The organism is Burkholderia sp. 4M9327F10 (genome assembly GCF_005503145.1).
GTDB lineage: Bacteria > Pseudomonadota > Gammaproteobacteria > Burkholderiales > Burkholderiaceae > Paraburkholderia.
On sequence record NZ_SCNV01000064.1, the window covers coordinates 1 to 50,226 of the forward strand.

Sequence of the window (50,226 nt, forward strand, 5' to 3'; positions counted from 1 at the left end):
AGTTGCCGGATGGTGGTTCGTCTTGCCGTCATCGCCCAGATCCTCATACCGTGTTCGTGGCCGTTTTAAAACAGCCTGAGAGTATCGGCAAATCGTTCTTGGCTTGCGCATACGTCATGCGAGTTCAGCAGGATGATTTCGTTCGCTTCGCGTCCGTTGATCTGGCTGGCGTGGCGTAGGCGGATCATGTGCTTGGTGTAGTCGCGGCGGTCGTCGTGGCGCACGCGGGTCTGGCACACCATGAAAGGCTCGAAGTCTTCCCCGCGCAGTTCTTGCAGCACAGTCGCGGTGGGGATATAGCTGTACCGTTCCGAGCGGCTTTCGTGCGGGGCGTCCGCGAAGATGGACGGCGCTACGGCGCGAATCTGGTCATCCGATAGCGGATAGTCGGAACGCAGCACCGGAGAACGGGAAGCGAAACGGGATGCGAGTTGCATGGCACTTCTCCTGACAAAGAAAGGGTTTGCTGTTCACCCGCAACCGGATTCCTAGATTCGGAAGCCCAGCCTTTCGGCTGTTCGGTGCGGTCGGCACGAAGAACCCGGTTGGCCTCGTTGCCACCGTCTTTCCTGAGTTCATCGCCCGCGACGGTCAGGAGCGCGCGGACGGGGGCCGTCAAGGAGAAAAGCGCAGGGTTGGTGCGGCCCGCAGGCGCAGCCGAGGACACGGCCCTGCGCGCCTTGACGGAACACGGCCGCGGGCTACAGTCGCGGACAAGGGGATGAAGTCAGGGGAGACGGCTGGACAAGGCAACGGCCATCTTTGGTGCCGACCGCACGCAAGCGAGGCGCGCAGGCCCGAAGCTGGAAGCCGGGCCGTAGGCGTCAGCGATGGAAGCCCGAAGGGGACGAGACTCGCGCAGGGAGGCTCGATGCGAAGCACGACAGCGCGATCCGGCCATGCTTTGTGGGCCGGGGACGCGCAGGATTAGGTAGCCATAGGACACACCCATCTTCGGCGAGAAAAGATCAGAGAGCCAATCTCGTCTAAATTATCCGAAGCTATTCGTTACTATTCTGGAAAAATGGTCGCCATGACAATGGCTGGCAGGCAAGACTCCGGGGGAACACATGGGAATATCGTTTAGCTGATATTGAATCGCTGTTACGGATGTCCGCGTTGTGCAGCGAGCAGACGGCGGTTTGCGCGCTGCAGAACGGTGTCGAACAGAAAGCTCTCGTCTCGCCGCGCGTCCCGGACAGGCCTGTGTTGCCGTCCGTCGTGTGATCTCCTGCCCAGCGCGAAACGGACGCATTGGTGTGGCTGCACGCTGAAGCGCGTCTTACGTTGCCCAACACGCCAGCGACCGAGGTCGTGCTCGCGGCATTGCACGGAACGCGCTGTTCGGTTGATGTGTCAGCGGACTTTGCGTCCGTCGCGTGGCGAAAGCTCCTGCAGAATGCCCTGGTCGGGTTGATGGTCCTGGCAGGCCGTCGCGCAGGCATGTATTCCCGCGTCGACATCGCGGCACTGTCGCTGGCGTATCTAAAAGAATGCCTAGCGGTCGAAGGTGCCGACGGCGCGACACTGAGCGACGAAGTCGCGCAGGATATCGTCGATGGATTTCGGCGCTCTGCGCCCGATCTGGGCACGTCGATCCTCGCAGACCGGCAGGCGGGCCGTCTACTGGAATGGGATTGCCGCAACGGCGTCGTTCAGCGGCGAGCGCAACATCACGATATTCCGACGCCGGTGCCTAACACGCGCTAGGCGTAAATCGCACACAGTCGTGTTCAATCGACTACCGTCACAAACACGCAAGCAAGGCAAGATCTGAAACCGCTGGTTTTTCCCCGAAAAGCCAAGATCGATCATGGCCGTTCGGTGCATTATTCGAGAGTGACAGCCATTATACCGGCGGGGACGAGGTGAGCGCCTATCATCTGCTGAAGAAGCAGATGATAGGCGCGACCGTCATGCGACGCTTGTCATCAGTTAGCCCAACAGCGTCCGCCGTAAGGCCCGGGGTGCGTACCCGGAGGGCACACGAGGCCAGTTCTCCCGCTTTCGACGCAACCCACAATCGAGAGGAAAGCGGCGCCGCACAGAATCAGTAAAGCCACTCTGACTTTAATTTTCATCGAAATCCACCTGGTTTTAACAGAGAAGCGCAGCGCGGATTTTCAGTCCCGCCAGTTGCATAACGGCTGCGCGAGGAGTCGGCGGCATCATAGCGCCAACGATGCGCCTACATCCGGATCAACGCCGGATTCGATCACGAGGTCTGCACCCACTTGATCAATGGCGCGCGCCATAAATCGCCGTACTATTGGCGTTTTCTTGAGACGTGATAGTGCGCTGCTCCTGCGGCGTCAGATGCGTGCCGTTCACTGAAGAATCGGCGCGCTCTTCCGTTCGGATCGCGTGGTCATTCGCGCGAAGTTGCTGGGCCTGTGCCGAGCTCAACTGCCCATCCTGCACTCCTTTCGAAATCCGGTAGTTTTGTTCGGCAAGTCGCGAGTTGTCCGATGCGCGCCACGGATGATTAGCACCCCACGATTGCGCGTGGGCCTGCGGTACAGTGAACGGCGTCATCAGTGCGAAGATCAAACGGGAAACGATTCTGCGCTTCATAAAACTTACTCCTTTAGGTTGGTTTAGCGGCGGTAGATCGCACTCGCGAGAAGTCGATGAATTCGAGGTCTTGCGGTACGCATTTATAAAACGCCTGACACTGGGGAATCCGTTGCGAGAATATGTAACATTTGTATCGCTGCTAGCAGTGGAAGAGGCTGCAAACGTCAGCGCTCGGTAGCGAAGGAATGCGATGTCGTTCGCTTCGCCCCAGATTTCATTTCGCATACCAAATCAAACTGATGTGACAAGTTTCCGCTTATGACGTTTTAGCGTTCCGCATCCGCTCAATCCGTTTCGCGCTCGCACACGGCTTCCGGGTCCATCTCGCGATCCTGTTCCACGCGTCCGGATGCCTGGACGACGCGTTGTTGAATTGCGCCATGGCGAGAACGAATGCCAAGGTTGCATTTCCACCAGCGGCACGACCAACTGCGACATAGCGATAAGGCACCCGTGTCGCCATTGGGATATGTTCGGCAGGCGCTTTTGATAGAGAGACATCAAATTCACGCCTAAAAGCGCCGCACTCGCACAGTCGAAGCGCGCGCTCAACGCTCTGATCCATGCATTCGGCATTGTGCCCAACACTTTCATCTCAACGGCTGGCTCGCTGAAGCCGATCAACGGCCTGTCGGGACGTGCGGGCCAGACGAAACTGCTCACCTCCGCGACCAATGCTCCAAGTGACTGGTCGCGTTCCATTCGTTTCTCGCACTCAAGGAATTCCTGAGCGATGCCGATGTGCTGGAGATTTGCGAAAACCATCTGCACCAGAACGAACAACTCGCCGCGCTATCGCGTCTGACGCACGCGCTGAGGTTAAAGCCTAGTCACCCGGCTGAGCAGGAGGTTGCAGCGCTAACGGCTCTCGAGTTCAGACAACTACCTTCCCTCGATTTCATTTACAGAATCTCACGCTGCTTTTTGTGCAGTCTCGCGGTCATAGGGAGCCCGGTAGCCGATCGACAAGTGAATGCGCTGGCGACTTTACGCACCACCGAGTCTTAAAGAAGCTCCACATTGGCGCGTCATCCTAGGCGTTTGCGCGCTGACTCATCGATACGTATACATGCGGGCCTTTCCAATCAAGGAGAATGAGCATTGCCCCGGCACCGCGCGGCTCAAATTGAACGAATTGTTACGAGTCCGACCGACGGATTTCCTGTGCTGAAGTGTTTAATCATTGGCTGTCACGCGAAACGCTTCAGTGCCTGCAAGCACCGACGACGCTAAGCGCATGCGCTGAACAGCCTTCCTCAACTGCACGACAACGACCGGAGTAAAAAATGAAAAGACACGAACACAGAAACGCGTGCTTCCGCCCGCTGATACTTTCGTCTATCGCCGCGCTTTGTTGCACGTTTGCCGGCGCTACCGTATTCGCGCAAACACCACCGCCCTTCGAAAACGTCTCGCCGGGCGTGCATCCATACCTTGCTCAAGCACAGGCAGACATAGCTCAAGCCAACCAGGCCATCCTGTCCGCACAACATGCGAACGGCTACGCGCTGAACGGTCACGCGGAAAATGCACGTCGGCTGCTGGACGGCGCAAGCGCCGAGCTGAAGGCTGCCGCGAGGACCGCAAACGGGCGCTAGCCGTTTCTCGTGATTGCGCGATGTCGGCTTTTACTGACGTCGCGCCCATCGGTATCAAGCACTTGAGACGAGGACTTCTTTCACTGATTGGCGGGCCGTGTCCATTCCATTTCGGGAGCACCTATGGAGCAATCTGCTGAACATCAGCTTTGGTGACGCTGAGACAGTCGTCCAGTTGTGTAAAGTCGGCTGCGGGCTTCATACCCATCGCCCGCACCGCGAGACTTACCCCCACCGAGACCACCAGATTCACGATCAGCGACCACACCGCCGCATAACCCGGAATCGCGAGACCGCCGATATGCAGCACAAAGATCGAGCCGGCCAGTTTCAGCGAAATCTCCATCCACGTGCCGGTTGCGATGCCGACCGCCCAGCCGACCAGCAGACCGCGATGGTCGAGCACGCGCGTGTAGAGACCGAGCACGATCGCAGGCAGCGTCTGGATGATCCAGATGCCGCCCAGCAACTGAAGCTGAATCGCGTACGTGAGCGGCAAACCGAGAATGAACGCGACCGCGCCGACCTTGACGATCAGCGACACCAGCTTCGCGACGTTGGTCTCCTGCTCATGCGACATGTTGCGGTTCACAAACTCCTTGTGGATGTTGCGCGTGTACAGGTTCGCTGCCGCAATCGACATGATCGCCGCCGGCACCAGCGCTCCGATACCAATCGCCGCGAAGGCCACGCCGACGAACCACGACGGGAAGAAGTGCAGGAACAGCGCCGGCACCGCGAAGTTCGGGCCGAACGCCTTGAAGTACGGCGCGAATTCCGGCATGTCTTTCACGCCCGAGGCCAGCGCCATGAAGCCGAGCAGCGCGAGCAGACCGAGCACCAGCGAGTAGGCCGGCAGCATCGCCATGTTGCGGCGGATCGTGTTACCCGACTTCGACGACAGCACCGCGGTGATCGAGTGCGGATACAGGAACAGCGCGAGAGCCGAACCCACTGCAAGCGTCGCGTACGCGCTGTAGCCGTTCAGGCTCGAGACGTCCGGCGCCTTCAGCAGCAGCTTGGCAGGCGGCACCACGCTGAAGATATGGCCGAAGCCGCCCAGTTGCGGCGGAATCACGATGATCGCGGCAAAGATCACGATATAGATCAGCACGTCCTTGACGACCGCGATCATGGCCGGCGCGCGCAGGCCCGACGTGTACGTGTAAGCCGCCAGAATCGCGAACGCGATGATCAGCGGCAGGTCGCCGACGAAGCCCTTGGTGTCGAAACCGAGCGCGCCGATCACCACTTCGATACCGACCAGTTGCAGCGCGATGTACGGCATCGTCGCGACAATGCCGGTCACGGCGATCGCCAGCGCCAGCATGCGGCTGCCATAGCGAGCCGAGACGAAGTCGGCCGATGTCACGTAACCCTGACGCTTGGCGATGCTCCACAGTTTCGGGAACACGACGAACGCGAACGGATAGATCAGGATCGTGTACGGCAGCGCGAAGAAACCCGTTGCGCCCGCGCCGAACACCAGCGCCGGCACGGCGATGAAGGTGTAAGCGGTGTACAGGTCGCCGCCGAGCAGGAACCACGTGACGATCGTGCCGAAGCGGCGGCCACCGAGACCCCACTCGTCGAGATGCGCGAGATCGCCCTTGCGCCAGTGCGCCGCGACGAAACCGAGAATCGTGACGCCGATGAAAAAGAGAATGAAGACAAACGTTGCAGTCGGATTCATTGCAAATCCCTCGGGGATCTGTGGTTCTTCGAGAGGCCTTTGGTCTTGTGGTACACGAACGCGGTGATGACGGCGCTGATCAGCACCCACGCGAGTTGATACCAGTAGAAGAACGGGAAGTCCCATAGCGTGGGTTCGACCTTGTTATACGACGGCACCCAGACCATCGCGATCCAGGGCAGCAACAGCAACCAGAGACAAGAGCGGCACATGTTAGTAAGATTTTTGAAACAGCTAATAGGAAAATATCAAACATCTGCATCGAGCGAGTTGCTGCGTCGGCCACAAACATACAACTGCATTATTTTTGCTCACTACCGGGATGAAATTCTTCCCTGATGAAACGCCTCTTTCGCCATGGAACAAGCTCTTCCGCAGAGCGGTTCAATAATAAGCAAAAATTGCTTTATCTATTTTTAAACTAAAATACGGAAATTAAACTGTATGCTAACGTAGCAGCGTTACTCATCGTTTCCAGGCGATATGAATTTCAAAACACATGTAAACGTATGTTGATCATGAAGAGTCTGCCGTCACAGACTCTTGCGGTAACTCACTCGAAATCAGTCGGCCTTGACTTTTCTCCTGCTCTATTTCACGGACGCTCGACTCGAGGTTAATCGTGCCCGCGAAAAGTTCGTAAATCTCTGGACTGATACCATACGAAAAGCTTGCGGCAGCAAAAACAAATAGTTCTCTAGGCCATAGCGCACAAACAGCTACCAACCCGATACACGTGACACCAGAAATAAGAAAAAACAAAGAGCACATCGGCATGACCATCGCGAGGCCACTATTAAAACGAAAATATGCCGCCAAAGTCTGCCATACTTCTAATTAAACAGAAAAATAAAACACATATTATTAAAACAAGTCTTCTATATCGATTTCAACAATGCTGTTCGATCAATTTTTCCTAGCGCATTTCGCGGGATAAGAGGAAGCGAATAAATTTGATCGGGAACTTTGTAGTCCGCGAGTCGCCCAAAAGCAAAGCGAAGGATATTGTCAAGCAACGCAACACCAGCATCGTCGGTTAAATGAACGAAGCCAACTATCCGCTGACCGAGTTTCGTATCAGGTACGCCAAGGACCGTCGCATCAATCACGCACGGATGTAGAAGTAGAATGCGCTCGACTTCAATCATCGGTGAAACATTGGATCCGGCTCGGACTATAAGATCCTTATGGCGTGCAACGAACTGATAACGATCGTTTTCCAGTTGACGCATAACACCTCCAGTCGGGTACCAACCACCAGGAAACGCCGAAATTCGTGACGCGTCCCAGTAACCCAAAGCGACGTGAGGACCACGAATCCGGAGTTGACCGATCGCTCCGCGCGCAGCCATTTTGCCATCCGCATCAACGATTTGTGTCTCGACATTTGGCATGGGGATATATGCGGGTGGCGCATCATTTGGGCGACTTAACGAACCAATTGCTTCCGTAGATGCCCACAAAGCATGCAACGGCATATTGAAGGTCTACCTAAATTCCTCGTAAATGTATGGATGACAGGCATCTCCTCCCGTTCCATATAAGCGCATTACGTTCAGAGCGCGGGGCTTTCGTTTTTGGCACAAAATTAGTTGTGAAAATGTGTACGGGAACGCGAACATTGTCGTGCATTTGTGCGTTTCCAGCCCATCAAGGATGTTATCGGCATTCGCACCGTCCAGCATAACAAGCACTGCGCCAAACAATAAAGTGGCGATGAGAGTAAAAAGGCCAGAAGCATGCACCATCGGAAAGTAGAACGCGACACGCTCTCCCTCCTGAAATGCGTTCAATCGCGAAGCCCCTTCTAAGAGCGTCGATAGGTTGTGTGCTACGAACTTTGGCTTGCTTGCAGTACCCGAAGTTGTCAGCAGGACGGCGACCGCATTCGGGTCCTCGCTAGCAACAGGACAAAGATGCCGACCTTGATACAAAGTATCCCAAGCGACGCCTGATGAAGGTCTCACGCTACCAACGTGAAGCCTTCGGGATAGGGGAATATCGTCGTCTTTGCCATGCTTATGCTCGTTCATGCTGTGCCGATTATCCAAAGTACCTAACACGCTAAGCAACTGAAAGGGTCAGCACGATTTCGAATCTACGAACTTGAAACCCCTCGGGAATACGTCGCTCGGGTCAAGCGTGAACTCTGAGGTACCTGTTATCCATGCCGTGCCGGTGATTTGCGGTATGACAGCAGGCACTCCACCAATCTCGGTTACGTCGGTCAACTGTCCCACGAACCGAGTGCCAATGATGGACTCGTGAACAAAAGGCTCGTCCAGCGAGAGCTTTCCGGTATGGTACGCCAGTGCCATGCGGGCGGACGTACCCGTACCACACGGCGACCGGTCGAAGTAGCGCGGCTCCTTGACCATGAGGTTCTTTGCCGGCCGGTTCGCAGTTGCTTCTTCGGTGAAAATCATGGATCGCAGCGGACCGATCTCGCTGCCTGCCGGAGGGTGGAAGGACAGCTGTTCCTGAGCAGCTTTGACCACCAGCATGCCGAGGTCTTGCAACTTCTCGATGTTTGCCGGGACGAGCTCAACCCGGAAGTGCTTACTCTCAACGATGACGTATAGGTTCCCACCGTACACGACGCTCGCGGGAACCGGGCCATAACCCGGGACACGCAGTGTCCGCTCATGTGCCAGTACGTATGACGGCACGTTCGTAAATGTGACGCTAACCGCCTTTTTATCCCGCACGCGAACCTTGGTTGCGATGAGCCCAGCTGGCGTGTCAAGCCGGACCTCCGTATAGGGTTCGATAACATCGACCATTCCCCGATCGACTATCGCCGTGGCTACACCAATTGTTCCGTGACCACACATCGCCCAGAAGCCACCCGCGCTCATGTAGACGACGCCGAAGTCCGCGTCAGCTGTGGCCGGTGGCATAAGAATCGAGCCCACCATTGCTGCATGACCGCGCGGCTCATTCATGAGCATCTCGCGGAGGTCATCGAGGTTTTGCTGAAGCCACGCACGTCGTTCGGCCATAGTCTTCCCGGGTACCTCCGGTGTGCCCGATACTACAACGCGCATCGGCATGCCTTCTGCGTGGGTTTCGACCGTGCGAACAGAAAAGAGCGTTGACATCTACATTTCCTTAAAACATAACAAAGTTTGCTGCGCCGAAGCGACATTCCGACTTGAGTCGGCCTCCTGGAAAATTTCTTCTCCACCAAGGCGCAGAACGGCCCAATGGTTTCCAGAATGGCAGGGGACACTCTTAGCGACTTGTCAAGGCGCTACTACCTGCGCTTCCTAAGGACTTAAGGACCTTGCGTGTCATCTCTCGGATTTTGCATATATCGGACTTTGAGGCCGGAGAAAACGGTCGTCAATGGAATATTTCGACAGCAAAATATTCCAATTTATCGATCTTCGGGCAAGCCCCTGAAGCGTCGTACTCCACTCTCAGAGACGACCCGGGTCGGGAGGCACTTGGCGGATTTGCTTGTGGTCAGGTGTCCGATGCAATCGTAATGATCACGCGACACAAGTGACACCGACTACCGGGTAGCCTTGGATGGAAAGCGTTGGCGCGACGCCCTCCATCTATCCGTGCGTTGGAGATCAGATGGTCTGGCTGTCTGACGACGTCGCCCAGGCAGTTGATTTCACCGACTTCCAACGATGGCGCGCTATCACCCTGCGATTGGCGGCGGCGTCATTGTATGCTCGATTACTTGCCATCTAACAAAGCTCGGCGTAGGCGGTCACGAAATCCAAGCTTCTGCGGGCGAATGCTTCCGAATCGCGCGAGAGGGATTGAGATATGCCAATCGCGAGGATACGGACATCGTCGTCATTAGAGCGATTGTTCCTCCGACCTACTGACGCCCGTCGGTTCGAACCTGACGACTGATGGATGGAAAATAAACACGGCCGGTTTCAGCGCGGAAGATGCGGAGTTCCACGCCGGCACACAACCGCAGTTCCTCGTTTCGGGAGATGCTGCGATGTCAACGGTGTGATGGCCAAACGTGATTTGGTGTCGTGTCATTTTGAACTGTCTGTGATGCCCGTCGCGCGAGTAAGCGGCTGAATCGGTCTGTCACAATGCTCATTCAATTAGCGGAAAGGGCATGTTTTTCATGAAAATTCTTCGCCTATAAAAGATCAAGAACGCCCTTCATTCGGCCGTTACCTCGCTTGTCGACATTCCTGTCGCAGTCGGTCGTATGTGCCAATACTTCTTCATAAGGATGAGAAGGGATGAAAACCTTGCGCGTCAGAATTGCGCTTACCTGTCTGCTTGTTATCGTGGTCTCGGTTAGCGCCATTTGTGGCATAAATTATTGGGTAGGCTCGCGCTACAGCAGCCAGATGATTGCGCAAGACCTGAATACGATCGCAACGGGCTACGCTGGTTCGATCGGGGAGTGGGTTAGGTCTCGCGAAAGCATGGTGAACGCCATTCGTGAAGAACAGCTTACCTTGACTGGACAGCCTGCCGTCAGTCAGTTGATGGCGTCCGGAGGTTTTTCGGCCGCGTATGCTGGATTTCCGAATAAGGATGTAGTCCTTAACTATGGACATTCGACGTTGCCTGCGAATTACGATCCAACAGCGCGGCCGTGGTATCTGTTTGCGGCGCGCGCCGACGGGCCAGTTCTGACAGAGCCGTACCGTGCGGTGAATACAGGTGGTCTGGTGGTGACGTTCGCAGCTCCTGTACGAAAGGATAGTACCCTTCGGGCTGTAGTGGGTGCTGACATACCGTTGGACAGGGTAGTCGATATCGTCAACAGTATTCACCCCACGCCGTCGAGCCAGGCGTTCCTTGTGAGCGCGAGCGGAAACGTGATTGCCTATGCTGACAGGCAAATGCTCTTGAAGCCGGCGGTTGAACTGTCATCTAGCCTCGACGGCGATGGTTTGGACAGGCTGATTTCGACTGCGCAGCCTCAGGACGCGATGGTCGGCCGGCAATCGAAGATTCTGGTCGGAAGAAAAGTTCCCGGCACTGACTGGACCCTCGTAGTTGCACTCGACAGGGATGAAGCGCTGACTGGCCTGCGCGCGATGGCCAGGGCATCGGTCATAGCTCTTCTTGTAGTCTGCCTGGCCGCGTTCTTTCTGATGGCAGCGTTGTTGAGCGGGCCCTTTGGTCGACTGCGGTCGGCTGTGGACGCAATGGAGCAAGTTGCATCCGCTGACGCCGATTTGACGAACCGTCTGCCGGAAAATGGACAGGACGAGGTAACGTCGATAAACCGGGCGTTTAATCTGTTCATGGGCAAGATCGGAAGCGTTCTCGCGCAAGTTCACAAGGGAAGTCTAAATGTTCGTGGCGCGGCATCGGAGATTGCGGCCGCTAACCAGAGCGTCGCCTCCCGGACCGAAGGGGCCGCAAGCGCGTTGCAGGAGACCGCGGCAGCAATGAGGCAGCTTAACGATGCTATCCGACAATCCGCCAACGCTGTTGTGTCGGCACATAGACTTGCTGATGAGGCTCTGACCACCGCTTGCGAGGGCGAAGGCGTCGTCCAACGAGTGGTGGAGAGTATGTCCCAGATCGCGGCGTCATCGCGACAGGCGTCGGAGATCATAAGTGTGATTGACGGCATTGCATTCCAGACCAACATCCTTGCGTTGAACGCGGCCGTCGAATCGGCTCGAGGTGGCGAGATGGGGAGAGGGTTTGCCGTCGTCGCGGCAGAGGTTCGCGCTCTCGCACAACGCAGTGCAGCCGCGGCTAGGGAAATCAGGCGATTGCTAGAGCAGTCCAGCCAGATAGTCGAGTCAGGCCATGGGCATGCGTCACGCGCGGGGCAGGCCATGCAGGAAATTTCCACGAGCATCAGGTCACTGACATCTACGATGGCAGCATTGAATACAACATTCGCAGAGCAGACAGGCGGAGTGGGAGAGGTTAATCGTGCTGTGGTGCAGCTTGATGAGTCCGCACAGCAAAATGCGGCCGTCGTTGAGCAGACCTCGGCGGCCACTGATGCGCTGCGGGACGAGGCGCAGCGACTTTACGAGCAGGTCAATCAATTCAAACTCGAGTCTTCGCCAGGTGGCAGCGGCAGCGCCGTGAGCGTGGTGGGCAACCGCCGTTATCGCTGATCGGGACGACAATGGTTTGCACGCAGTTGAGGAGCGTCTGGGTGGGCAGAAACTCAATTGCCACACAGAACTTCGGGATCTTGCCGATCTGGACATCGTGGACAAGAAGGTCCGATCCATCGAGTCACGCGTGGGGAACGTGCAGATTCTCGTGAACGCTCGCTCGAGACTCTTCAGAGCCCATGAGGGAATCATGACACCGTTCGAAAGACATGTCGGCAAGCCGCTATCATTGGACCGGGACAACATCGACACAGACGCGATAATTCCCAAGCAGTTTATGAAGTCGATCTCGCGTGCCGGGCTGGGACCACACGCCTTTGACGCGTGGTGACATCGAAATGAGGGCTATTTCGGAAAGCCGATAGCGGACCGCGAGCCTGAGCCAGACTTTGTACTGAACAATCCGGGCTACGCGCGCCCAACCGTTCTCGTTACCGGCGAAAACTTCGGCTGCGGGAGTTCGCGCGAACACGCTCCATGGGCGCTGCAGGAGTTCGTATTCAAGGTTCTGATTGCGAGAAGCTCACCGACATCTTTTACGGCAACTGCTGCAAGATTGGGCTGCTGCCTATCGTACTGAGCGAACCTGATATCGAGGAGTTGCATGCGCCTGTCGCATCAGACTCCGGGCTTACCTTGGAAGTTGACCTGATCGAGCGTTGGGTGAAAGTGTTTAATGGCAATATCTTCCGCTTCAGTATCGATGAGGTCGTGGGTCAGGATTTCCTCAATGGCATGGACGACGTGAGCGCCACGCTGTCGCGCGTTGATGAAATCAGACAGTTCGAGGCTCAACACATTGCTCGGCGTCGATGGATCTGATGATCACCCCGGCGGGTAATCCCGGCAGTGCGTTTCGATGCAGGTTTGGTGAAGCGCTTGCGGTTCCTGCGAATCGAAAAAAGTGAGTCCGCCCGCAACCTGCGCGATGCATGTAGACACGGTTGAAGTCCGCAGAGCGCGTCGGGTCCGAGCATTCCGAGCCTTTTGTGTTCACGTTCACGTCCGGCAAGTACACCGTGCCGGCGGCCCACCCAGGTGGTTCCCACTGCCTAGATCAAGCCCAACTGGCGTTCCAGATGAGCGCGGGCTGGTCTGGCCGTTAGCCTACTGCGGCTCATACATGAAAAAAACGATAGTTTCTCATATAAAAATATCGCTTTTTTCCTTTCTTTTGGATGCTTATCGTTCTCTTGCAGCATCGTCGTGCGAGTGTTGCACGGCAGGACGCAGGGCGGCGGGAACACGCACCTCAGAAGGCGCAACCCGCGGTCACTGAATCAATCCGCCCTTGGAGACAATATGGATACCGTCGTAGAAAACCCGCCGGCCCCCGGCATTGCGCGCAAGTCACGGATCGGCCTTGCGTGGCAGATCGTAATTGGCCTTGTCGTAGGTATTGCAACGGGACTGGTGCTGAACCACTATCCGGAGTATCGCGAAGCCGCGATCTCTGGCCTGTTGCAGCCCGCCGGGGATGTCTTCATAAAACTGATCAAAATGATCGTCGTCCCGATTGTGTTCGCGAGCATGGTGGTCGGTATAGCGGGTGTCGGCGACGGCAAGTCGGTCGGACGTATTGGCCTGAAAACCCTTCTCTACTTCGAGATCGTAACGACGATCGCCATCGTCCTTGGTCTTTTTCTCGGCAATGTACTGCAGCCGGGCGTTGGTACGGATCTTTCGCAGCTTGGCCACGCTGACCTCTCTATTTATCGGCAATCGACGCAGGCTGTGCACGGAGGTCATGGGCTCATGTCACTCTTGCTTGGCATCATTCCTGAAAACGTAATTGCATCGATGGCGAAGGGCGACCTGCTGGCCGTCATCTTCTTTTCAGTGCTCTTCGGCTTGGGTCTGCAAGCGGTACCCGAGGAGTTTCGCAAGCCTGTAATCGCGACACTCAAGGGCATCGCCGACGCGATGTTCAAAGTCACCGCGATGGTGATGCGCTACGCGCCCATCGGTGTGTTTGCACTCATTGCCGTGACGGTCGCCAGCTTTGGCTTCGGCTCGCTGCTTCCGCTCGTCAAGCTCGTCGCGGTGACGTACTTTGCGATCGTGATTTTTGCCTTTGGTGTGCTGGGTGTTGTTGCACGCCTGTGCGGGTTTCGCATCCTCACGATCTTGAAGATCATCAAGGATGAGCTCGTCATCGCGTTCTCGACCTCAAGCTCGGCGACTGTGCTCCCGCAGTTGATGAAGAAAGTCGAGGACTATGGCGTGCCGAAGAGCATTACGACTTTTGTGGTCCCAACAGGTTACTCTTTCAACCTCGACGGTGCATCGATCTATCTGGGTATTGCCACTTTGTTTGTCGCACAGCTCTATGGTATCCATCTTGGCGTTCAGGAGCAGATCGTGTTGACGCTGACAATGGTCGTGACGTCAAAGGGCGCCGCGGGCGTGCCGGGTTTCATATTCGTGATTCTGCTTGCGACCTTGGCGAGCGCGGGCTTGCCGGTCGAAGGTCTCGCATTCATCGCCGGTGTTGACCGCATTATGGACATGGGACGCACGGCGCTTAACGTGGTGGGAAATGCGCTGGCACCACTCGTGATTGCGAAGTGGGAAAAGCAGTACGACGCCGAGAAGGGGCGCGCGTACCTCGCCTCGCTCGACAAATGATGCGGAACGGATGCGTTGCGCCTCAATACATTTTGGCCGCACTTCAGAAGCGCTGGTTGATAGTCATCTCCTCAACGCCTCCCCTCGTACCCGCACACGACTGAACTGCGCCTACGGGCGGGCCGCCTATGGTGGCTATAGCATGGCGCTGCAACAACGTTGCCGATGGCGCAGTGCGATCCCGAGTCGCAAGGGAAGAAGATGAGGTATTACGGCTTCCTGTTGAACGCTTTAAGTTGTGGAGTCTTCTATAGGAGATGCAATTCTGCCCATTGACTTCTAGGTGGTCTATCGTGCGAAACGATACTAAGAGACCATTTCAAAAAGACCCCGAGGGGACTGTTAACCTTTTCGGCAAGCTGTTAACCTTGGCCGTCTGAACAATCGGAACCAAGGGGATGGGCACGCCGATCATTGATGACGAGCTATGGGCATTGATCGAACCTTTGCTGCCACCGCCAAAGCCGCGACGCAAGAAATATCGAGGCCGCCGCACGGTTTCGGACCGGGCTGCACTGAACGGCATCCTGTTCGTGTTCAAGACCTGGATACGGTGGTGCGACCTGTCGATCAAGCTGGGATTTGGTTCGGGCCCGACCTGCTGGCGTCGCTTGCACGACTGGCAAAAGGCTGGCGTGTGGGACCGACTGCACGAGTTGCTTCTCGCGAAGTTAAGCGAGGCCGGCCGGCTCGATTTCTCACGAGCGGCCGTCGATTCATCGTCGGTGCGAGCCGTTGGGGCGGGCGAAGAACTGGCCCGAACCCCACGGATCGCTCGCGATCCGGTTCCGAACATCACATCCTCGTAGATGCGAAAGGCGTCCCCGTCAATGCCATCCTGACCGGCGCGAACCGCAACGACGTCACCCAATTGCTGCCGCTTGTCGATGCGATCGCGCCGATTCGCGGTGTACGTGGCCGCCCGCTTCAGAAGCCCAAAGTCATTTACGCCGATCGCGGCTACGACTCCGAACCACATCGCCGGAAACTTCGCAAACGTGGCATCAAGCCGGTGATCGCAAAGCGCCGAACCGAGCACGGCAGTGGTCTCGGAAAATTCCGCTGGGTGGTCGAGCGTACTCACGCATGGCTCCACAACTTTTGTCGTCTTCGCATTCGCTTTGAGCGTCGCGCCGACATACACGAAGCATTTCTCAAATTCGGTTGCTCCCTCGTCTGCTGGAACATCTTCAGACGTACGGGGCAGTCCTTTTGAAACGGTCTCTAATGGGGTGACGCGAGAAACTCTGCCCGCTCCCAAGCATCACCATCGACTCAGCGCATTTATTCTATGCTCTCCGAACTTGAAGAAGTGACGCCGGCCATCGTGCTTGGCAGCAAAATTCGTGCGTTAAGGCAGCGGCTAAAGCGCACGCTCGACTACACGGCAACGGCAGCGGGGATTTCGAAGCCCTTTCTCTCACAAGTTGAACGAGGGCTGGCCTCCCCGTCTGTCACGTCCCTGAACGGAATCGCCAGCGCGCTCGGCGTCGCCGTGCAGTACTTTGTGGATACGCCTGGAGAACGGCGTCCCGTGTGTCGCGGCGATCAGCTTAAATTCTTCGAGTTTGCGGAATCGGCGAACCTGTTTGCACAACTGACGGTCGGATCAGCCTGTCAACAAATCGAGGCCATTCTCGTCAGATTTCCGCCTGAGCAAGGGCGGCTTACAGATATGTCAAGCAGCGCAGGCGAAGAGTTTTTGTATGTCATATCCGGCGAGGTGTCGCTGACATTGGAGCGTGAGACGTTCGTATTGCAAGCCGGAGACAGCGCACATTACCAGTCTACGCTCCCGCATGGATGGACGAACAATCAACGCGTCGAGGCGCTCGCACTTTGGGTCGGTACGCCAAAGTTATTTTAGAGCGCGTTCTATAGCCGCAATGTCGATTTTTTTCATCGTCAGCACCGCGTCCATCGCGCGTTTTCCGGCATCGCGGTCCGGCCCGCCAACGAGTTCGAGCAGCCGCCTGGGCGTGATCTGCCAGAAAAAGCCCCAGCGGTCCTTGCACCAGCCGCAAGGCGCTTCCTCTCCGCCATTGCCGGTAATGGCGTTCCAATAGCGGTCGGTCTCTTCCTGGTTATTCGTCTCGACCATGAAGCTTACCGCCTAGTTCGCCTTGAAGTTAGGTCCGCCGTTTAGTCCTACGAAGCTCCGGGCGAGCACGGTGAACTCAACCACCATCTCATTTCGGCGTTGTGCCAAGGTCGGTCTATGCGTGCCGATTAGTTGGCCGATGGCGCTACCGCCACAGCGTGCGACCATCGGTATCTGCGCGTCGGTCAGACCGTCGACTTCCACCAGATGCCTGAGCACTGCGGCGAACGTCCGCTCACGTGTTTTAAGTTTGGTCCCATAGCGGTCCATTAGCGCGAGTTCGAGCGCGGTCAAAGCGACCAGTTCACCGGCCTTGATTAGATCGGCGTCTATCCAACCAAGCAGATAGAGCTTCTGCGCGCGGGCGTATTTCAGTCGCACAACATCTGGGATGCGAGCATCCTTCGTCGAATTTATCGATAAAGGCGCGCCATTGATCAGCGTGGTCGAATTGAATGAGGCCACCCGGGTTCCCTTGCACTGGCCACGGCATCAAGAGCGGTTCTAGCCGCAGTGGCAAATCGATATGTGGCAGTCCCACGGATGGAATTTCCTCATTACGGTGATGAGACGGCCGCTTTCTGTGTGCTATCGAGCTTGCGATGAATCAGTGACACCGACGTCAGAATGTCGAGCGCATCCTGCTCGGACATGGGCCAGTTCGTCTTGGGCGCATGGGCCAATGGATTGCGCACGGCACCGAACAGACCGATCAGGAGATTCGCAAAACCTTTCTGTTCGCTTTTTTCGGATTCCGTGCTGAGCGGCCCTAGCACCAGGACGGGCTGCTGACCTGCAAATGCCTTTTTCACGAGGTCGGCGCCGTCACCGTTCAGACCCGACAGCGTGCGGATCCGCTCAGCGACACCTTTTGTCGCCTCGAAGACCGCGTGGAAGTAGTTTTCGTCGAGCAACTCGGCACGGCAGTAGCTCAACACTCCTCATGCACCGTCCGGCTTTCAAGGGCAGCCTTGAGCCGTCCGGCACGTGCACGAGCTGCGTCCAATGTTGTTGCCTTGTCGGCATGGCCAACCTTGCCATCCTCGCGCACGTAGAAGCCCGAGAACGCCAGCACGACATTGAGTTCATCGCGCCGCCGGGCGAACGTCCCCGTATCACGGGCATAGCTCACAGGATTCATCGCTCGGTTGATGAACATGATGAGGTGGTTGCCCACCTGATGCTGGTTCTGTGCCGCTGCCAAGGCATTGAATAACCGCTTCCATTTGGTGATACCCGGAGATACGTCGGCGACATTGATCTCCTGCAGCAAGCGCTCGATTTGCGTGCCCGTAAGTCCGTGCACCGTATCGGCCAGCACCTGGCAGGCGGCTTCGAGATGCTGGGAGTCAAAGGGGGTAATTTGCGTCGTCACCGCATGCCTCTAAGTTCCGCCAGAAATGCCGTGCCGATTTCCACAGCCAATTCCGCCCCCATCGGGTCTACATCGACGCCATGCGCGGCCTCATTCATGACCCGGAGGGATTCCAGAAACCGTTCCGTGCTGGCTGGTGCGAGACCACGTTGATTCATTTCACGCAGCATATTGCCAATGCCGGTTGGTACCTTCAGAGCAACGCCGTTGCCAGATAGGATGTCCCGCAAGGCTCGCTCGATCTCGATCCGCAACTTGATGACAGACATCAGCGGAAACTCGCGCGCAAACTCCTCGGCAGTCGGTAGCGCCTGTTGAAACTGCGGCGGCAGCGCCGGCGAAAGTCGATATTGGGTGACGCCCATCGGCTTACTGGAGTCGCGCAAGGCATATTCGACGATCACCTTATTACGGCCCTTGCACAAGATGATGCCGATGGTCGGCTGATCGTCCTTATGCCGAAGCCGGTCATCGACGGCGGAGAGGTAGAAGTTCATCTTGCCCGCAAACTCGGGCTTGAAGTCTTCGATCTTCAACTCGATCACGACGAAGCAGCGTAACCGCAGGTGATAGAAAAGTAGATCGAGGTAGTAGTCCTGACCACCGACTTCGAGATGGTACTGGCTGCCGACGAAAGCAAAGCCCTTGCCGAGTTCGAGAATGAGCCAGCGCAGATGCTCGATAAGGCCGCGCTCCAGGTCACGCTCCAGCATGTCGGGGCCAAGCGCGAGGAAATCGAAAGTATAAGGGTCTTTGAGGAGCTGCTGGGCAAGCTCGGATTGCTCAGCGGGCAAGGTTCGCGAGAAGTTGGTCAGCGCGCTCCCCTGACGGGCGAACAACTGGCTCTCGATCTGGTGGACGAGGACAGCACGACTCCAGCCATGCTCGATCGTCTGGCGGACGTACCAGGCGCGCTCTTCGGCCACCTTGACCATATCGAGCAGGCTGACGTTATGCCCCCAGGGCAATTGTGCAACGACCCGTTGCACAATTTCGGCGTCGGGCCAGGCCTCGGCAAAAGCACGCATATATTTGAGGTTTCGAGCTGAAAGCCCTGTCATTTCGGGGAAGGCTCGGCGGAGATCGTCCGCCAGCCGGTCAACGACCTTGGTCCCCCAACCTTCGTGCTCCTGTCGGGCCAGAATGTCGTGGCCGATACTCCAATAGAGCAAGATCAGCTCGCGATTGACCGACAGGCTCGCACGGTGACGCGCCTCGGCGATCTTCCGCTTGAGGTCGCCGACAAAAGCAGAATAGCTCTGCGCGTCGATCTCCGCGGCAGGGTTGGCGACCTTGGCGCGACGGGACGGTGGCTTGGACGACGGGGATCTCATGCCGCTTCCTCCTCTGAAATCACGTCCCGCTTGCTTCCCGGCGGAACGGCGCGGCTGTTTTCCTCGCGGTGCCGATACGGGCGGTAGTTCCCTCGGCTCGTGAGCGTCTTGTTGCCGTCCGTGTCGGCGGGATTCGCCGCCGGCGACGCAACCGGCACCATCGACGCACGGCTGTCGATCGTATCCCGCCGCAGGTTGGCCACCTTCTCAGCAGCCGCGCGGATCGGATCATCCTCGGCATGCACGTACCGCATGAACATGGACACGGTCTTGTGTGCCGTAAGTGCCATACCGACCTTGACCGGAATCCCGGAGTTGGCAATGTCGGTCGCAGCGCGATGACGGATCCCGTGCGTACCGACATGAATCACATTTGCACGTTTCAAGACTCGCTTCCAGCCATTGTAATAGGTGCTTTCGGGCAGCGGAATCGAGCTGTCGAAGACGGCCGGACACACATATGGCGAGTCGTCGATGCGGTAGGCGTTGGACAACAATTGGTACGCCACCTCGCTCATCGGCTTGGAAATATCGCCGGTCTTGCTATCAGGCCAGACGATGCGGCGGTTCTCAAAATCAATCCAGGACCATTCGAGCAATCGGATTTCCGACATGCGCGCGGAAAACTCGAATTGCAGGCGAACCGCAAGCGTCAACGTCGGATGTTCCAGCCCTTCGGCATCCGCGCGGTCAAGATAGGCATAGAGACGCACCAGCTCGTCGTTGACGATATATCGTGTTTCACCATTCTCGGGGTATTTCGGCACATGCCGGCAGGGATTGGAGCCATCGGGCCGGTAGCCCCACACCTCGGCCATGTTGAGCATCTTGCGGAGGCAGGACAGAACCCGGTTGGCCGTGACCGGGATTCTTGCCAGATCGCGCATCAGAGTCGCTATATGTTGCCGGGTTACGTCAGGTACTTTGAGCTTGCCCAGCATCGGCACGATGAAACGGTCGATCTGGTCTTGATAGGTATCAACGGTGCTCGGCTTGTTGCGAGGTCTGGAGTATTCCTCCATGAACTGGGTACACAACTCTTTGACGGTAGGCGACATACGCGCAGCCAATTTCGCGGCACTCGGATCGTTGCCTTTCCGCACATCAGCCAGCCAGTCCTGCGCGATCGAGCGGGCCTGCTCGACGGTCAACTCGCCAAACTGGCCGATTTTCGGCTTGCGGCGCTCGCCCCAGTTCGTGCGGTACTGGAGCATGAAGACCTTGCGCCCGCGGGCGGTGACTTTGCAGAGAAATCCGGGGACAACGGTGTCCCGCAGTTCGTAATCTTTGCCGGTGACTTCGGCCGCATCGACAGCGGATTTTGTGAGCTTGATCTTGGCCATGACGCCTCCTAGTTCGGGATCAAACGCAGGAACCAGCCAGGAGCCACAGCATCGGAAAGTGTGCCGCAATCGGTCTGGTCTAGGCGTAAGGTTAGACGGGACTAACCTCTTGGAAAACCAAGCCCAGCAAGGCTTAGCGGGTTTCAGCGTAGCCCGATACTATAGGAGGCTGCCGGTCTCAAAATCCCCCGCCGCAAGGCGTGCCGGTTCGAGTCCGGCCCTGGGCACCACAAGCTGTTCCGGCGAGAGCCGCAGTATTCCGAAAAACCCCGCAAGATCAAGGTCTTGCGGGGTTTTTTATTCCCTAGCGATCGGTCTTGGTTCGTCGACAGCCGGTGGTATCTGGTGGTATTTTTGGTGGTATCTGGCTCGTTTCTGGGTTTTTCCAGAGGGAGATACCACCATGTTGCTGACCGATGTGCAGATTAGGAACGCGCGCTACAACCCCGAGGGAACCGGCAATCGCCTCGCGGACAGCGGCCGCATGTATCTCCAGCTCGACAAGTCCGGCGCGAAATACTGGCGGATGAACTTCCGGTTTGCCGGCAAGGACAAGACGCTCGCGCTCGGCGTCTATCCGGACGTGTCGCTTGCGGCAGCGCGGAAAAAGCGAGACGACGCCCGCGAGAAGTTGGCAGCGGGATTCGACCCAAGTAATGTCAAGCGCCTTGAGAAACGTGCCGCCAGGCTCGCAGCGGCCAACTCCTTCGAGGCAGTCGCGCGCGGCTGGATGAACGAGCGCAAGAGCACCGTCGAGCCAGCCCAGCACGTGAAGACGCTCGCCCGAATGGAAAACGATGTGTTCCCGTGGCTTGGCAAGCGCCCAGTTACCGACATCGACGCGCCAGACATTCTGGCCGTCCTGAAGCGCGTCGACAGTCGCGGCGCCCGCTTCACGGCCCATCGTGTGCGTAGCGAGATCAGCCGAGTATTCCGGTACGGCATCAAGGAGGGACATTGCAAGGCCGACCCCGCTCGGGATCTGGTCGGCGCGATTCCCCCGGCACAAACAACCCACTTCGCTTCAATCACAGAGCCGATCAAGGTCGGCGAGATGCTGCGTGCGTTCGACGGGTTCGCTGGCACCTTCCCTGTCCTCTGCGCGCTCCGGCTTGCACCATTACTATTCGTCCGGCCCGGTGAGCTTCGCCAGGCTGAATGGTCCCAATTCGATCTGGACAAGGGCGAATGGCGCTACCTCGTCACCAAGACTGGGACTGAGCATTTGGTGCCGCTTTCCACACATTCGATCGCCATTCTGCGTGAACTGCATGCACTTACGAGCGCCGGCCGCTATGTGTTCCCTGGCGCCCGCGATCGCCAGCGACCGATGAGCGAGGCCACGATCAATGCAGCACTGCGAAGGCTCGGCTACGACACGCGCACGGAAATCACGGGACACGGCTTTCGCGCGATGGCGCGCACGATCCTGCATGAGGAACTCGATCAGAAGCCGGAAGTGATCGAGCACCAACTCGCGCATACAGTGCCGGATAACCTTGGCACAGCCTATAACCGCACAAAGTTCATCAAGGAACGCCGGGTAATGATGCAGAAATGGGCGGACTATCTGGATCGGCTCCGTTTAGGTGCGCAGGTTATTGATATTGGAAGCGGGAAAGTTGCGACTTGACGACTGCGTTGTGCGATTTCAGGCGTGCCAATGCATGCGCATCCGTTGATGCCGCTGCTGCGCTGAGTCAACTTTCAAATGGTCGAAACTGGTTCGATTATCTGGCTAGTCTTCATCGTCTCGCGTTCAAAGATTCTCCGTATCCGGTCTGATCTTGAAACTGAATTCGTCGTGAGCGATCATCGATCCGGGTTTGTTGTTGCCAGGCTCCCTCTTTGCTCGCGAAGGCGTACCGGACTGCTGACCGAACTTCTGCGGGTCTGAACGAGTGACAGGCGGGTTCACTTTGCTTTGCGATTGATGCGAGCCAGGTATCTGGCGGTTGTGCGTTCGTCGTTTCGCCGTATACTGGAGCGCGTAGCGAAGCGCACTCGCCGTTATGTCCATACCGGCCTCCTTCGCCTGATCGACTAGCTGCTCAAGCGAATACCCCTTCGCACGCGCTGCATTGATATGGGCGCGAAACTTCGGCATTGCATCGCGTACGGTAACCCGCTGTTCCGATGGTGGCTTTTCCGGTAACTCATCGAGTCGTCGGGCAAACTCATCCCATTGCGCTTTCGTGTAAGTCTTCGATGCAGGCATGATGACCTTCCGTTTGCATTTGGTGACGAGAGGGTTTGAGCCAATCGTCTACGCCATCGGCTGGTACGTCAATGCCGCAGTCACGTCGAACGTTGATGTATTAGGACTACCGCGAACACGTTTGGAATTCGTTGGAACAACGTACTATTTTTGTTTCGTGGTGAGTATGCAACGGCAGTCGTCGTTGGCTGCTGTGCCGCAAACTTGCGCGTGAGCATTGAAATTTGTGGTTCTGTAGGTAAGCAGAGGATGCCAGGTTGGTTTGTGCCGAAACCGACGGTCAATCATTTCTACGTCGCCCGATCTAAGGTAGTTACTCTCGCGAGTCGACACTGGATCTGAGACGATTGCTTCACGGTTTGCTCGTACTTGTCCTGCGTTGAGAACAGAGGGCGCACCAGTACGCGAATCGTGTCGATCGGGTTAGCAGTCCACTTAGCAACGATTCAACAGCGTCCTACGCTGATCCGATTTCATTTGAAATCGCACGATAAAAACAACAAAGAAATTAGGTACTGCAGGATAGGCAACTGCCGGTTTTGGGCGCCATGCACACTGCGACATCCACCCACTGACGTTGACGATACCGGGAGAGACAGTCGATTTTGTCACCGGAAGCAAACGCGAGTCGATTTCGACAGGCTTGTACTGTCACGCTATCGCAATCGTAGCAACGCCAGCCTCGCATCACGCGCCCGGCGCTCACAATCCATTGCCTCTCGACGTGTCGGCGACGAACACGTCACTGTATCTGTGCACTGCCTATGGAGGCCGAGCGTCTCGAACGAGCCACCTATACGCGTGAGGTGGTTCCGCACCAACGCTCCCGGCGCGCAGGTTTCTCGTCGAGCCTCACCAAGGAGGGCAGCTATCTGGTATCGGCGGGATGCATCAGACGGAATTCGGCCGCGAGTTGCCGATCGGTCGTCGTCAGGCAGTGTCCGTCGGCCACTTTCTGCCGCTCGCCTGAGCCAAGCAGTAATCACTCGAAAGGCTGGTCCACCCCGAAATCCGCCCGATGCGTGACGCGCACTTTTCGGCCGATGCGGTCGCTGGTCGCGCAAGATGTCAGCGGCTGGTATGGGTTCCTCAGCCGACGATGGTCGGTCGATCCTGATCAACGACAGCTTTGACCACCGCCGAACGTCAGTGCACGACCCTGAGCGGACGAATACCATTCGCGCGTGGATGACCGAAATGCGCTTCATTTGAGTCACTGAGCTAATGCCCCGAATTGCTCTCGAGGGTGCGCTAGGCGAAGCTCCTCGCCCAGCCGACAGCGCCTTTGCGGCTCGGCGAGGAACTGACGACTGGCATCATTCCGACGGGTTCGTATCCATCGTCAGGATGATCTTGCCAACATTCGCGGAAGATTCCATACGCCGATGAGCATCCGCTGCGCGAGCAAGTGAGAACGTGCTGTCTACGACCGGTTCGAGTGCGGCGCCACCTTCAAATCGGTCGAGCCAATGCTCGCGGAAGCGCCTCACCATCGCGTGTTTTTCCTCCTGAAGGCGCGACTTCATCACCGTGCCCTTGATCTGTAAATGCCGGTATAGGATATCTTCGAGCGCGACGGCAACCTCGCCGCCGCCGCCGAGGATGCCGACCTGCACCAGCCGCCCGCCGTTGCCCAACGACGCGATGTTGCGCGCGAAGTACGGCGCACCGACGAAGTCGATCACGACGTCGACGCCGCGACCATCTGTCGATTGCGCGATCACTTTGGCGAAGTCCTGCGTGCGGTAGTCGATCACGACGTCCGCGCCGAGCTGCGCGACGCGTTCGAGCTTGCTTGCTTCCGCCGTCGCGAAGATGCTCGCGCCCGTCGCATAGGCCAGCTGCACAGCGGCCGAACCGACGCCACCGGCAGCCGCGTGGATCAGGACCGAGTCCCCGCGGCGCAGGCCGCCCAGATGCAGCATCGCTTCGTGCGCTGTGACGAACACTTCGGGAATCGCGGCGGCGTGCACGTAATTGAGCGAATCGGGGATGGGCATCGCCATGCGCCAGTCGATGCGCGCCAGCTCCGCATACGCGCCGCCGCCGACCACGCCCATCACACGATCACCGATTTTGAATCCTTGTGTGTCGGCGCCCGTTTCGATCACTTCGCCAGCTATTTCGAGGCCCATGATGGTCGAGTCGCCGAAGTTCGGGCGGCCGTAGCCACCGCGCCGGTGTGTGAGATCGGCGCGGTTCACACCAGCGGCGTGCACGCGCACCAGCAGGTCAGCGGGGCGCAGTTCGGGCACGGGGACCTCGGCAAGCTCGAGGACGTCGGCGTCGCCGAATTGTTCGAATTCGATGGCTTTCATGACTGTGATTCCTTGTCGACGCGAGCCGCGCCGCTGTTGACATCGTGTGGTTCGGCGAGCGTGGCTTGGGCCACGGCCGACGCCGAAATGGTGGCCGGGAAGCCCGCATAGAACGCCAGGTGCGTGATCGCGGCGGACAGCTCGTCGCGCGTGACGCCGTTGCTCACGGCGCGGCGCAGATGTGCGGGCAGTTCGTCGAAATGGTTGCCCGCAATCAGCGCCGCGACGGTGATAAGGCTGCGGTCGCGCGGCGAGAGCGCCGGGTCGCTCCAGATCTGCGGATAAAGCGTGCTGTCGACAAAGGCAGCAAGCTTCGGCGTGAAGGCGCGCGCCGCTTCGCGCGGGCTGCTGAAATCTGTGTGAGACATGGCTGCGCTCCTTTCATGCCTGGCTGATGAACTTGTGCGTAAGGTAATACTCAATGCCTTCCGCGCCGCCTTCCGAGCCGTGGCCGCTTTCCTTCATGCCGCCGAACGGCAGTTCCGTTGCGACGATCCGATATTGGTTGATGCCGATCATGCCGGCTTCGAGTCCGTCGGCCACGTCGATCGCGGTGCGCGCGCTTTGCGTGAACGCGTACGCGGACAGGCCGTAGGGCAGGCGGTTCGCTTCGGCGAGGCCATCTGCGAGCGCGTCGAAGCGCATCAGCACGGCGATTGGGCCGAACGGTTCTTCGTGCATCACGCGGGCATCGGCGGGCACGTCGGCGAGCACAGTTGGTTCGAAGAAGAAGCCATCGCGCTCGATGCGCTTGCCGCCTGCGAGCAGCATCGCGCCGCGCGCCACGGCGTCGGCGACGAGTTCTTCCATCTTCGCGAGCTGGCGCGCGTTGGCGAGCGGGCCAACTTGCGTGCCGGGCTCCATGCCGTCGCCGATCTTCAGCGCATTGGCCGCGCGCACGAAGTGTTCGACGAACACGTCGTAGACACCGCGCTGGATCAGAAAGCGCGTCGATGAAATGCAGATCTGGCCCGTGCCGCGAAAACGGTTGGCTGCGCCTTCGACAGCGGCTTTCTCAACATCGGCGTCGTCGAACACCAGCACGGGGCCGTGGCCGCCGAGTTCGAGCGTGATCGGCTTGACGCCCTCTGCCGCGCGCGCGGACAGCAGCCGGCCGACGGGCACCGAGCCAGTGAACGTCACCTTGCGGATCACGGGCGATGCGATCAAGTGCTTCGACACTTCGTCCGGTACGCCGAATACGACTTGCAGCACGCCCTTCGGCAAGCCTGCATCGTCGAGTGCGCGGGCCAGCGCCAGCGCCGTCGCGGGGCTTTCCTCGCCCGGCTTGATGACGACGCTGCATCCCGCTGCGAGCGCCGCCGATAGCTTGCGCGCCGGCGTGATGGCGGGGAAATTCCACGGGGTGAAGGCGGCGACGGGACCGATTGCCTGCTTCTTCACGAGTTGCTGCACGCCGGGGCGATTTGACGGCACGACGCGTCCGTCGATGCGGCGTGCTTCTTCCGCGAACCACTCGAAATAGTCGGCGGCGCGCTGCACCTCGTCGCTGCTTTCGATGAGCGGCTTGCCTTCTTCGAGCGTCATCAGCTGGGCGATGCGGGGCGCGCGTTCGCGCATCAGATCGGCGGCGCGCTTGAGGATGCGGGCGCGTTCGGCGGGCACCGTGTTACGCCACACGTCGAAAGCTCGCGCCGCAGCGGCCAATGCGCGTTCGAGATCAGCGAATGTCGCGAGCGGCACGCGGCCCAATTCGCGTTCGTTGGCCGGGTTGATGACGGCAGCGGTTTCGCGTTCGTTCGCGGCGATCCATTCGCCGTCGATGAACAGATAAAGGGGATCGTAGGTTGCGTTCATGACGAATGCCTGTCCTTTGAAAATGACTCGATAAACGTAATATTCAGGTCTGTCGTGCTATTCCGATGCGTTCGACTGCCTGATCTCGAAACGAAGTCTATGCGCCGAGGCTGCCCGCTTTTAGTGGGGCGGGAAAGAATGAATCTTTCCGGGAGAGGGAAAGTCGGGCGCCTTCTGGGGCGCCGCGCGTTTGACTTGCGAACGGTCGTGCTGCCACGTCCGCATCCTGGCGAATGGCGCGTCGCGCATGTCATCATGCGGACTGCACACGCCGCGCGGCTCGGTGCCGCTCATCGAAATAACAATGGAAGATCAGCGAGGATTGACGGTATGGACAAGCTCTACAACATGTCCGTGTTCGCGAAGGTGGTCGAAATGGGCAGCTTCACGGCTGTCGCCAATCATCTCGACACCACGGTCGGCAACGTGTCACGGGCCGTGACGGTGCTCGAAGAGACGCTCAACGCGCGGCTTCTGCAACGCTCGACACGGCGTCTCGTCGTCACCGACGCGGGGCGCCGCTTCTACGAACGCAGTGTGTCGATTCTCGCCGACCTCGAACACGCGGAAGCCGAAGCACGCGACGCGCTGCTCGAGCCGCGCGGCACGCTGCGTGTGCACGCCGTTCCGGGCCTTGGCCGCCAGTTGCTAACGCGTGCGGTGCTGGCGTATCGTCAGGCATATCCCGAAGTTTCCGTCGATCTGCTGCTGTCGCAGCGGATGCCGAACCTGCTCGAAGAGCAACTGGACGTGGCCGTTGTGATCGCACGCGCGCTGCCCGATTCGGCGTACGTGAGCCAGAAGATTGGCACGAGCCACTGCATTCTGGCCGCTTCACCGGCGTATCTGGCGAAGCATCCCGCGCCTGGGCGTCCCGAAGATCTCGCCGATCACACCTGTATCCAGCTTGGCACTGTCGACCACGCGCCCGACGAATGGCAGTTGCAAAGCGCGGCGGGCACAGTCGCATATCGACCGGCGGGGTCGCATTTCAGCGTGAACGACATGGAAGCGATGGTCGTCGCATTGCGCGACGGCGCGGGCATCGGCTTGCTTGCCGCGTTTTCCGCTATCGACGATTTGCGCCAAGGCACGCTCGTGCGCGTGCTGCCGCAATTCCACACGTACGAGCGCAACGTCTACGCTATGTACCCGTCGCGACAATTCGTCGACGCGAAGATCAAGAGCTTCGTCGATATTCTCAAGACGCGGGTCGGCGGCGAATTGGCCTCGTACGCAATAGAGCTCCGGATAGACATCGCCAAAGAAAGCACGTAGCGGTGAGCTGCGTAGGAAGCGAAATCTGTTGAATCTCTCGACGTGCTGATCGACGGACGTCGTGCCAGGTCCGCTGCCAGACAGATTGCGGAACTTGGCTGCGATTCATTGATGGACCGCTTCCGGCAGGATAGTGTCTGGATGTAATTACGGTGAACTGGCACGACTCAGCAGCTCGGGGCAGGTACATTCAGTCCAACAGCCGCCAAACTGCCGGAGTCGACCCTTCTCTGCCGTTCAATCTGAACACAGTGAATGGGCGCTTCGGCCACCCGAAGCAGCCATTCACGATACCTGATCCCATGCGGTCGGCCCTTCGGCGTATTAGTTATTGATGTTCGTCGATGACGGAGTGCAACCTTTAGACCTGGTTTCGGCGGCGGGTCGGCAAGCTTGTTCAGGTGCGTTCCGTCCGTCGCCTTTCTCTTCTCGCAGTGGATGACGCCTGACACAAGGCCATTCATCTCACATTCGAATCACGTCCATCACCGTCTTTTTCTTGTCCTTGAACTGATAGATGGTGATAGCGGCATCTTTCAGGTCGCCGTGCGAGTCGAATGCAATTTTCCCGATCACGCCGTCATACTGGGTTACCGGCATCGCGGTGAGCACCTTCGTGCGATCGGTCGAATTCGCCCGTTTCATCGCGTCGTAGATCACATAGACCGCGTCGTAGGCGAACGGCGCATACGCGTCGATCGGCACCTTGTAGCGCGCCGTATAGCGCCGGTCAAAGTCCTGCCCCTTCGGCATCTTCGACAACGCAAGTCCGGCCTCGGAACACACGAGATTGCCGATTGCGTCCCCTGCCAGGCTCACCATCTTGTCGGTGCACGCGCCGTCGCCGCCTAGCACGTTCGCCGTGATACCCAGATTTGCCGCCTGCTTGACAAGCGGTCCCGCCGTGGCGTCGGAGCCGCCGTACATGATCACGTCAGGTTTCAAGCCCTTGATTTTAGTGAGAATCGCCCGGAAGTCGGTCGCCTTGTCGTTGGTCGCCTCGCGGGTCACGATGGTCGCGCCATTCGCCGCGGCGGCCTTGGAAAACTCGTCGGCCAAGCCTTGGCCATAGGCTGTCGAATCGTCAATCACCGCGATTCGCTTCGCGTGCAGCGAGCCGAGCGCATAACGGGCCAGTGCCGGGCCTTGCAAGGCGTCGGTGGCGACGACACGAAACGTCGTTTTGTACCCTTGCTGCGTGTAGGCGGGGTTCGTCGAGCCTTGCGATATCTGTACGACCTGTGCTTCGCTATAGATGCGCGATGCCGGAATCGACACACCCGAATTGATGTCGCCCACCACCGCCACCACGCCGTCATCGACGAGCTTCTGCGCGACCTGCGTACCGGTGCGAGGGTCGGCTGCGTCATCCTGCGAGTCGAGCTTGAACTGCACGGGCTTGCCGCCGATCACTGGATGCTGGCTGTTGATTTCATCTATCGCAAGGCGCGCCGCATTTTCGCTGTCCTTGCCCATGTTGGCGAGTTGTCCCGTAAGCGGTGCTGCGTGGCCAATCAGCACGACAGCGGGTGTTGCATCGGCGGCATGCGCCGGTGCGTGCAGGGCAATCAGCGCGATTGCGCCGGCAATTGAACGATAGGTCGATTTCACGGGCTGTCTCACTCTGTTAATGTTTCGGACGAACGGCGCGGTCGGTGAAGCGGAGCGCCTGAGAACCAGTATTCGGTCGCCGTAATTGCGCGTCCAACGACAAATTCTTTTTGCTGCCGATAAACAAACCTTATGCCGCCGGCGCGTTCAGGCTCGTATGCAGCAATACCTCGACGCTGCGGCCTATCGCCAGAATCGACGCGTCAGCAAGTGCGAGCCCGCAGATCGAGAGGCCGACGGGCAGTTCGTCTGCGTTGTGGCAAGGAAGTGTGAGCGCGCAGCCATCCATGAAGTTCACGACGCTCGAGTTGCGCAACACCTTCGCATTCACCGCAAAAAAAGCATCGTCGTCACGCTCGACGTCTGCAATTTCCGGCGGCACTATCGCAACCGTCGGCATCAGCCACGCGTCGAACATCGCCAATCGCGTTTGCGCCTCTCGCATGAATCGCTCGCGCGCTGCAAGCAGGTCGATGTAGTCGGCAGCGCTGCGCCCCTCACCGATCCGCAAACGCTTCAACACACGCGAGTCATATGCTTCGGCGTCGCGCGCGACGTGTTCTCGATGCCATGCCCACGCTTGCGCCGCCGTAATACCCGCAAGCGGAAGATGACCCGCAACTTCATGCAACTCCGGAAATACGAAGCGTTCTACGGAAGCACCCGCGCGCCTCAACATGCCGATCGTACGATTGAATGCAGTGCTCACGGTTTCATCCAGATCATCCGCGACGTAATCAGAGGTGACGCCGAAGCGCAGCCCCGTCAGCGGGCTCGCCGTTGTATCGAGCGTCTGCGCAGAGACCACACTATCGATGAACGCGCAACAATCAACGCTGCGTGCGATGGGCCCAATCGAATCGAACGACGTGGACAACGGCACGGCCCCATCGCAGGGCACACGCCTTGCGGTCGGCTTGAAACCGACGAGCCCGCAGAATGCAGCAGGAATCCGCACTGAGCCACCCGTGTCGGTGCCTAGTGCGGCTGCGACATGCCCGAACGCGACAGAAGTTGCTGCGCCAGAACTCGAACCGCCGGCGACCCGGCTCGCGTGATATGGATTGACGGGAGTACCGTAGTGCGGATTGAGTCCGAGTCCGGAAAACGCAAACTCGCTCATGTTGGTACGGCCGACGAACACCGCGCCCGCCTGGCGAAGACGCGCAACGGCCGCAGCGTCCCGTACGGCGGGTGGCTCGCCGCACAAGATCCGCGACCCAGCCGTAGTTACCTGGCCTTTCACGTCGAAGAGGTCTTTCACGGAAACGGGAACGCCGGCCAGCTCCGAAGGCACATAGCCACGATCGCGGAACGCGTCGCTTGCCGACGCGGCTTCGCGCGCCGCTTCGCGGTCGACGTGCGTGTAGGTCGCGCCACCGCGCACCTGATCGGCATCGATGGCGGTGAGACTCGCGTCAAGCAGTTCGGCGGCCGATACCGTTCGCGTGGCAAGCGCCATACTTGTGTGACGAATGGTGCGCATCGCCGTCACTCCGTATGTGCAAGCGGATCGACCGAATAGCGATGCCTCAGGCTGCGGTCGAGCACAGGATCGTGCAATTCAAGCTCGTAGGCGTGCGCCGGCGTCAACGGCCCGAGCACCGGCTGGGTCCCGCAGAACAGCACGGTTTCGGGAACCATCGAGGTCGCCCCGAACGCTAGCCTGATTAGCGGTTCCGGGGGCAACAGCCGCGCGAGTGTACCTTCCTGATAGCGAATGCGCTCGCCTGCTTCGTCAATGCGCCAGCTGCGCGCGACGAGCGCATCCCAGTGCGCGGCCACTTCCGAATACCGCCAGAGCATGCGGCCGAGCGGTTTCGCGCACATCTGCTTTGACACGGTGACATCGTAGCTTTCGACCTTGCGGTCCGTGTGGTCAGATCCGATGCCGACCAGCAGCCCGTCTGCCTCAGTCTGGATCAATACCGCTTCGACTTCGCCCGACGAATGCCCGCCGATCACCTCGATGCTCGTCGATGTCGTCAGCAACCCAGACGAGACTTCATAGAACAGCGGCACGGCCGATGGCCTACGTACCCCGATCGCTTCCAGTTCCCGGATATGGTGCTCGACCTCGGCGCTATCCCTGCCAGCCCAGCCCGCAATCACCAACCGGCTCGCCGTCACTTCGACGTGCGTGCCGCCTTCGATTTCACATGTCACCTTTTTCATCGCAACGTCCTTTCTTTTGTCAATCGCCTTACCGATTCCGGCCGTGCCGCTTCATCGGCATTCGTTGCGAAGTTTTGACGCAGCGCGCGCCCACGTCCAACAAATTAAAGTTGTCGCGACCCGGAAAATTTTCTTGTCACGCCAGACAAGACACGGCGCTACACTGGGCCATTCCTGCTTGCCCCGCCAGGGTCAACAATGAATCTACGATTCCTCGAAACCTTTGTCTGGCTGGCCCGGCTGCGCAGCTTTCGGCTGACTGCTGAGCGGCTTCACGCAACACAGGCAGCCATTTCCAGTCGCATCTCCGCTCTCGAGCAGGAACTGGGCGTGCGGCTCTTTGAGCGAGGCCCGAAGGAAGCGACGCTCACGCAAGACGGTACGAAGGCGTTACCGTTCGCTGAACAGATGCTGAAACTGAATCAGGCGATGATCGCGAGCGTCGGCGACCGCTCGAAGGTATCGGGGTTGTTGCGGCTAGGCGCCATCGAATCGATCGTTCACACGTGGCTGCCGGATCTGCTCAAGCGCATTCGCGACGAGTATCCGAACCTCGTGATCGAACTGACCAGCGATACTTCGTCCAACCTGTCGGCGCAGTTGATCAACGGTCATATCGACGTCTCGTTTCAGACGACGAGTATCGCAGGCGCCGATATGACGAACGCGCCGCTGGGCAGCCTGCCGATGCGCTGGATGGCCAGTCCAGCGCTCAACCTGTCGGCACAGGCATTGACGGAGGCAGAACTGGCCGCTTATCCCGTGATCAGTTTCGCTCGCCATTCACCGCCGCATGAATTTCTGACCGGCCTGTTCGCCGCAAGCGGCGACGCACAGGTGCAGATCAATTGTCTGTCGTCGGTGGCTGCGATCATCCGGCTCGTCGTCGATGGTTTCGGCGTTGCGGTGCTGCCACCTGCATTCGTCATGAGCGAGCTTGAAGCGGGGAAGCTGCAATTGCTGCAGGTCACACATCGCGTGCCCGAGCTGCCACTCGTTGCAGCGTATCGGCGCACGCCCGACAGCTTGCTCGCCGAATCCATCACGCGACTTGCGCTGAACGTCGTGCTCGAATTCAGCCTGAAGTATGGGCCTGAGTTCGCTCTTTTTCCGCCCACGGACGAACCTGATTCGCGCCCGTGAACGGCTGAACATCACCACAATTATCACGACATGCTGACTGTCCGCTCCGTTTCAATCGAACCGCTCGACGCGGCCCGTTGCGAACCCTATGGCTGGATGCTAGGCAAGCCGGCGCGCGCCGACGGCGATGCTCCCGCATTTATCAGCCCCGCGTCGGATTTCTGGCGCGAGCATCTATTTGACACCGGTGCGCCCGGCGAAACAGAAATCCTCTGGGTCATCTACCGGAATTGCGATGAAAGTGTTGCATCACTCGAAGTTCATCGGTTGACGCAACAGGCTATCGTACCGCTGACGGCACTTGTCATTCATATTGTCGCGACCTCTACCGAAGAAGGGGAGCCGGACCTGAACACGCTGCGAGCATTCGCTATTCCCGTTGGGATGGGTCTATGCATGAGGCCGAATATCTGGCACTCAACACGCGTTCGCGAAGGCGAGGCGACCTGCCTCATGCTGACGCGACCTTCTACCACCTACGATCTGGTCGTTCATCTTAAAACGGGAGCGCCAGCGTGTGAGACCGTGATCCGGTCCATTGAGCCTCAAAGACTCGCGCCTCTCGCCTGAAATACTTCGCGTCGACACAGCTAACAGGAAGTGCACGCGCATCGCGAGATGCTTGCTCGGACGCGTTCGCAACTGGCAGGCAGCGCACTACCGTATGCGCAAGATCGTCAGCGCGTGCATTCGTGCGGCCGATCTCTGTCACGCCGCTTTTCGTGCGCAGTGGGCGTGTTGTTGCCGCGTGCCCATGCTGCGAAGCTGTCACCCGGATGATTGGAGCGCATCGGAGATGCGCACGATGACCGTCGGGTACAGTTCGGCTTTCGCGGTCGTTGGTCCCTAAAGTTGTCAGCGGCCGGCATGGGTTCCTCGGCGGCCGATGAAGGAGCGTTCGCTGGCGACAATTGGACGACCGCTTTACGGGGTGGAACCGACACCTGAACGGTCCACCGACCACATATATGAACGGCGGCTCATGGCCGATTCTGTTGAAAAAGTCGGCCGGTATGTGAATTGTTGGCTATCCTGGAAGATATCGGTCGACGGGAGGGCCTCGAGATGATGGGTCAACTGGGCAGCGGACAGGACAAACTCTTCTACTCATTCAATCTCGACAATCACATCCCTCGCGAACACCTGCTTAGAGGCATCGACCATTTCCTCGATCTGCGTGATCTGCGTCAGCATCTCGCTCCCTTCTACAGCCCGATCGGTCGGCCATCGATCGATCCGGAACTCATGATTCGCATGCTGATCGTGGGCTACTGCTTCGGTATTCGCTCCGAGCGCAGGCTATGCGAGGAGGTCCATCTGAACCTCGCATATCGATGGTTCTGCCGTCTGGGTCTTGACGACGCCGTACCCGAACACTCGACATTCTCCAAGAACCGTCACGGCCGGTTCCTCGATAGTGATGTGCTGCGCCATGTATTCGAGACGGTGCTGGGTCGCTGCATGTCGGAAGGACTCGTGGCAGGTGAAGGATTCGCGATTGATGCAAGCATCATCAAGGCCGACGCGAGTCCTGCACGCGGTGTTCCCGGTACAGAATCCATTGACTGGGGTGACGCCAAGGGCCAGAGCCGTGCAGTCCGAGAATATCTAAAGGCACTGGAGGAAGCGAATCCAGCCGGCACAGAGACGCACGAACCCACTGAGACGCCAACGCCCCCGAAGAAGATATCGCTGACCGATCCCACTGCACGGTGGACAGCTGCGCCTGGCGGCCCCGCGTTCTTCGCCTACTCGACCAACTATCTGATTGATCTGCTAGCAGGGATTATCGTGGACGTCGAAGCGACCCCAGCGAACCGTTTGCACGAGGTCGAATCTACAAGGACGATGATCGATCGGATCGAACGGCGTCATGATCTCAAACCCCACCGCCTTGTGGGCGATACGGCCTATGGCACTGCAGCGATGCTCGGCTGGATGGTCGGCCGGGAGATCGCACCTCATGTTCCGGTCTTGAGCAAAGCGCCACGCAAGGACGGTACATTCTCCATCAGCGAGTTCGAGTGGCATGAGACTGCAAACGAATATCGTTGCCCTACTGGACACGCGCTACGCAGTGATCGACGTGAGTTTGTAAATCCGCGTACCCACATCACGAAGGCTGACACGATCGTCTACCGTGCAAGCCAACCTGACTGTAAGGACTGCCCGGTGAAGAAGCGCTGCTGTCCGAACACGCCAATGCGCAAGATCGCTCGCAGCATCCATGAAGACGCGCGCGATGTGGCCAGACGCATTGCAACGACGCCTGAATACAAACAATCTCGCCGTGAGCGGAAGAAGGTGGAAATGCTCTTCGCCCACCTCAAGCGCATCCTGAAACTCGATCGTTTGCGACTACGTGGGCCAACGGGTGCGCATGATGAGTTCCTCTTGGCGGCAACCGCACAAAATCTGCGGCGAATGGCAAAGTGGCTCACGCCGGGATGCGCCGGAAGCAAGATCGCCACTGGATAGAGGGCGACGGAGCGGCCGCTCCGTTCGAACTGGTTTGTTCGTCAACATTCACGGGCAAAAAAAACGATCAGATGAAAATTCTTCGGCACCGCGAAAACAAGACTTTTTCAACAGAATCGGCCAGGAGCTGCCATTCGGTCCCTGTATCGCCCGGTCGTACCAATGTCATTGCGCAACAGCAAACGGCCACTCGCTATACGAGTAAGTGCAACGCATTATTGCAGTGGACCCGATAGTCCCTTTGACTGTCCACGACTCCACCCGGCTGCGATGCCGGGTGGGACACAATCTTCTCAAAGGGGCTGCCGAACTGACCTGAACGCTGCACGGAGCTCCTCGGCAAAGCGTTGCGGCTGCTCCCAGGCCGCGAAATGGCCACCCTTGTCAACCTCGTGGTAGTAGTACAGGGACGGATACGCCTGTTTGCTCCAGCTTTCCGGCGCACGGTAAATCTCGTGGGGGAACACGCTGATGGCCACAGGTACCTTGATTCCACGCGTTTTCTGCGCATCGGCGCTGAAATTGTTGTTGTTGTTCTCCCAATAGAAGCGCGAAGATGACGCCCCCGTATCCGTGAGCCAATAGAGGGTGATGTCATTCAGGATGGCGTCCCTGGTAAGCACGCGCTCAGGAGCACCGTTACTGTCGCTCCACTCCGCAATCTTTTCGTAAGTCCACGCGGCCAGGCCAGCCGGAGAGTCCGACAGCGAATAACCGATGGTCTGTGGACGCGTGACCATCATCGCACCGTAGGCGGCATTGCGGCCGAAGAAGGAACTCAACGACTGGTAAGCGGTGCGCTCGGGAACCGACAAGTTTGCAGGTGCTGGATCACCGGCAAGGATGGATTTCATGAGATCGCCCGGCACGGTGGCAGGCATATTGAGATGGATGGCCAGCAGGCCCGCCGGTGCCTGATGCGCAAGCGCGTCGGAAATAACCGAGCCGTGATCGCCGCCCTGGGACACGTAATGCGTGTAACCGAGCCGCTTCATCAGGACGTCCCATGCGCGCGCTGTCCTGTCCGGACCCCAGCCCAGATCCTTCGGCTTGCTGGAGAATCCGTAGCCGGGGATCGATGGAATGACAACATCGAATGCGTCTTCTGCGCGGCCGCCGTAGGCAGTCGGGTCGGTCAGCGGACCAATCGTCTTGATGAACTCGAAGATCGAACCGGGCCAGCCATGCGTGAGAATGACCGGCAAGGCATTCGGGTGGCGCGAGCGAACGTGGATGAACTGGATGTCCACTCCATCGATCGTCGTAACAAACTGCGGAAGCGCATTGAGCTGCGCCTCGGCTTTGCGCCAGTCGTATTGGGATCCCCAATATCGAACGAGTTCCTGTACTTGCGACGACTGGATGCCTTGAGAATCGTCGCTGACGGTTTCCTTGTCGGGCCAACGCGTAGCTGCAATACGTCGACGCAGATCATCAAGTTGTGCCTGCGGCACGTGGACTCGGAAGGGACGGATGCTCTCGTCGGCGCGGACATGCTGCGTGCCTGCAACTTGCGCGGTGCGGGCCGTCGATTCGTCGATCGTCGCGGAGACGGATGGACTATCGGCAGCGAAAGCATATGGCGAAGCCACGGTCGCGGCGAGCAGAAAGAGGTCGATCACTCGTGTTCTCAGCGAGCCATAGGAATGTCGCCGTGTTGATGTTATGGAAAACATGAATATGCAATCCTAATGAAAATGAAAATTAAATAAAATGCCGTCGAGATCGCTGCGCTGTCTTCCCTAGTAGCTGGCTACCTCAATGACTGCATCCGCAAACGCAACCGGGGCTTCCTGCGGCAAGTTGTGACCGATTCCCCCTGTGACGTCGCGGTGTCTGTACGTGCCAACGAACTTTTTGGAATAGGCAGCAGGCTCTGGATGCGGCGCTCCGTTTGCGTCACCTTCGAGAGTGATCGTTGGCACCGAAATGACGGGAGCCTCCACCAGATGCTTTTCCAGCGCATCGAACTGCGGCTCCCCTTTCGAAAGGCCCAGGCGCCAACGATAGTTGTCTATCACGATCGCCGCGTGGTCAGGGTTCTGGAGCGCACTCGCAGATCGCTCGAAGGTCGTATCGTCGAAGCTCCACTTCGGCGACGCAGATTGCCAGATCAGTTTTGCGAAATCGCGCCGGTTCTCCGAATAGCCTTGTGCGCCGCGCTCCGTGGCGAAGTAGAACTGATACCACCATGCGAGTTCTGCCTTTGGTGGCAAGGGCGCCTTGTTGCCTGTCTGACTGCCGATCAGGTACCCGCTCACCGACACTAGCGCCTTGCAACGATCCGGCCAGAGTGTAGCCACGACGCAGGCCGTGCGTGCGCCCCAGTCGAAGCCAGCGAGTATCGCCGTCCGAATGTTAAGCGCATCCATTAGCGCGATGACGTCGACCGCAAGCACTGACTGCTGGCCGTTTCTGGGCGTTTCCGGCGATTGGAAGCGCGTCGAGCCATAGCCGCGCAAATACGGAACGATGACCCGGTAGCCCGCCGATGCGAGTCGAGGAGCAACCTCGGCAAAGCTGTGAATGTCATATGGCCAGCCGTGAAGTAAAACCACGGCGGGGCCATTAATCGCGCCAAGTTCCGCATATCCCACATTCAGAACGCCAGCGTCAATCTGCCGGATCGCAGCAAACGATGTGTCGCTGGTCACATTGCTTTTGCTAGCGCCTACGCCTGCGGACTGCGCCTGCGCCCAACGGCTCAATCCCGCGCTCATTGCTCCGATGCTGACGGCCGCTGAGCCGAGAATCCGGCGACGTCGACTGTCGATTTTGTTTGACACAATTGGTCTCCTCCGCTCCCCACACACATTGCCAGGTGAGCGCGTGCGCGTCAGGCCGCGAACTTGTCGTTGAACTGGGTGACGAAGGCCGCCTCATCTGGACCGACATTGCTTCGCATAGGGCGGGCGATTTCGACGAGAGCCTCGATCGCGTCGGTGCCAAGCTCGCGCATCGTCTGCTCGATATAAGGGTCGAGCGGCATCGCGCGTGGTTCGTTCTTGCTGTTCAAGAGGTCGGTTTGAACCCAGGGTGGAGCAACTTCGACAACGCGCACCGACGTATCTTTCAGCTTGTACCGCAGCGACTGTGAATACGAATGGATCGCTGCCTTTGTCGATGAATAGACGCCCGCCATTGCCATCGGCACGAATGCGAGCACTGACGAGACGTTAATAATGGTCGCCTCGTCCTTATGCTTCAGGTGTTCGATGAGTGCGCCGGTCATCCGGATAGGACCCATCAGATTTGTGCTGAGAGTCGACACCAGCAGTGTTTCATCGACGGGTCCGGCAAGATCGTCGATCTGCATAATGCCTGCGTTGTTGATCAGCACATTTAGCGACGGCCATCGGGCGACGAGGTCGTCCGCGACCCAAGCGATGCTCTGAGGGTCGGTGATATCGAGTTCAATCGCCTCCATTCCGGGGCTTGCCGCGATGGTCTCGTCGAGAGAGGCACGGCGCCGTCCGGCGATGATGACCTGATTGCCTAGTCGATGGAAAGCTTCAGCGAGGCCACGCCCGATGCCGGAACCGCCGCCAGTGATGAAAATCGTATTGCCAGTTGTCTTCATGGATTGCTCTGAGGAAATCGTTCTAATGGGCAACCTGCTTGCGCGCCCATCATCAAAGGTATTGAAGTTGCCCCCAACACAAGCCGGGGCGCGGTTCCACGCCGGGTGACGGCCGCCCGCGCTCGTCGTTGTAAGACCAGATGCGAGTGGCGCAGCATGTAACTCCGATGCGTGCCCTTCACCGATATTTATACGGTCAACTGCTCATGGCTGAAAGGACGTATAAACTACGTTTTCTGGACGCGCCCGATTCCGGAGGCTGCCATGCCGACAATTGCGTTCGTAGTATTTGACGGCTTCTACTCGATGGCTCTCGCTGCGCAATCAGTGTTCGAGTTCACAAACGTGGAACTCGGCGAGCCTTTTTACGAAATGTTCAATGTCTCGGTAAGCGGCGGTTGCGTACGCGCTTCGAGCGGTCTGACCGTATTGACTGAGGCAATCGACGATCGTGTATTCGACACGGTTATCTTTCCGGGCAGCAATCCAGCTGATGTCGGGCCGCCGCTGGCAGTATTGGACTATGTGCGACGCAGTGCCGAAACGGCACGGCGTACCGCTTCCATCTGTACGGGTGCGTTCGTGCTTGCCGAGGCTGGTTTGCTCAACGGCCGTCGTGCGACGACCCATTGGTACTACGCCCACGATCTACGGACGCGGTTCCCCTCCGTCACGGTAGACGACGACCGGATTTTCATCGCGGATGGACCGATCTGGACCTCTGCAGGGATGACCGCGGGAATCGATCTCGCGCTCGCACTCGTAGAAAACGATCTTGGTGCCAAAGTGGCGCGGGCGGTCGCCCGAAATCTCGTTGTTTATCATTGGCGGACAGGTGGGCAGTCGCAGCACTCGGCGCTGCTCGAACTTGAGCCGAAATCCGATCGGATTCAGGCGGTGCTGACCTATGCGAAGCAGAACCTCACAGAGCCGCTTTCGATCGAAAGTCTTGCGGAGGTTGCCCGGCTGAGCCCACGACAGTTTAGCCGCGCGTTTCGCGAGGAGACGGGGCAAACACCAGCAAAGGCCGTTGAGCGTTTGCGGCTCGAAACAGCCCGCCTGATGCTCGAGGATAGCCGGCACACAATCGATCAGATCGCGGCAGCGAGTGGCTTTGCTGATCTTCGGAGAATGCGCGAGGCGTTTATCCGCGTGTTCGGGCAACCACCCCAATCATTCCGTCGCAATGCCCGTGCGGTGACGTCGTGACTGGATCTAGCATGGTGTTTGCGCGGCCCGTCGTTTCGAACGCGTAAGCGACTGCTTTACTCCCATAACTAGCCATTGACGTTCCGCGAGTCCGACGGACCGATAAGGGTCGCGAGTACTCATCCACTCGCATCGGCGCCTGACATTCGAGGTTACTACAGCGCGAACGGCGGCAAAGCGCGTATCAGCTGCCTCACAGTGGCCGCCGCTCTAACGGCAGCAATGGCCGACAGCTTGCAAGCGGGGGACCGCGCGAATGGCCGCTCTATCTGCAACCGACCATAGCCCTTGCGCTGGATCGAAAGGTCGTTGTGGTCGAACTCGGCCGACTGCAGTATGCCCAGTTCGCCGATAGGCCTTCGCTCGCTCTTTCTGGCAAGCACCCGCGTCCGGTGGTATTTTTGGTGGTATCCGTACCGGCATAATTCCTCAACCCCGCGCCAGCAAAGCGATAGCAGGAATTTTTCCATTCCGGCCCTGGCACCAGCAACTCTATTCCGTGAATCAATCGTGCGAGCGGGCGCCAGCGCCCCACGGACAGACCCGTTTCCGCCTTGAAGTTGCGCGACAAGCCGCGCCGCGACAATCCAGCTGCAGCAGCAAGCACCTCGAGTCCGGCTTCATCGTCCGGCTGGCGTAGCCATCGCTGCGCGACGCTACGTAACGCGGGATCATTCGGCGTCGGCAATACGATAGGCGCACCCCGAGCGTCTGCGATCTCGTCGAGCAGCACGGCCAGAAGGCCAATCTCCGGAGGCGAAAGCGAGTCGATCAGAACCGGAATACTCATTTGGCCTGAAATCATTCATTGATAGGCAATCATGCGTCGCGTCGAACGCATGGAAAAAGGATAATCCGGTAAATTTCGCGTCCACAGGCGTCCTGTTACCACGATGAAACCGATCTCCGCCTACCTCTTACGGCTGATGCTTGCCGCCGCTGCGCTCACGTTGGTTGCATGCGCCGGCACGAAGGTAAAGGACGTGCAATCCACCTCTAACACCACGGCAGGTTTCTCGCCTCATACGATAGCGATCGTCGTCGAGAACAACAGCCCGCCGCCCAGTAAGGTCTCTCGTCGCGCCGCACAACTGGAGGATGCGAAACTCGTCGTCACAACCCTGACGGACCACCTGGGGAAGGTGCTCGCCGGGCGAGGCCTCGTAGTCGTATCGACGGATGCCCATCCGGACTTGACGCTCCGTTGCAGCGTTCTTGATGTGCGCGGAGGCAACGAGTGGTTGCGGGTTCTGATCGGCTACGGCGCCGGCCGTGCGGAACTGCGCACAAAAGTCACGCTACTTGGCTCGACCGGGACGACTCAGCCCCTGGTGACCTTTGACACTGAAAGCACGACGGGCAAGATGCCCGGCGCAGGATTTGGTCTTGCGTCAGGACAGGCTCTCGCGGCAGGTGGCGCAGCGCTGAGCGTACCAGGCGCAATGAGGCAGGGCCTCGGGCTGGAAGTGAACGACAGCGTCGAGCACATTGACAACGAACTGGGCAAATACTTCAAATCCCAGCATTGGCAGTACTCGACCGGCAACGCGGCAACAGTCGACGCGTCCCGGACAACGTCCTCTCCCGACGCGGTGCCTATCCAACGCTAGCCAGCGGAAGAATCGACGGGAAACGGTTGATCGAAGTCTGTTAGCGAGCGACGGGCACAATCCCGGCGGCTCGCCGCAGCTTCACCCTGTACCCCACCCACATCGCCAGCAACCAGACCGGCACCAGCCAGACGGAAACCGACAAGCCCGGCGTCATCGCCAGAATCACCAGGATCATCGCCATGAAAGCAAGGCAGATCCAGTTGCTGAGCGGGAACCAGAACGATTTGAACACCAGCGTCTCGCCTGCCTGCACCATAGCCTTGCGCGACTTCAGATGCGTGAGACTGATCAGCGCCCAGTTCAACACGAGCGCGGCCACTACCAGCGCCATCAGCACGCCGAGCGCTTCCGCCGGAATCAGATAGTTGATGATCACGCAGGCAAATGTAGCCAGCGCCGACAAGCCAATCGCCAGATACGGCACGCCACGGCGGTCCACCTTCATCAGCGCGCGCGGCGCGTTGCCCTGCTCCGCAAGACCGTACAGCATGCGGCTATTCGCATACACGCCGCTGTTGTACACGGACAGTGCGGCCGTCAGCACCACGACATTGAGAACGTTCGCCGTCAGAGTCGAGCCGATCTGCGAGAAGATCATCACGAACGGACTGCCGCCTGCCGCCACCTGATTCCACGGATACAGCGAAAGCAGCACCACCAGCGAGAGAATGTAGAAAAGCAGAATCCGGTAGATCACCTGATTCACTGCTTTGGGGATGCTCTTGCGCGGCTCGTCGGCCTCGGCCGCCGTAATGCCGATCAATTCCAGGCCGCCGAACGAAAACATGATCACCGCCAGCATCATGAAGAGACCGTGGAAACCGTGCGGGAAGAAACCGCCGTCGGCCCAGAGGTTCCTGATCGACGCCTGCGGGCCGCCGTGACCGCTGATCAGCAGATAGCCACCGAACAGAATCATGCCGATCACCGCCACCACCTTGACGATCGCGAACCAGAACTCGGTCTCGCCATAGGCCTTCACGTTGGCCAGGTTGATCGCGTTGATGCCCACAAAGCACACCAGCGCCGACACCCAGGCGGGAACGCTGGGCCACCAGAAATGCACGTAGGTACCGACGGCCGTCAACTCGGCCATGCTGACCAGCACATAGAGAACCCAGTAATTCCAGCCCGACAGGAAGCCTGGGAAATCGCCCCAGTACTTGTAGGCGAAGTGGCTAAACGAACCCGCCACCGGTTCTTGCGCGACCATCTCACCGAGTTGCCGCATGATCATGAACGCGATGATGCCGCCGATCGCGTAGCCGAGAATCATCGACGGACCCGCCGCCTGCAACACGCTCGCCGACCCGAGGAACAAGCCGGTGCCGATCGCCCCGCCCAGCGCAATGAGCTGGATGTGACGATTCTTGAGCCCGCGCTTCAGGCCGTCTTGCTGCTGTGGACTATTCAAAATTGCGCCCCAGTGTATGGATGTCAATGCGCCGGGAAAACTGATGGGTTGAGCCGGCAAAGCCGAACATTCTAGCTTGCCGGAGATGACCCATATACTGGGATGAACCCGTGGCGCAGGATTTGGCTCAATGGGCGCGCCGTTTTTGCACTCAGCGCCGGCGGCATGGCGTTGGTCATCGAGTCATGATTGAACGAGGTGCGCTTTTTGCCTGCGGCGCCTTGATGTTTGGTTGGTGTTCTTACGGTGTTGGCCTTTCCTTGTTTTGCTTCTGGTCTATTAGCGTTGCCCCTGTGCGGGGCTGCACTTACTTTCTTTGCCGCCGCAAAGAAAGTAAGCAAAGAAAGCGGGCTTCCAACCGCTAGCCTTTAGGTGTCCATCACTTGTGGGAACACGAAGTGGTCCGAGACGAGACCCGCCCTCGCGCCACCCACCTTAGTGACAAAGCACTCATCCGTTCCAGCGTCGCGCTTCGCGCCCCGCCGAAGGGCACAACCGTGGTGGGAGGGCGCACGCACCACCCTGGTGGACCCGACCGGTGACGCACGAAGTGCGGAAGCGGGATGAATGACTGCTGTGTCACTAACGGGGAAAACGCGAGGGAGGGTCTCGTCTTGGGCCGTTCCCGGTAGCGGACCGGGATGGCTCACTACAAGCTGGCGGTTGCAGCCCGCTTTCTTTGCTTACTTTCTTTGCGGCGGCAAAGAAAGTAAGTGCCGCCCCGCACAGGGGCAACGCGAATAGACCGATAACAAAACAAGGAAAGGCCAACACCGTAAGAACACCAACCAAACACCGAGGCGCCGCAGGCAAAAAACCCAAAGCGCCGCGCGGGCAAAAAAACCACTAACTCCCCCCTTCCGGCACTATCTGAAGCCGCGCAGCCTCCGACCCAACAATAATCCCAGCCTGCACAAGAAACGCCCCGGCGGCAGCCATGAGACAAACCTCCACCCCCCAATGCCCACTAATCGCCGCACCCAGCAGCGCGCCAAGCGGCCGCGCGCCATAAGTCGCGGTTCCATTGATTGCCGAGACACGCCCCATCATCCCACCAGGCGTAATAGCCTGCCGCAAGGTAGTCGACCCCACCACCCAAAGAATCGGCCCCGCACCCAGCAGAAAGAAACTTAGCATTGCCAACCAGAATGACGGCACAATCAAAGTTGCCACCATCACCACCGAAGCGAGCAGCCCGCAGAACGGACCAATCGTCAACACACGCCCGAACCTGAGCCGCTCCGCAATCGAAGGCGCCGCCAGCGCACCGCACACCATGCCAACACCATATGCACCCAACGTCACGCCCACCGCCGACGCCGTCAGCCCAAGCCGGTGCACCGCATATGGCACATACACCGCCTGCAGCATAAAAAAGCCAAGATTGAAAAACACCGCGGTGGCGATCATCGGACGCAGCAACGCATCTCGGAGCACAAAGCGCGCGCCGTCGCGCAGTTCACGCAGGAAATGCCGCTGGCCTGTCTGCACGCGCGGTGGTTCGCGCAAGCCGGCCAGCAACGCGACGGCCAATGCCGACAAGCCTGCCGCACAACCATACGCCCAGCCCGCGCCGGTCCAGCCCACCAGCATGCCGCCCAGCGCCGGCCCCGCTGAATACGCCGCGCTGCGCGCCAGTTCGAGCCGCCCATTAGCCACCGCGAACGACTCGCGCGGCACAAGCGATGGCACCAGCGACGGCGCCGCCACGTTATACGCGACCGTACCCGTTGCGCCGAGACAGCCGAGGGCGGCAAGCCATGGCAAGGTCAAGCCGTGCGTCACGATCAGCAGCAACACGCCCAGCATCGCAAGCACGCGCATGCCTTCTGCAAGTGCCATCAAGGTTCGACGCGAGCGGCGGTCGGCCCAGACACCGAACGGAATCGACAGCAGCAAAAACGGCAGGGTCTGTGCCGTCTGCAGCAAGCCGGTGTCATGCGCGCTCGCACCGAGCGTGAACACGGCGACGAGCGGCGCCGCCGCAAGGCTGATCTGTTCGGCGGATTGTGCAACGAGGTTCGACCACCCGAGCCGCTGAAACGCGGCCGGCAGTCTCACGGCGGAATGTGGGATTGACAGGCGCATCGATAACCTCCTTGAAATGTAAGGTCATCGTCGCCGTTTCGGACAGGCGGTACGCTCCGCTTCTTGCTCTGTTATTGGTGTGGCTGAATGAACATCGAAATCGCCGGACAACCCAATCGCAGGCGGCAGACGCTCAAGGCGCGTATGACGAAGCCATGCCGCTCTCCAGCCCATGATCGAGCGTCGTGCGGATAATCGACAGCCCGCGCGTCAGCGCTTCGCACGACGGCGCGCCAGTCATGCACACGCGGATCGCATGCGGGGCGGCGTTGCGGCCAATCACGAAGCTGTCCGCCGTCTTGACGAGCACGCCCTCCTGACGCAATGCCGCCGCAAATTCCGCCGCACGCCAAGGTTCGGGCAGCGGCAACCACAGGTGCGAACTGGTTGCTGCATGCCGGTAGGTCACGCCCTTGAGCACCTCGCTCGCCACCTGATGCTGCGTTTCGATATGCGCGCGCTGCAAGCCGTTCAGACTCTCCATTTCGCCGTTCTCGATCCAGCGCGACACCACCTCGGCCATCAAGGGCGCCGTCATCCAGCAATCGCTGCGAATCACCGCCGCAATCTTCGAACACCAAGCGGGCGGTGCTTGCAGATAACCGACCCGCAGCCCCGGGGCGACCGATTTCGACAAACCCGCAATCAGAAACGACTGGTCCGGCAAACGTGTGGCGAGCGGCTCGGGCGGCGTATCCAGCAGCATGGCCGGTACGAGGTCTTCGATCAGCAGCACGCCGTGCCGTTGCAGGATCGCGGCCACGGCATCACGCCGCTCAGAGGACATGGTTGCGGTGGTCGGATTGTGGATCGTGGGCACGCAGAAGATAGCGCGCGGGTGCAGCGACTTGCAGGCCAGATCGAGCGCCGCGGGCACCAACCCCTCGGCATCGATCTCGACGCCGACCAGATGCAGCCGCAGTTGCCGCGCCAATGCAATGATCCCCGGATAGCTCACAACCTCGGCCAGCACGGTGTCGCCCGGCCGCGCGACCGCGCGCAGCACCGACGCCAGCGCGTGCTGCGCCCCTTGCGTCACCAGCACGCGCGAGGCGCTTGCCGGACTGCCGGCTCGACCGAGCCAGGCCGCGCCGGCCAGCCGATGCCGCATCGAGCCGGCCTCCGGCGCGTATTGCAGCAGTTCGGCGGCAAGCCGTTCGTCGCTGGCGATTTCGTGCAGCGTGGCGCACAGCGCGGCCGCCTCGCCGGTCGATTGAGGCACGTTCTGGCCGAGATCGATCAGCGCCGGCGCCGGTGGCATCCCGGGGCGCAGGCCACCATGCGCGCTTGTGCCCGAAGACATCTCGCGAGCGCGCGCCTGGGCCACATAGGTGCCGTCGCCGACACGGGCATTCGCGAGCCCCTGACGCTCCAGTTCGGCATAGGCGCGGCTGATCGTGCCGGTGGTCACGTGCAGTTCGCTGGCGAGCGAGCGGTGCGGCGGCAGCTTTTCGCCGGCCGGCAGTTGGCCGTTAAGGATTGCCTGCGCGAAAGCGCGCGCAATCACCTGATATTTCGGATCGCTGCCCGCGTCGATCCTGGGCAGCCACGCGTTCATCGCCATAGTGCGACGGTCTCCTTCTTCTTGCTGGCCTATATGCCATGGGTGTCATTAACATGATACGCATTCAATCTCACGACATTGCATGCAGTCATTTACTTTAATTGAAGCGATTGAGTTGCTTGTTCGGGCTCCATAGCATGACGTCATTCCGAATTCAATCGTGCCGCCTCGATGCGGCACTGCGGCATCCACCCAGGAGCGCCCTATGAGCCGTGAGACACCTCGTATCAGCCGGATCGACATCACGCATCACCAGCTTGAGCTCGATCCACCGTTCCCAGCCTCCTGGGATAGCCAGCCGCGCCGCAAATTTCCCGCCACGATCGTGCGCGTCCACGACGACGCGGGGCACGTGGGCATCGGCTCCGGCGACGTGATGTATGGCTTTGCGGACTACCAGCACCTGTTTGTCGGCACTGACCCGCTTGACCTCGCGCGTCATAGCGCCGTGCTCGACAACATCGGCTTTCACGCCGGCCGCCCGTGGCCGCTCGATATCGCGCTATGGGACCTGGCCGGCAAGATTCGCGGCGAACCGTGCTGGAAAATGATGGGCGGCCGCAGTAACCGGATTCGCGCTTACGCGTCGAGTGGCGTGCACCGCCATCCCGAAGAGATGGCAAAAATGGCGCTGCAGGTCGCCGCACGCGGCTTCCCGGCACTGAAGATCCGCTTTGGCCGCCCCAGCCTCGCCGACGATTTCGAGGCGCTTGCCGCTGTGCGCGCCGCCGTGGGCAACCGGCTCGAACTGATGGTGGACTGCAACCAGGGCTGGCGCATGCCGTGGGACACGGCCGCACCGTGGACGGTCAGCGAGGCGCTCGAAGTCGCCCGCGAACTGGAAAAGCAGAATGTCTACTGGATGGAAGAGCCGTTGCATCGCGGCGACTACGACGGCTACGCCGCGTTGCGCCGCAGCACGACGCTGCGCATCGCCGGCGGCGAGATGACGCGAGAGCGTTACGAGTTCGATCAGTTGCTTGCACGCGACTGCCTCGACGTGTTTCAACCCGACGTCGCCTGTTCGCTCGGCATGGAAGGGCTACGCAAGCTCGCGCAGGCGGTGGAAGCGCGCAGCAAGGTTTTCACCCCGCACACGTGGGGTAACGGCATCGGCCTCGCCGCCAATCTGCATCTGACGGCCGGCGCCGCGTCGGCGCCCTTCATCGAGTTCCCCTATGACCCGCCCGAATGGTCAATCGAGCGGCGCGACTTCATGCTGACGCAGCCGATCGACGTCGACAACGAAGGCTGGCTAACGCTGTCCGATGAGCCTGGCCTCGGTCTGACGCTCGATGAAGCCGTGCTCGCCGCCACCCAAAGTTCTCGCAGTACCTACGCCTGACGCCCCTGCCGAGGCACTCACTAAAGCCAATAAACGGAGACAGACAATGCAGATGAAATCCTGGATGCGCGCTGCGTGCCTCACGCTCGCCGCAAGCGCCCTCTTCCCGGCTGCCGCGCACGCCGGCACCTGGTGCTCGAGCGGCAAGCCGGTGCGCTTTGCCGGCGTCACGTGGGAAAGCGGTTCGTTCACCACCGAAGTGCTGCGCTACATCGCCGAGAAAGGCTATGGCTGCAAGACCGACACCGTGCCCGGCAGCACCGCCGCCACTGAAACGGCACTGGCGCGCAACGATCTGCAGGTATGGGGCGAGCAGTGGACCGGCCGCTCGGAGATCATCGCCAAGGGCGTCGCGGACGGCCAGGTCAAGCTGATCGGCGACACCCTGCCGGGCGGCACCAACGAAGGCTGGTATGTGCCGGAATACGTCATCAAGGGCGACCCGGCGCGCGGCATCAAGCCGGTTGCGCCGAACCTGACTTCGGTCGCGGATCTGCCCAAGTACAAGGATCTCTTTGAGGATGACGAAGAACCGGGCAAGGGCCGCTTCCTGAACTGCCCGGCCGGCTGGGACTGCGAGCGCGTCAACACGCGTCTTCTGAAGGTGCTCAACCTGGACGACAGCTACACGAACTTCCGCCCCGGCACCGGTGCGGCGCTCGACGCAGCGATCTCGTCCGCCTATCAGCGCGGCAAGCCGATTCTGTTCTACTACTGGGAACCGGCTGCGTTGATGGCAAAGTACAAGTTCGTGCAACTGAAGATGCCGCCGTTCAATCAAAAATGCTGGGAGACGCTGCGCGCCGACAACAGCACCTCGCAATGCGCCTCGTCGTATCTGGTGTCGCATCTGAAGGTCGGCGTGTCGACGCCGTTCTATCAGGCCGAGCCGGAGATGATGGCGGCTTTTGGCAAGGTCAGCTTCTCGATGGACTTCCTGAACCAGACCATCCTGCAGATGACCAGCAAGAAGATCGACGGTTCGACGATGGCCAGGCAGTTCCTCCACGACCACCCGGAAATGTGGAAGCCGTGGGTCTCCAACGACGTTGCACAGAAGGTTCAGGCCTCGCTCACGGGTGCCTGATCCGCGGCGAAGTCACGACGCTTTGTGCTGAACGGAAGGCGCGATGCGCCTTCCGTTTATGTGCATCGGAGGTTTGATCATGCATTCGTTTTTCCTGCATCTGTCGATTGCCGACTGGGTGAACGACGTCGTCCAGTCGTTCGTCACCGCGCACGGTGACAGCTTCCACAACTTCAGCATCCTGCTGCTGCGTTATCTGCTGGTACCGCTCGAAGGCGCGCTGCGGGCCACACCCGCGTGGCTGATCCTGCTCGCAGTGGGCGCGATCACCTGGAATGCGACGCGGCGCCTGCCCATCGCCGCCCTCTTCGTGCTGCTGCTCTACGCGATCGGCTGCTTCGGCCTGTGGGACAAGCTCATGGAGACGCTCGCGCTGATGCTGGTGGCCACCGTGCTGTCGGTGGTGCTGGGCGTACCGCTTGGCATCTTCACCTCGCGCAGTGCATGGCTGCGGCGCATCCTGCTGCCGGTGCTCGACATCATGCAGACGCTGCCGAGCTTCGTGTACCTGATCCCGGTGCTGATGCTGTTTGGCCTCGGCAAGGTGCCGGCGAT

General features: G+C 59.2%; 40 protein-coding genes and 4 pseudogenes. 18 read left to right on the top strand and 26 right to left on the bottom strand.

Annotated elements, in window-relative coordinates:
• Positions 1–113 precede the first annotated feature (113 nt).
• Positions 114–437 (bottom strand): annotated as a pseudogene (locus FFS45_RS34840) (DUF932 domain-containing protein); the annotation flags it as partial.
• A 673-nt stretch (positions 438–1,110) separates the two neighbouring features.
• Between FFS45_RS34840 and FFS45_RS34845 the strand changes: the two are divergent.
• Positions 1,111–1,710 (top strand): annotated as a pseudogene (locus FFS45_RS34845) (ketopantoate reductase C-terminal domain-containing protein); the annotation flags it as partial.
• A 528-nt stretch (positions 1,711–2,238) separates the two neighbouring features.
• Here the strand turns inward: FFS45_RS34845 and FFS45_RS42575 are convergent.
• Positions 2,239–2,802 (bottom strand): hypothetical protein, encoded by a 564-nt coding sequence (locus FFS45_RS42575; protein ID WP_249363041.1) that lies wholly within the window; start codon positions 2,800–2,802, stop codon positions 2,239–2,241.
• A 1,061-nt stretch (positions 2,803–3,863) separates the two neighbouring features.
• Here FFS45_RS42575 and FFS45_RS34855 point away from each other — a divergent pair.
• Positions 3,864–4,175, top strand: a complete 312-nt coding sequence (locus FFS45_RS34855) for a hypothetical protein (RefSeq protein WP_249363042.1) — start codon at positions 3,864–3,866, stop codon at positions 4,173–4,175.
• Between the two features lie 121 nt (positions 4,176–4,296).
• Here FFS45_RS34855 and FFS45_RS34860 read toward each other — a convergent pair whose 3' ends face one another.
• From FFS45_RS34860 to FFS45_RS34880, 5 genes and pseudogenes are all read right to left on the bottom strand, one after another.
• Positions 4,297–5,868, bottom strand: coding sequence for a monocarboxylate uptake permease MctP (locus FFS45_RS34860; protein WP_137959181.1), 1,572 nt, complete (start codon positions 5,866–5,868; stop codon positions 4,297–4,299).
• Positions 5,865–6,080 (bottom strand): DUF3311 domain-containing protein, encoded by a 216-nt coding sequence (locus FFS45_RS34865; RefSeq protein ID WP_137959182.1) that lies wholly within the window; start codon positions 6,078–6,080, stop codon positions 5,865–5,867. The genes FFS45_RS34860 and FFS45_RS34865 overlap by 4 nt, the downstream gene beginning before the upstream one ends.
• 666 nt (positions 6,081–6,746) lie before the next feature.
• Entirely contained in the window at positions 6,747–7,100 is a 354-nt protein-coding gene (locus FFS45_RS42580; protein ID WP_349292341.1) for a class I adenylate-forming enzyme family protein, read from the bottom strand.
• Between the two features lie 66 nt (positions 7,101–7,166).
• A pseudogene (locus FFS45_RS34875) lies at positions 7,167–7,901 on the bottom strand (AMP-binding protein); the annotation flags it as partial.
• A gap of 48 nt (positions 7,902–7,949) precedes the next feature.
• The gene (locus tag FFS45_RS34880; protein ID WP_137959185.1) at positions 7,950–8,969 is read right to left on the bottom strand and encodes a proline racemase family protein; all 1,020 of its coding nucleotides are present in this window, start codon (positions 8,967–8,969) and stop codon (positions 7,950–7,952) included.
• 1,122 nt (positions 8,970–10,091) lie between these two features.
• Between FFS45_RS34880 and FFS45_RS34885 the strand changes: the two genes are divergently transcribed.
• The 6 genes from FFS45_RS34885 to FFS45_RS34905 all read left to right on the top strand — a co-directional run bounded on the left by FFS45_RS34885 (position 10,092) and on the right by FFS45_RS34905 (position 16,446).
• Positions 10,092–11,948: a methyl-accepting chemotaxis protein gene (locus FFS45_RS34885; RefSeq protein WP_137959186.1), complete on the top strand. Its 1,857-nt coding sequence runs from the start codon at positions 10,092–10,094 to the stop codon at positions 11,946–11,948.
• 364 nt (positions 11,949–12,312) lie between these two features.
• The gene (locus FFS45_RS42920) at positions 12,313–12,531 is read left to right on the top strand and encodes a hypothetical protein (protein WP_349292342.1); all 219 of its coding nucleotides are present in this window, start codon (positions 12,313–12,315) and stop codon (positions 12,529–12,531) included.
• Positions 12,429–12,773, top strand: coding sequence for a hypothetical protein (locus tag FFS45_RS42590; RefSeq protein WP_249363043.1), 345 nt, complete (start codon positions 12,429–12,431; stop codon positions 12,771–12,773). Before FFS45_RS42920 ends, FFS45_RS42590 begins: the two co-directional genes overlap by 103 nt.
• Positions 12,774–13,253: 480 nt before the next feature.
• Positions 13,254–14,579 carry a glutamate/aspartate:proton symporter GltP gene (gene gltP, locus FFS45_RS34895; protein ID WP_137959187.1) on the top strand — a complete coding sequence of 442 codons (1,326 nt, stop codon included), beginning with the start codon at positions 13,254–13,256 and terminating at the stop codon, positions 14,577–14,579.
• A gap of 398 nt (positions 14,580–14,977) precedes the next feature.
• Positions 14,978–15,795, top strand: a protein-coding gene (locus FFS45_RS34900) for an IS5 family transposase (protein ID WP_249363044.1) whose coding sequence is annotated in 2 segments (ribosomal slippage) — positions 14,978–15,329 and positions 15,329–15,795 — 819 coding nt in all. Because the reading frame shifts where the segments join, the coding sequence is not laid out codon by codon here.
• 75 nt (positions 15,796–15,870) lie between these two features.
• Positions 15,871–16,446, top strand: coding sequence for an XRE family transcriptional regulator (locus tag FFS45_RS34905; RefSeq protein ID WP_137959188.1), 576 nt, complete (start codon positions 15,871–15,873; stop codon positions 16,444–16,446).
• Here the strand turns inward: FFS45_RS34905 and FFS45_RS34910 are convergent.
• From FFS45_RS34910 to FFS45_RS34925, 5 genes and pseudogenes are all read right to left on the bottom strand, one after another.
• Positions 16,438–16,782, bottom strand: a pseudogene (locus FFS45_RS34910) (VOC family protein); the annotation flags it as partial. The gene FFS45_RS34905 and the pseudogene FFS45_RS34910 overlap by 9 nt on opposite strands.
• Positions 16,783–17,237: 455 nt before the next feature.
• Complete coding sequence (locus FFS45_RS42595) at positions 17,238–17,615, bottom strand: TIGR02391 family protein (RefSeq protein WP_249363045.1); 378 nt, start codon at positions 17,613–17,615, stop codon at positions 17,238–17,240.
• Positions 17,612–18,055, bottom strand: a complete 444-nt coding sequence (locus FFS45_RS42600; RefSeq protein ID WP_249363046.1) for a hypothetical protein — start codon at positions 18,053–18,055, stop codon at positions 17,612–17,614. The genes FFS45_RS42595 and FFS45_RS42600 overlap by 4 nt, the downstream gene beginning before the upstream one ends.
• Entirely contained in the window at positions 18,052–19,389 is a 1,338-nt protein-coding gene (locus FFS45_RS34920; protein WP_137959189.1) for a PDDEXK nuclease domain-containing protein, read from the bottom strand. Before FFS45_RS34920 ends, FFS45_RS42600 begins: the two co-directional genes overlap by 4 nt.
• Positions 19,386–20,732 carry a site-specific integrase gene (locus FFS45_RS34925; RefSeq protein ID WP_137959190.1) on the bottom strand — a complete coding sequence of 449 codons (1,347 nt, stop codon included), beginning with the start codon at positions 20,730–20,732 and terminating at the stop codon, positions 19,386–19,388. The genes FFS45_RS34920 and FFS45_RS34925 overlap by 4 nt, the downstream gene beginning before the upstream one ends.
• A gap of 403 nt (positions 20,733–21,135) precedes the next feature.
• Between FFS45_RS34925 and FFS45_RS34930 the strand changes: the two genes are divergently transcribed.
• Positions 21,136–22,365, top strand: a complete 1,230-nt coding sequence (locus FFS45_RS34930; RefSeq protein WP_137959191.1) for an integrase arm-type DNA-binding domain-containing protein — start codon at positions 21,136–21,138, stop codon at positions 22,363–22,365.
• A gap of 126 nt (positions 22,366–22,491) precedes the next feature.
• Here FFS45_RS34930 and FFS45_RS34935 read toward each other — a convergent pair whose 3' ends face one another.
• From FFS45_RS34935 to FFS45_RS34950, 4 genes are all read right to left on the bottom strand, one after another.
• Positions 22,492–22,950 (bottom strand): hypothetical protein, encoded by a 459-nt coding sequence (locus FFS45_RS34935; protein WP_137959192.1) that lies wholly within the window; start codon positions 22,948–22,950, stop codon positions 22,492–22,494.
• Between the two features lie 1,316 nt (positions 22,951–24,266).
• The gene (locus FFS45_RS34940) at positions 24,267–25,268 is read right to left on the bottom strand and encodes an NAD(P)H-quinone oxidoreductase (RefSeq protein ID WP_137959193.1); all 1,002 of its coding nucleotides are present in this window, start codon (positions 25,266–25,268) and stop codon (positions 24,267–24,269) included.
• Positions 25,265–25,636, bottom strand: coding sequence for a carboxymuconolactone decarboxylase family protein (locus tag FFS45_RS34945; RefSeq protein WP_137959194.1), 372 nt, complete (start codon positions 25,634–25,636; stop codon positions 25,265–25,267). The genes FFS45_RS34940 and FFS45_RS34945 overlap by 4 nt, the downstream gene beginning before the upstream one ends.
• 13 nt (positions 25,637–25,649) lie before the next feature.
• On the bottom strand, positions 25,650–27,086 hold the full coding sequence (locus FFS45_RS34950; protein WP_137959195.1) for an NAD-dependent succinate-semialdehyde dehydrogenase: 1,437 nt from the start codon (positions 27,084–27,086) through the stop codon (positions 25,650–25,652).
• A gap of 330 nt (positions 27,087–27,416) precedes the next feature.
• On the opposite strand from FFS45_RS34950, the gene FFS45_RS34955 reads away from it, so the two are divergent.
• A complete protein-coding gene (locus FFS45_RS34955; RefSeq protein WP_137959196.1) occupies positions 27,417–28,364 on the top strand; it encodes a LysR family transcriptional regulator in 948 nt (315 codons plus the stop codon).
• Between the two features lie 465 nt (positions 28,365–28,829).
• On the opposite strand, the gene FFS45_RS34960 is transcribed toward FFS45_RS34955, so the two are convergent.
• From FFS45_RS34960 to FFS45_RS34970, 3 genes are all read right to left on the bottom strand, one after another.
• On the bottom strand, positions 28,830–29,942 hold the full coding sequence (locus tag FFS45_RS34960; RefSeq protein WP_249363050.1) for a branched-chain amino acid ABC transporter substrate-binding protein: 1,113 nt from the start codon (positions 29,940–29,942) through the stop codon (positions 28,830–28,832).
• 163 nt (positions 29,943–30,105) lie between these two features.
• Positions 30,106–31,461, bottom strand: a complete 1,356-nt coding sequence (locus tag FFS45_RS34965; protein ID WP_137959198.1) for an amidase — start codon at positions 31,459–31,461, stop codon at positions 30,106–30,108.
• A gap of 5 nt (positions 31,462–31,466) precedes the next feature.
• Positions 31,467–32,150 carry a DUF2848 domain-containing protein gene (locus FFS45_RS34970; protein WP_137959199.1) on the bottom strand — a complete coding sequence of 228 codons (684 nt, stop codon included), beginning with the start codon at positions 32,148–32,150 and terminating at the stop codon, positions 31,467–31,469.
• A 198-nt stretch (positions 32,151–32,348) separates the two neighbouring features.
• Between FFS45_RS34970 and FFS45_RS34975 the strand changes: the two genes are divergently transcribed.
• From FFS45_RS34975 to FFS45_RS34985, 3 genes are all read left to right on the top strand, one after another.
• Positions 32,349–33,293, top strand: a complete 945-nt coding sequence (locus tag FFS45_RS34975) for a LysR family transcriptional regulator (RefSeq protein WP_137959200.1) — start codon at positions 32,349–32,351, stop codon at positions 33,291–33,293.
• Positions 33,294–33,323: 30 nt separating this feature from the next.
• On the top strand, positions 33,324–33,863 hold the full coding sequence (locus tag FFS45_RS34980) for an ureidoglycolate lyase (RefSeq protein WP_137959201.1): 540 nt from the start codon (positions 33,324–33,326) through the stop codon (positions 33,861–33,863).
• A 495-nt stretch (positions 33,864–34,358) separates the two neighbouring features.
• On the top strand, positions 34,359–35,771 hold the full coding sequence (locus FFS45_RS34985; RefSeq protein WP_137959202.1) for an IS1182 family transposase: 1,413 nt from the start codon (positions 34,359–34,361) through the stop codon (positions 35,769–35,771).
• Positions 35,772–36,064: 293 nt separating this feature from the next.
• On the opposite strand, the gene FFS45_RS34990 is transcribed toward FFS45_RS34985, so the two are convergent.
• The 3 genes from FFS45_RS34990 to FFS45_RS35000 all read right to left on the bottom strand — a co-directional run bounded on the left by FFS45_RS34990 (position 36,065) and on the right by FFS45_RS35000 (position 39,351).
• On the bottom strand, positions 36,065–37,393 hold the full coding sequence (locus FFS45_RS34990) for an epoxide hydrolase family protein (RefSeq protein WP_249363047.1): 1,329 nt from the start codon (positions 37,391–37,393) through the stop codon (positions 36,065–36,067).
• A gap of 120 nt (positions 37,394–37,513) precedes the next feature.
• Positions 37,514–38,557 carry an alpha/beta hydrolase gene (locus FFS45_RS34995; RefSeq protein ID WP_283204784.1) on the bottom strand — a complete coding sequence of 348 codons (1,044 nt, stop codon included), beginning with the start codon at positions 38,555–38,557 and terminating at the stop codon, positions 37,514–37,516.
• A gap of 50 nt (positions 38,558–38,607) precedes the next feature.
• The gene (locus tag FFS45_RS35000; RefSeq protein ID WP_137959203.1) at positions 38,608–39,351 is read right to left on the bottom strand and encodes an SDR family NAD(P)-dependent oxidoreductase; all 744 of its coding nucleotides are present in this window, start codon (positions 39,349–39,351) and stop codon (positions 38,608–38,610) included.
• A 264-nt stretch (positions 39,352–39,615) separates the two neighbouring features.
• On the opposite strand from FFS45_RS35000, the gene FFS45_RS35005 reads away from it, so the two are divergent.
• Complete coding sequence (locus FFS45_RS35005; RefSeq protein ID WP_137959215.1) at positions 39,616–40,560, top strand: GlxA family transcriptional regulator; 945 nt, start codon at positions 39,616–39,618, stop codon at positions 40,558–40,560.
• A gap of 265 nt (positions 40,561–40,825) precedes the next feature.
• On the opposite strand, the gene FFS45_RS41965 is transcribed toward FFS45_RS35005, so the two are convergent.
• The gene (locus tag FFS45_RS41965; protein WP_171029837.1) at positions 40,826–41,350 is read right to left on the bottom strand and encodes an AraC family transcriptional regulator; all 525 of its coding nucleotides are present in this window, start codon (positions 41,348–41,350) and stop codon (positions 40,826–40,828) included.
• 103 nt (positions 41,351–41,453) lie between these two features.
• Between FFS45_RS41965 and FFS45_RS35010 the strand changes: the two genes are divergently transcribed.
• Positions 41,454–42,170, top strand: coding sequence for a DUF4410 domain-containing protein (locus FFS45_RS35010; RefSeq protein ID WP_137959204.1), 717 nt, complete (start codon positions 41,454–41,456; stop codon positions 42,168–42,170).
• A 40-nt stretch (positions 42,171–42,210) separates the two neighbouring features.
• Here FFS45_RS35010 and FFS45_RS35015 read toward each other — a convergent pair whose 3' ends face one another.
• The 3 genes from FFS45_RS35015 to FFS45_RS35025 form a co-directional block, all read right to left on the bottom strand.
• A complete protein-coding gene (locus tag FFS45_RS35015; RefSeq protein WP_137959205.1) occupies positions 42,211–43,587 on the bottom strand; it encodes an amino acid permease in 1,377 nt (458 codons plus the stop codon).
• A gap of 846 nt (positions 43,588–44,433) precedes the next feature.
• On the bottom strand, positions 44,434–45,675 hold the full coding sequence (locus FFS45_RS35020) for an MFS transporter (RefSeq protein ID WP_137959206.1): 1,242 nt from the start codon (positions 45,673–45,675) through the stop codon (positions 44,434–44,436).
• 133 nt (positions 45,676–45,808) lie between these two features.
• On the bottom strand, positions 45,809–47,239 hold the full coding sequence (locus FFS45_RS35025; protein ID WP_137959207.1) for a PLP-dependent aminotransferase family protein: 1,431 nt from the start codon (positions 47,237–47,239) through the stop codon (positions 45,809–45,811).
• A 205-nt stretch (positions 47,240–47,444) separates the two neighbouring features.
• Here FFS45_RS35025 and FFS45_RS35030 point away from each other — a divergent pair, with 205 nt between their 5' ends.
• The 3 genes from FFS45_RS35030 to FFS45_RS35040 all read left to right on the top strand — a co-directional run.
• Complete coding sequence (locus tag FFS45_RS35030) at positions 47,445–48,584, top strand: mandelate racemase/muconate lactonizing enzyme family protein (protein ID WP_137959208.1); 1,140 nt, start codon at positions 47,445–47,447, stop codon at positions 48,582–48,584.
• 46 nt (positions 48,585–48,630) lie between these two features.
• Positions 48,631–49,671 (top strand): ABC transporter substrate-binding protein, encoded by a 1,041-nt coding sequence (locus tag FFS45_RS35035; RefSeq protein WP_137959209.1) that lies wholly within the window; start codon positions 48,631–48,633, stop codon positions 49,669–49,671.
• A 79-nt stretch (positions 49,672–49,750) separates the two neighbouring features.
• Positions 49,751–50,226 (top strand): ABC transporter permease subunit (locus FFS45_RS35040; protein WP_137959210.1); only part of this gene is annotated, 476 nt, incomplete at its 3' end.

Bases quoted from the DNA above. Each gene is read 5' to 3' on its own strand.
- FFS45_RS34885 (WP_137959186.1), top strand. From the start codon at position 10,092: ATGAAAACCTTGCGCGTCAGAATTGCGCTTACCTGTCTGCTTGTTATC.
- FFS45_RS34935 (WP_137959192.1), bottom strand. From the start codon at position 22,950: ATGCCTGCATCGAAGACTTACACGAAAGCGCAATGGGATGAGTTTGCC.
- FFS45_RS34860 (WP_137959181.1), bottom strand. From the start codon at position 5,868: ATGAATCCGACTGCAACGTTTGTCTTCATTCTCTTTTTCATCGGCGTC.
- FFS45_RS34955 (WP_137959196.1), top strand. From the start codon at position 27,417: ATGGACAAGCTCTACAACATGTCCGTGTTCGCGAAGGTGGTCGAAATG.
- FFS45_RS34920 (WP_137959189.1), bottom strand. From the start codon at position 19,389: ATGAGATCCCCGTCGTCCAAGCCACCGTCCCGTCGCGCCAAGGTCGCC.
- FFS45_RS35020 (WP_137959206.1), bottom strand. From the start codon at position 45,675: ATGCGCCTGTCAATCCCACATTCCGCCGTGAGACTGCCGGCCGCGTTT.
- FFS45_RS35005 (WP_137959215.1), top strand. From the start codon at position 39,616: ATGCCGACAATTGCGTTCGTAGTATTTGACGGCTTCTACTCGATGGCT.
- FFS45_RS42590 (WP_249363043.1), top strand. From the start codon at position 12,429: ATGGGCGCTGCAGGAGTTCGTATTCAAGGTTCTGATTGCGAGAAGCTC.
- gltP (WP_137959187.1), top strand. From the start codon at position 13,254: ATGGATACCGTCGTAGAAAACCCGCCGGCCCCCGGCATTGCGCGCAAG.
- FFS45_RS34985 (WP_137959202.1), top strand. From the start codon at position 34,359: ATGATGGGTCAACTGGGCAGCGGACAGGACAAACTCTTCTACTCATTC.
- FFS45_RS35025 (WP_137959207.1), bottom strand. From the start codon at position 47,239: ATGGCGATGAACGCGTGGCTGCCCAGGATCGACGCGGGCAGCGATCCG.
- FFS45_RS34945 (WP_137959194.1), bottom strand. From the start codon at position 25,636: ATGTCTCACACAGATTTCAGCAGCCCGCGCGAAGCGGCGCGCGCCTTC.
- FFS45_RS34880 (WP_137959185.1), bottom strand. From the start codon at position 8,969: ATGTCAACGCTCTTTTCTGTTCGCACGGTCGAAACCCACGCAGAAGGC.
- FFS45_RS34980 (WP_137959201.1), top strand. From the start codon at position 33,324: ATGCTGACTGTCCGCTCCGTTTCAATCGAACCGCTCGACGCGGCCCGT.
- FFS45_RS34940 (WP_137959193.1), bottom strand. From the start codon at position 25,268: ATGAAAGCCATCGAATTCGAACAATTCGGCGACGCCGACGTCCTCGAG.
- FFS45_RS34970 (WP_137959199.1), bottom strand. From the start codon at position 32,150: ATGAAAAAGGTGACATGTGAAATCGAAGGCGGCACGCACGTCGAAGTG.
- FFS45_RS34865 (WP_137959182.1), bottom strand. From the start codon at position 6,080: ATGTGCCGCTCTTGTCTCTGGTTGCTGTTGCTGCCCTGGATCGCGATG.
- FFS45_RS35030 (WP_137959208.1), top strand. From the start codon at position 47,445: ATGAGCCGTGAGACACCTCGTATCAGCCGGATCGACATCACGCATCAC.
- FFS45_RS34965 (WP_137959198.1), bottom strand. From the start codon at position 31,461: ATGCGCACCATTCGTCACACAAGTATGGCGCTTGCCACGCGAACGGTA.
- FFS45_RS34950 (WP_137959195.1), bottom strand. From the start codon at position 27,086: ATGAACGCAACCTACGATCCCCTTTATCTGTTCATCGACGGCGAATGG.
- FFS45_RS41965 (WP_171029837.1), bottom strand. From the start codon at position 41,350: ATGAGTATTCCGGTTCTGATCGACTCGCTTTCGCCTCCGGAGATTGGC.
- FFS45_RS35010 (WP_137959204.1), top strand. From the start codon at position 41,454: ATGAAACCGATCTCCGCCTACCTCTTACGGCTGATGCTTGCCGCCGCT.
- FFS45_RS34930 (WP_137959191.1), top strand. From the start codon at position 21,136: ATGTTGCTGACCGATGTGCAGATTAGGAACGCGCGCTACAACCCCGAG.
- FFS45_RS42575 (WP_249363041.1), bottom strand. From the start codon at position 2,802: ATGCGAAATGAAATCTGGGGCGAAGCGAACGACATCGCATTCCTTCGC.
- FFS45_RS34925 (WP_137959190.1), bottom strand. From the start codon at position 20,732: ATGGCCAAGATCAAGCTCACAAAATCCGCTGTCGATGCGGCCGAAGTC.
- FFS45_RS34855 (WP_249363042.1), top strand. From the start codon at position 3,864: ATGAAAAGACACGAACACAGAAACGCGTGCTTCCGCCCGCTGATACTT.
- FFS45_RS35000 (WP_137959203.1), bottom strand. From the start codon at position 39,351: ATGAAGACAACTGGCAATACGATTTTCATCACTGGCGGCGGTTCCGGC.
- FFS45_RS42580 (WP_349292341.1), bottom strand. From the start codon at position 7,100: ATGCGTCAACTGGAAAACGATCGTTATCAGTTCGTTGCACGCCATAAG.
- FFS45_RS34975 (WP_137959200.1), top strand. From the start codon at position 32,349: ATGAATCTACGATTCCTCGAAACCTTTGTCTGGCTGGCCCGGCTGCGC.
- FFS45_RS35035 (WP_137959209.1), top strand. From the start codon at position 48,631: ATGCAGATGAAATCCTGGATGCGCGCTGCGTGCCTCACGCTCGCCGCA.
- FFS45_RS34905 (WP_137959188.1), top strand. From the start codon at position 15,871: ATGCTCTCCGAACTTGAAGAAGTGACGCCGGCCATCGTGCTTGGCAGC.